Consider the following 57671-nt stretch of genomic DNA (forward strand, 5'->3'; position numbering starts at 1 on the left):
AGCTGGTGTAAAGAGCGGCTGTGCTATCCTTGACGAACCGCCGTATACGCGACCCGTACGTACGGTGGTGTGAGAGGCGCACCCCGTCAGTTAACACTGGCGGGGCCGTCTACTCGATTGGGTGGTTTTGTTTTTCTGCTCTTACTGAGTGTATAGGTTGTTTAGATAATCTTCTTCAGGCAGAAGTCTTTCGATCTCCATATTAATTAAAACACTATCGCTTATCGCCCCCCTTAATAAACTTTGATTTATTAATTCACCTTTAATTTTTCGGATGTTTTCAACTATGGGAGTTCTAAAATAAATAGTAATAGAGTCATTTTTAGTTAAGTAACCACCAAAATAAATGCTGTCATTTATAGACAAAACTGCCAAATTATTGCGTTCAAAAAAAATCATTGGGGACTTACCCAATTTTCCCTGCTCTATTTCAAGGTAACTGTCATTTAATTGAAAATCCTTAATTCTATAACTTCCGACAATTTCTTCATCAACACTTGATCTCAGTTTATAAGCAAAAACAAAATACCCAATTGGAAATATTATAACATATAAAAAAGGTAGCTTTTTCAAGAAACCACTACTTGCCGAGTTAACTTGAATTCTCAATTTCCCTCCAAGCTCAATAAAAAAATGATATAGATCCTTGTAATATTCTGTCAATAGCAATATAGTGATTGCTAAGTCAACAGAAACATGTTGTATCGCAAAATGGACATCAAATTCAATATTTAAGATTAGAATATTTGCACAAACGCCGAGTGATAACAATAATGCGATCAATCTAGTTTTATTGAACACAACTAGAATTCCTATCACAAATTCAACTATTCCAATAAATAAGTTATAGTTATATGACCTTCCAAAGAAAGACCACATATGTTGTAGTTTTGAAATTTCTGCTAGTGGAATAAATGATTCATAATGCAATATTCTAAATTGCATAAAAAGAAATTTCGGGATTGCAAAACATATCATCTTTATAGATAGATAATAGATTGCCAAATACTTTATAACATTTAGAGCTTTTACAAGAGGAGCGTTTTTTAATATCATATAAGTTTACTGGATACAGCTAATGTTTTAGAGTATTTGTTTAACAAGTAGTTAAATGCCGTTATTTTTTCTTGCGCTACCCATTGTAAATCCCTGTTTCTTTATGTTGAGGGAATTAAGTCAAAAACCATATTCCAGAAGCCATGCTGCGAATGTTGCGTATACACTCTTCTGCTGATTTTTTTTTATTGCCGCTGGGTGAAAATATTCTCACAATGGCACCCAACTACTGTGTAGCAGGAGTATCTACTCCTACTATCTGCACTATATGCGGAGAGTGGGATCCCTTTATGTAGTCTTTTTAAGCCTTTTTAGTTCTAAATATTTGACTAGCAAAAAGGCCAAATGCTGGTTGATTCAAGATAAGCAAAATTATAGAATATAATATCTCTCAAATACTGTAAATGAGCAGAACCCCTACCCCTCCCAAGAGTAGGGCCGTTTCATTCTATACTTAGATCATAAGCAGCCATACTTTCAACCTGTACTATTGGCCCTCCGGGCCAGTTGAGGAAGCCAGTCTCGGGCAGAGTCCCGGGAAGACTCAACCTTATTTGTAAGTCACGAATCTGGAGATTCGCGCCAGAAAATAGTAGAATGAAACGATCCTGCTCCCAAGAGGCGATTTACTTTATCCCGTGTCTTTAACTATTTCCTGGAAGCAAAATATTTTTTCACTTGACACCTTAAATAAATAGGAGAAAAGTTAACTAACACGATTGCGGTATTCCCCTCTTGGGAGGGGTGGGTTAATCGTTTGTAGAAAAACCATATCCATAAAAAACGGGGACTATGAAGTCCCCGTCAGTTAGCCTCCAGACTGGGAAGTCCGGTAGAGCTTTTACTATTTATACTTTATCGTACTACGTGATACGTGTGTCGTGATACGCACTAATCTACACCAGCTCGTGCTTTACTAAGTACTCCGCAATTTGCACGGCGTTAGTAGCAGCGCCTTTGCGCAGGTTGTCGGCCACGATCCACATGTTCAGTGTGCGTGGCTGGGTCTCATCTAAACGAACACGGCCTACAAATACCTCGTCTTTACCGTGGGCATCCTGCGGCATCGGGTATTGCAGGTTTTTAACGTCGTCTACCACAACAACACCTTCTGTTTCGCCAAGTATACGGTATACTTCGTCCAGTGTAAAATCCTTCTCAAACTCCACGTTCACAGACTCCGAGTGGCCGCCCATTACCGGTATGCGCACTGCTGTGGCTGTAACACGGATAGAGTCGTCGCCCATGATCTTCTTTGTTTCCAGGATCATCTTCATCTCCTCTTTGGTATAGCCGTTATCCTGGAACACGTCGATGTGTGGCAGCACGTTCAGGTCGATGGTATACGGATAAGCTTTTTCGCCTTCCTTGCCGGCACGCTCGTTCATCAGCTGCTCTACCGCCTTCACGCCTGTACCCGTCACCGACTGGTAAGTGCTTACCACAATGCGCTTCGCCTTTAGCTCTTCGTGCAGCTTGTTCAGGGCTACCACCATTTGTATGGTAGAGCAGTTCGGGTTAGCTATGATCTTGTCTTCTTTTGTCAGCTCTTTGGCGTTGATCTCAGGCACTACCAGCTTTTTGGTAGGGTCCATGCGCCACGCCGATGAGTTATCAATTACCGTAATGCCAGCCTCGGCAAACTTAGGGGCCCACTCGGTAGAGGTGCCGCCGCCAGCGGAGAAAATGGCAATTTGCGGGGCAGCCGCTATGGCGTCCTGCATCCCGATAACCTTTATCTGTTTACCCTTAAACTCCATCTGTTTACCAACAGATCTCTCAGAAGCAACCAACAATAATTCCGTTACCGGGAAGTCGCGCTCCGCCAGTACTTTCAAAATTTCACCGCCAACCAAACCTGTGGCGCCTACTACTGCTACTTTCATTTAGGGTATATATTTAATGTGCTAATTATGTAATGTGCTAATGTGGTTAATTGTTGATTGCTGGATCGTTAAGTTATTAAGTCATTCACTCATCCACTCCATCACTCATTCAAAATTCCCAACTCTCAACTCTCAACTAACGCCCATGCCTGCCGTAATAGTTCTAAAATTACGAAAGGGGCTTGTTGTGCCCGACCTCACAGCGTTTTTCAAACCTATGAACGGCTCTGTTTGCTCGGGCACCAGGCGGATTTTTGCCGATGCGGCTGCAAATAAAGTAAGTTTTTACCACAATCTCTATGCATGAAACAAACTTTACCAGAACGACTTACAAGAAATTAAAAACTGTAGCTTGTAAAATTGCTAAAGCTTGTAGCGTTCTAATTTCAGCTTCTGTTCTTAGGAGGGGGCTAGGGGGAGGTCTGATACTTCTGCTACTTCCGTTGTGGGCGCACAGTCAGCTACAGGAAAGCTTCTCCGACGGCAACTTCACCCAAAACCCTACCTGGACAGGCGATGTTAGTAGCTTTATTGTTAATGCCCAAAATCAGCTGCAAAGCAATGGCCCTGCTGTTACAGGTACTACGCTGCAACTAGTAACGCCCTCGCAGGCAGTTGTGGGCACTACCTGGGAGTTCTGGGCCAACCTGAAACTGGCTACTTCTTCTACTAACTACACCGATGTATGGCTGATTGCAGATAACCCCGACCTGAACGGGAGCACAACAAGCGGCTACTTTGTGCGCATCGGCAACACCGCCGACGAGGTGAGCCTGTACCGGAAAGACGCCGGTAAGTCTGCTGTTATGATCATTAACGGGCAGGACGGGACAATAGGGGGCACTAACAATATTGTGCGGGTGCGTGTAACCAGAAGTATAAATCACCAATGGGAGTTAAGTATAGACTTAACCGGTACCGGTCAGAGTTATACCAGCCAAGGTACTGCCACCGATGCCACCCATAAACGCTCCGCATACTTTGGGGTGCTGCTCAAGTATACTTCAGCTAACGGGAAGAACTTTTATTTCGATGATTTCAGGATAACGGATAACCAACCTCCTCAACTGGAAGAATTGCAGGTGCCAACGGTACAAGAACTTATACTTCGGTTTAACGAGCCTTTGGCTTTACAGCAAGCGCAAAGTATAGCCAACTATACTTTAAACGGAAGTATAAATCCCATCAGAGCAGAACTAACGGAAGTCGGTACAGTTAAGCTGGTATTCGGGCAAAGCTTTAAGATTGGCAATAACACGCTAAGTATAGCCAATCTCCAGGATTTGTACGGCAATCGCCTGAGCAGCACTATCGAGCGCAGCTTTACTTTTATACCTCCGGCAGTTTTACCCGGCTACAACGAGCTGATCATTACGGAGATCATGGCCGACGAAACGCCTGTTGTAGGATTACCTGCCCAGGAGTACATCGAAATCTACAACACCACCACAAACAAAGTATTTACGCTGCAAGGCATCCGGTACTCTGATGCTACCTCTACTACCACATTCCCGAACGTGCAGCTTATGCCCGGCGAGTATGCGGTAGTAGTGCCCAATACGCAGGTGGCGAATTTTACAAAGTATGGCAAGGTGATCGGCATCAGCAATTTTCCGAGCCTTAACAATAGCGGCGAGTTGCTGCAACTGAGGCAACCCAACGGGAAACTGATTTATGCGGTAAACTATTCGGATACGTGGTACAAGAACAACAATAAGAAAGATGGTGGCTGGAGCCTGGAAATGATCGATGTGAGCAACCCCTGCGCCGGTATCGAAAACTGGACAGCAGCCGTAGACCCGCGTGGCGGGACACCGGCACAAGCCAACTCAGTAGCAGCAACCAACCCCGACAATACGCCACCTTCCATTACAGATGCCACCGCCATTGCCCCCAACAAAGTATTGCTCCGTTTTACCGAACGCCTGGATAGCGCAAGGGCAGCAAGTATAGCCAATTACAGTATAAGTTCAGGTATAACTATAGCCAACGTACAGGTACAGGGTCCGCTGTTTACGGATGTTATACTTACACTAGCCACCCCCTTGCAGGAAAGGCAGCTTTATACCTTAGCAGCCCAAAGTATAACCGATTGCTCAGGAAACCTTAGCAATCTGCAGCTAACCGTAACTTTTGCCTTGCCCTCTGCCCCTGAACCCGGCGATGTCGTGATCAATGAGATACTTTTTAACCCGCGCCCCAACGGCGTAGACTTTGTGGAACTGGTAAACCGAAGCGACAAGTATATCAACCTGAAAGACTGGAAACTGGCCAACACTTCCGGCGACACGATCAGTAACATCAGAAGTATAACCACCGCTAATTATGTGCTGGCACCGGGGCAATATGTGGTGCTTACCTCCAACCCCGACAATATCAAAAGCAACTACCCTGCAGCCCGGCAGCAGACTTTTTTGCGCATGAGCAGCCTGCCAAGCTACCCCGATGCGGCCGGAACCGTGGTGGTACTGCAACCCAATAACCGTACCGCCGACAGGTTCAGTTATTCCGCTGACATGCACTTTGCCCTGATAGATGATAAAAATGGGGTATCGCTGGAGCGGATCAGGCTGGATGGGCCTACGGTGGCCAGTAATTTCCATTCGGCGGCTACAACGGTGTTTGCCACTCCGGGTTATTTAAATTCGCAGTCGCAGCGCAGTGTGCAGGCACAGCAGGTGTTCACGATAGAGCCAAAGGTATTCTCTCCGGATGGCGATGGCTATGAGGATTTTACCACCATTAACTATTCCGCTGACCGGACAGGCTTTGTGGCTAACATCACCATTTTCGATGCACAAGGGCGTGAAATAAAAAAGCTGGTTCGTAACGAGTTGCTGGCAACCAATGGCTTTTTCAGGTGGGATGGCCTGCGTCAGGATGGCTCAAAGGCCAATATTGGTACTTATATATTTTATATTGAGTTGTTCGGGCTGAACGGTGAAAAGCGAGAGTTTAAAGAGCGGGTAGTGGTTGCTGGGAGGTTTTAGATCCAGGTCAAAGTATGGCTTTGGTGCCGGCTATACTTTGACCTGGAAAAGCTGTGAAGAGTTAGTCGGTGATAATAAAGTCCTCTGCGCTGGTAATGGTTCTTCCGGTGTGCACAACGCTTATTTTAACAGGGCCGGTAATGCCGGTCGGTACCCTTACCAGCATGGTTGAGGCTGTATAGCTTATTATCTGTGCCCCCACTGTACCAAATTTTACCATAGTGTAGTAGCCAGGCGTGAAGTTGGCTATATTTAAGGTCACGGTTGTGCCAGCAGCCCCGGTTCCTGGTGTGAACGAAGTGATCTGCGGCTCTAAAACGGTAAAGTCATCGGCTGTGTATACCCTGGTGTTTCCGAATAGCACAGAAATCTGTGTTGCTCCCGGTAGTGCGCTGGCCGGAACAGCAACCTTTATGGTATTAGAAGTGGCAAGAGACGAGGTTACAGCCACCGAACCAAAGTATACGGTGTAAGACTGCCCTGCCTGAAATACACCATAAATTGTGATCTCTTTCCCAATTCCGCCAGATGCAGGGGAGAAGGAGGAGACAGCTGGCGCAATAACCTCGAACAGCTGCGGAGCCTTAACGGTGTGGGCGCCAATCGTAACGGCTACGTCGTTGCTTCCAATATAAGCTCCCTGCGGTACAGTTACATAAATCTGGTTGAAGGTTACATGGCTGATAATGGCTGGAATGCCGCCAATTGTTACACTCACAGAGTTGCCGTATGGATAGGTTACAGGAAAGCCGCTTCCGTTTATGGTAATGGAGCTACCTTTCATGCCAGCAGCCGGAGAAACAGAGCTTATGCTGTGAGGGAGCAAAGTAAATTCCTCTGGCAGAACGGTGGTAACCCCATCTATGAGCACAGAGATGGGTACTTTCTCGGTGGTTAAACCAGTAGGTACAGTAACCCGCAACTCGTAGGAGCCATTGGTGATAGTTGTTACCTCCTTCTGGCCAAAAAACACTCTGGCAGCTCCGTTGAAGGAATTATAGACAAAGTTGTCGCCGGAGATCAGCACTACAGTACCTGCCTGCCCTGACTTAGGAGAAAAATCTTTGATGGTTGGAAGTACTTTGAAAGTAGAGGAGACGTTGAAAACCTCATCTTTTAACCTAAGCACTACAGGCACCTGCCTGTTTATAGCATAATAGCCCAGGTCAATTGCAGAAGGAACTTCTACCACAATTTTGTTGGGGCTTACCTCTACTTTTTTGGCAATCTTATTGGCAAAAGTTACCTGCACATCGTCGGGGTTACTGGTATAAAAGCTGCCGATAATGGCAATGGTTTCGCCTGCTTTGCCAGTGTTTGGCGAAACCCCCTGTATGGTGGTAGAGGGAAGCTTAACAGAGGTGACCTGACCAAAGACAGTACCCTTTTCGGTCGTCATGTACGCTCTGGCATAAAGGATGGGGTTGCTTTTATTGGTGATGTGGTGATGCAGGTTTTTTACCTCTTTGCTATAGGCACCCACTGTGGCATCTTTACCCAAAGAAATTTTTAGCCCTCTCTCAAGATTCAGCTCAGGAGAGGGGCCATATATAAAACCATAGTCAGCTACGGGATACTTGCCTTTGCTTACAATGTTGCCTTGCAAAGTTGCTTCTGAAGGCGAGGTAGCCACAATTTCTTCCGTTTTAACTTCAGGCTGTATAGTATCTTCTTTGTCTTTACAGGCTTGTAGCAGAAACAAGGCGAACAATACTAGCAGGTATGTAGCACGGCGTACAAATGATTTCATAAAGGGCTTACTGTTTGTTAGATCATAGCTGTATCAAGGGCAGCTAAGCAGCCTGTGAATACATGCAAGGTGTTTGATGCTGAAATAGTTAATTTGAAGGCCCAATATAGGATAAAAGATTTAACATTAGATACAGGTTATACTTATCCAGAAAATAAAAGCCCCGCAACTCTACTTGCGGGGCTCTTGCAGTGTCAGGCTTAGAATGATCTGATCCAGGGTATAAGTGACTGCAGCATAGGTATGAAAGAGGTGCTGTGCGTGCCGCCGTTTATACTTATCAGCTCTGTTTGTGATGCTCCTTTAGCCATAAACCGCTCATAAGTCAGTTTGGAGTTGGTAAACGGCACAATGTCATCGGAGGTGCCATGGTACAGCCGGGTCGGGCTCTGTGGTGCCCAATCGTGGAAGCTGTTTGCCAGTAAGGCCTGCTTTAGGGTAAGCTCTTTGGTGGCATCCTTCAGGTTGTTGTAAAACACAGGGTTAAACAGTTTCTGAGGATCAGTGGTGAGTTCACGGTTAATGGCGCTACCTCCGTTTTTACCATTAAACAACTGAGGCAGCCTGCTGGCATAAGGCTCCTGGAAGAAGTCTGTTAAGGGGCGGTTCCAGTTGTTGGTATTGTTGTAGGCCATCAATACATAAGCCAGGTAAGCCGGATAAGGGTACGTTTGGCCTGAGGTAACACCGGCAAGCATGCTGCTAAGGTCGTAACCGCCTGCCCCTGCTGCCGAGGCCGTTACTTTCAGGTTATGCTGTGGGTTTGTTTCAATTTCTTTTTGGGCAGCCAGCGTTACGTAACCACCCTCCGAGTAACCTACCAGAAATAGCTGCTCGTTTACGTTGATGTTCTTCTCTGTATAAAACCTGCGGCTGGCCTTTATCATATCCACCACAGCATGGGCAGAGTGTTTTTGATCGTAGTAAGGGTGGAACACATCTCCGGAGGCGCCAAAGCCGATGTAATCCGGAATAAGCGTTACATACCCCGCAGCAGCAAAAAGCTCAAAACCCGAAAGGCCTGTAAAACGGGAAGGTGCATCGTTCTGTGTGAAAATAGTGCCATGCTGCGCACTGATAACCGGTGCCGGTGTAGCCATGCCAACAGGCACACAAACCAAACCAGATGCTTTTAGCTCCCGGCCCTGGTAAGTAGTGTAATACTGCAGCCTGTATACCGAAACGCCATACTTTATCTCGTCGGAGTAAATGCCAAAACCATCTGCCGAGGCCAGTGACTGGAGCAGCGCCTTGGGCACAGTGGTAACCAACTCAGATGAAACGTAAAGCTCTTTTTCCGCTACCGGGGCCGCAACTGCATCTTTGTCGCAGCTGGTGTGGGTAACAAGCGTAGTAAACAGGAGGGTGTAAATTAGCAGTAGTCTGATCACAGGTAATGAATTTAGGTTAGAGGTAAATGCAGTTTTGTAACAAGAGGTGTACAAGAAGAGTGCCATCAAAGCGTTTACAGCCTCTCACTATAAATATTATGGCAGGTCTGCATCAGATGCCGTGGTATTGGTGTATCTTGCGCCACTTTTTTTAAATAACAAAAGCGAATGCAGCTGCTTGATAGTCAGAGTGCTTGATGCGGGTTTGCAAGTTGCTATACTTACAGATTTTAGAGTGGAAATAGAAAGTATACTTTACCTGTGTTTCTTTGCCTTTATGGCCGGGTTCATTGATTCGATTGTAGGTGGGGGAGGCCTGATTCAATTGCCTGCCCTGTTGGTTTTCCTGCCTGGTGTGCCGCTGCCTACTGCGTTTGGCACAGGTAAGTTTGCCGGTATATCCGGTACCACAGCCGCGATGGTGCGGTACGTGCGCACCGTTGATATCAACTACTGGGCCATACTTCCGGCGGCGGGTGCGGCTTTCATATTTTCCTTTCTGGGAGCAAGGGCGCTTAGCCACATTGACGCCAACCTGCTAAAACCGCTTATTCTGGTACTGCTGGTACTGGTGGCGGTGTATACGTTTATAAAAAAGGATTTTGGCTCGTTGCATGCCCCTAAGCTAAGCGAGCGGAAAGAGCGGGTGTACGGTTTGCTTATCGGGGCAGCCATCGGTTTTTACGACGGCTTTTTCGGACCAGGCACGGGCAGTTTCCTTATTTTTATCTTTATCGGGCTGTTCGGGTTTAACTTCCTGGCGGCCTCTGCTGCTGCTAAGGTGGTAAACGTCGCCACCAATTTATCTGCGCTTTTATACTTTGCCTACAAAGGCCATGTGATCTACGAGGTTGCTATCCCGATGGCGGTTTGCAGTATTATCGGCTCCCAACTAGGCACCCGTACTGCCCTTAAACGCGGCGTAGGTTTTGTGCGTGTGCTGTTCCTGGTGGTTGTTTCCGGCATCATCCTGAAGTTTGCCTACGATAATTATGGTGCCAGCGAGGCGAATTTCACGCACCTAGCCACTACCGTGCAGCAGTGGTTTGGCAGGAAAGGGTGATGTTTGGATGTTGGTTGTTAGTTATTGGTTATTAGGTAAATGTAGAAACGCGGTTATCGTTAATTGTTGTTTGTTATTGGTTGTTGGGAAATGTAGAGACGCAATATTTTGCGTCTTGGTAGCTACAACGTTAAGACGCTCACAGGTCTGGAAGACGCTGTGAGGTCCGGAAAGTAATCCATACTTAGATTTTATACTTTAACCGGTATTGCCAAAGCAAAACTGATTGTGCTATAGCTTGCAAGACGCAAAATATTGCGTCTCTACATCCCCTAATAACCAACAACCAATAACGAATAACCAAACATCACCTCAATCCACCATATCGCCGGCGGCCCAGTACAGGAATGTTTTGGCTTTGGCGTACTTGGCTCTTAGTTCGTAGAGCTTTACCTGGGCTTCCAGGTATTTCATCTCACGGGAGTTGATGAGAAAGAGAGAGCTTTCGCCGTTCTCGAAGCGGGTAATTTCGCCGTTACGCAGCGTTAAAGCATTAGCTACAGCCCGCTCCTGTAAGAGTATCTGCGCTTCCAGTGCCTGCCAATCGTTATAAGCCGCCACTATGCCGGCTTCAATCTCACGTGCCGACTGCACCAACTCCAATGCATTTGCCTGTTGCTTTGCCTTGGTTAGCTGTAGTTTGCCTCGTTCCTGCCGTAAGAACAGCGGAAAGTTAAAGCTCACACCCAGTTTATAGTTGTTGCCTAAATACTGCTGGTCCAGCGCCTCAGAATTAAGGTAGAAATCGCCTTGCAGCACATTGTAGTCCACGTTTATTTTAGGCTTCAGCTTATCAGCGGCAAAACGCTGCTCAATCTCCAGTTGTGCGCCCTTCAGATCCAGCTTTACTAATTCCGGGTGGTTTCTCCGGGCAAATTGCAACAACTGCTCCAGCGAGTCCGGGGGCAGGGCTGCGATCTCACTTCCCAGGAGGGTGGGCACCGTGTTTTCCTCCAGTTCCAGGGGTACTGCATTCTCGGCCCACAAGTGGACTGCTACCTTCAGGCGGTTATTGTTATAGTTTAGCAGGGCCTGCTGCAACTGCACTTGCCTGTCCTGTACCACCATTAAGGCTTCAACGGTATCAATGGCAGCCAGGTCGCCTTCCTGCGCTCTGATTTGCACGGCCTGTAACCTAAAGTCCGCCAGGTCCAGTGCCTCCCGGTATAACTGCACGGTACGGTACTGAAACAGCCAGTCCCAGTAATCTTTTGTAGTCTCCAACAGCAGCTTGTTTATTAGTTTCACGCGCTCAGCCTCTGCAATGCCCTGCATCAGCTTGGCCTGCTTCAGGGTGGCGCGGCGCTCATCAATAAATAAACCCTGCCCCAGCGGAACAGTTATGCCGGCATAGCTTAAACCATCTGTTGGAGTATTCTTTTCCGGGTTAAGGAACTGTCCCTGGTTTTTTTCGAACCCCGCCTTTAAAGCAGGTCCGAACCAAAGCGGCACGCGCAGCGTGTTATCCCAGATGTTGTAGTACTCTTTGCTGTTAAACTCTTTCCGTTGCAGTTTGCTGCTTATCTCCGGATCAAAGGCACCACGGGCAATTCTGAGTTCCTGGCGTGCCTGTTCGGTCAGTAGCCTGGCCTGCGAGGCAACCGGGTGGTTTGCAAGTATAATGCTATGATATTGCTCCAGGGTAAGCACCTGCACCGAGTCCTGTGCCTGGGCATATGCCCGGCCGCTAATCAGACTTATGAACAGGCAAAGTATAAATACCCGAGTTTGCATCACTTTTCTTCCTCCTCAGTTTTGGTGGTGGCTTTGCTTTTCTTATCCTTGGCAGGTTGCGGGGCTGTATAGTCTGCCGGAAAGCTGTTTAGCTGTCGCCAGATCTCATACCAGATAGGCACTGTGTTTAGCATGGCCCAGCCATATACACCAGAACCTACGCGCAGCGCGTCTGGCCAAGGTTCATCCTTAGGGTCAGGTACTACAAGCATGCGGTATTTGCCATTGGTACCTGTGTTGTCTATAACCGCTACTATACCTCCAAAAGTACCAAAGCTTGCGCCAGGCCACCCGGAGAAAACCAGGGCAGGCCAGCCTTCGAACTGCAGCCGTACATCATCCCCGCGCTTTATAAGCGGCAGGTCCAGTGCGTTAATGTATAGCTCCGCCGCCAGGTCGGGGTCGCGTGGCATAATGGTGGCCAGCGCCTCGCCTTCTTTTATGGTTTCGCCTATACCTGCTTTCAGGGTTTGTACCACGTAGCCATCCTGAGGTGCCACGATCTGGTAATACTGGCTTCTGACCTTGGTGCTGCTGTACTCGCTTTGCATTTTGGCAACTTCGGCCTGTGTGCCATACACGTAAGAGCGTGTGGCGTTGAGTTCAGCCTCTGCCTTGGCAATCTTGTCGCCATACTCTGCCTTTAATGAGCTTAACTCGGTGCGGGCATTTTGCAACTCAGCCTTGGTAGCCTCAAACTTATTTATCAGTGATAGTAGTTTCGCTTGTGCCTCCTGCAGCTTAAGGCGGCGTTGCTCCAGTTCCGTAAGCGATTTCAGACCCTGCTTGTACAGGTTTTCCTGGCGCTGAAACTGCGACTCTGCCACAGACAGCTCTGTGCGCTGCGCCACCACGTCCATGCTGTCGCTTTGACGCTTCAGGCGGGTTTGTTCTACCTTGTTGCGGGCTTTCTGCAGACTAAAGTCAAGGCCCTCGCGCAAGGCTTTTATCTGTTCCTGCATGGCCTGTATCTTATTCTCATTGGCGCTGACGGCTTGTTGCTTGGCCTCTACCTGCTGCTCCAGGTTGGTAAGTAAGTTTGGGTCCATGAACTTCTCCTTTATCTCGGAGATGCTGGCAATGGTATCGCCTTTTTTTACAAAGGCTCCCTCCATAACGTGCCAGCGTTCAATCCGGCCTGCAATGGTGGCCTCAACGGTTTGTGGCCTGTCTTCAGGGGTTAAGGCTGTAAGCGTACCCTGCGAGCGGATGTTCTGCGTCCAGGGCAGGAACAGGCAGGCAAGTACGATCGCGAAGATGATGCCGATCCAGTAGCTAAGATTGCGGCCAATGCGAGGCGTTTGTACCTCAGCCATCACTTCCAGCTGAGGGTGTTCCTTATTCTCAGACTTTTCTAATTTGAAAGCCATAGTTTATATTGTTACTTCTGTTAATTCATGTAAAATATGCAGGTCCTTTAGTTGGTCATATGCTTCAAAGGCGACCACACGTCCGTTCTGCAGCAGTAGGGTGCGGTCGCATACTTCCATCACATCCCTGTCATTGGTTACAATGATCATGGTCCAGTCGAACTGCGGGCTAGTGAGCATGCTCAATAGCTCCATCTTTTCTTTTCTTGCCATGCCTGCCAGGTTATCAAGTATGAGTAGCTTAGGCCTTTGCACCAGGCTTCGCGCCATAATGATCTTTCGGGCCACACTGCCAGGCAAACGCATGCTGCCACCCGTCAGGTAAGCGTGGATGCCATCAGGCTGGCTGTACACAAAGTCCTGTAGTCCGCTTAACTCTATTGCCCACAGCACGTCTTTCATAGGCAGGTCACGGCCCAGTGTCACGTTCTCCAACAGTGTGCCATCAAACACCTGCTCTTTCGAGATATTGTCTCCGATGAGGCTGCGTAGGTTGCCCTTGTGCAGATCGTGCATCGAAACTCCGTTAAAGGCCAGCACGCCCTCATAGGATGGTAACAGGCCTAACAGCATATTTATAAGTGTGCTTTTCCCTGAGCTGTTAAACCCAGCCAGGCACACGCGTTCGGACGGTTTTATTGAGAAGGTGATGTTATCAAGGGCTATCTTTTTAGAATCGTGGAAGCGGTAAGTCAGGTTACGGGCCTCTATACTTAGACCTCCATCTGAGTCCAGTTCATCCAGCTTTATACCTTTGATCTCCTCCACAGGCAGGTCCGTTACTTGTCCGATCTTGTCCAGGCTCGTCATTACATCATATACCGTGTCCAGTTTAATGATGATCTTCTCAACGGCCGTCATGATAAGGATGATGATGATCTCGGAAGCAACGAACTGGCCAATGTTGATCTCCTGCTGCACCACCAGGATACAGCCCAGCACCAGCAGGCCACCTGTAATAAAGGTCTTAAAGCCCACGAAGCTATAATACTGCGTCATGAGTATGCTGAAGTGCTTTCGGCGCACATCAAGGTAATTCTTAACATAATAATTGGTGCGATCCATGGGCAGGTTAGTATGGCCCACCAGCTTAAAGGTGCTCAGGGAGCGGGCCATTTCTTCGAGCCAGGCCACCAGTTTATACTTATACTTCGACTCTTTTATACTTGTCTCGATGCCTTTTTCGCCGGTTAGCCAGATAATGGCCACCAGTACTACCACAAGTATAAGTCCGAAGAAAATAAAGTATGGGTGGTAGAAGGAAAGCAGGATCAGGCCGAAGATGATCTGGATCACAGCTGTAGAAAAGTCTACCAGGATCTTTGCTACGCCTTTCTGCAGGGTAACCACGTCAAAAAAGCGGTTCATGAGCTCGGGTGGGTAGTACTTTAGCAACGCCTCCGGCTGGAAGCGGGGTACGCGGTAAGCAAACTCAGAGGCTGTGCGGGCAAAAAGGCGCTGCTGTATAAACTCTACCAGCCATAGTTGCATTACCTGCAATCCTCCCACAATCAGCAGGGCCAGCACGATCAGGCTTATCAGTACTATAACCGACACCGTAACCTGTCCGCTGGATACAAAGCCAATGATACTCTGAATGCCCAACGGAAGCATTAAACTTATAAGTCCTGCCGCAAAAGCATAGACATACATATATAGAATTTCCCGTCGCTCAATGGCCAGCAACTGTATAAAGCGCTGCATCGGGGAAAATTTCTTCTCTACTTTCATGTAAGCTTTCTGTTAAAGTGACTTCTTGTAATCGTTTGTTCTGCCTATTGCTGCAAATACCATCTGCTTCAGAAAATCTACTGTATCGGCGTATTGCTCATGCTTGATATCAGTAAGCGAGGGTAGGTGCTGGGCATAGAAGATCTGCTGGTGCGCAGCGTCTAAAAGGGTGCTGATGAGTGCATGCGGGTAAGGGTAAGCGGGGTTTGCCTCCAGCACGATCTGGGCCAGGTATTTGCAAAAGCGCTTCATTTCCAGAAAATAACCATCCCTGTTTTCAGCATCCACTTCTTTTGTATGGTATACTTTAGAAGACTCTGCCACGATAACCCTGTGCAGGATCCGCTCATCAATGTGCATAACAGCCGGGTCGTCGTCCTGGCCTGCGCGCGTTATAACTTCTATGGCCCGGCTCAACCGCTCAAACGGGTCGGCAATGTTCTGGGTCTGAAACAGAACCGTGTAGTGCAGCCAGGCCCAGTACCACGATACCAGGTACACCAGCAGCTTGTGCTTGTTTTCAAAATACCTGTAAACAGATGCCTCCGTAGACCCTATCTCCCTAGCTAGTTTCTTAAATGTAAAATCTTCAAAGCCAAGCTCATCTATCAGTCTTACACTTGCTGATATGATCTTTCTGCCGAGTTCCGTGTTCTCTGGCTCCCGGAGGTAAGACTTATGGTTAAGGCTTATCTGGATGTTGTTTATCATGTTACGTATACTTGGTGCGCCGTTTAAACCTGTAGCCTAATAGTTCTTATAACCCTTATGCTGGCGCAAAGTTATGAAAACTTTCACTCATAATAGTAATACTATCAAAAAGGTTTATTTGACTATCATTTTTTTATTTCCCTTTATGTAGTATACCATAGTTGGTAGATGTAAACCAGAAAAACGGAAAGCTGTTTAGGCTTGCAGGGGCGAGCTCAATTGGTATGAATCGCTAAAAGCAGCAGATACCGAAAAGATAAGCTACCTTTGCAGTATGGTTATGCCGTAAGTATAGGCGAGCCAAGTATAAATGCACAGCCATGAAGTTTGAAGATTACCGTATTTCCGATGAGATAAAGAAGAGCCTTGGCAAATTAGGCTTTCGCAAACCCACCGATATACAATTTAAGGCCATCCCGCCCATACTGAAAGGCGAGGATGTGCTTGCCATAGCCCAAACAGGTACCGGCAAGACAGCAGCTTTTGCCATTCCAGTGCTGGACATGCTTCAGTTCAGGAAAAACCGCCGTCGTGAGGATGGTATAAAATGCATCGTAATGGTGCCAACCCGCGAACTGGCGCTTCAGATAACAGAGGTTTTTAACGAGATCGGGAAAGGCACCCGTGTAAAGACCTTCTGTGTTTTTGGGGGCGTAGAGCAAGGGCCGCAGATCGCGAAACTAGAGGCTGGCATTGATGTGCTGGTGGCTACGCCGGGCCGTTTGTTTGATTTGGTAAGTCAGGGTTACATAAGACTGGAGAGGGTAGAGGTGCTTGTGCTGGACGAGGCTGACCATATGCTTGACCTGGGCTTTATACACGATATCAGGCAGCTGATCACCAAGTTGCCGCGCAAAAGGCAAACGCTGTTTTTCTCGGCTACCATCAACGAGAAAATAAAGGAGCTTGCCTATTCGCTGGTGCACAAGCCGGTTCGTATTCAAATCTCCCCTAAAGACCCGGTTTCCAAGAACGTTGACCACTCGGTAATGTATGTGGACATGGACGATAAGCGCTTTTTTCTGGAGCGTGTGGTAAAGGAAAACCCTGATAAGAAAATACTGGCCTTTGTGCGCACAAAAGTGCGTGCAGAGCGTGTAGTGGCAGCCATGGACCGGGTAGGTATAGAAGCCATAAGTATACATGGCGGCAAAGAGCAGAAAGACAGGCTGGATGTGATGCGCCGCTTTAAGAAAGGGGATGTAAAGCTGCTTATTGCCACTGACGTGAGTGCGCGCGGCATTGACATACCCAACGTGGAATATGTGGTGAACTACGATTTGCCGGAGCAACCTGAAAACTATGTGCACCGGGTGGGACGTACAGGCCGGGGTGTAGAGAAAGGAATCGCGGTTAGCTTTTGTGCCCCCGAGGAAAAACCTATACTGGATGAGATACAGCAGTATCTAACTAAAGACATTAAAGTGCTGGAGGTTGATAAAGAAGACTACGAAGCCACCATCGACTTTAGCGCCGACGCCACTTACGACTGGAAATCCCTGCTGAAAGAGGCCCAGGAGACGGAAGAAAAGGTGAAGGCGGCTAAAGCGAAAAAGGCCAAAGCCAAAGCCAAGAAGAAGAAGTAAGGGTTCGAAGCTGTTTAAACTATAATAAAATCCCGCACCTCCCGCCCTTGCAGTGTGTTATCACTGGCAAATACAATAGCTTGACCCGATGGGTTATTGGTGAAAAACACCAACAATGGCAGTAGTATAGAAAGAAATAAGAATTTAACTGATCGTCTACAAAAAGGCCTGTGCTGCAAATCGCTGCGCAGGCCTTTTTTGCTATGGAGAGAGCTCAGGTTTTCGGCAATTGGGCAGGGATCCGGAGTGGCTGAAAGTATAAAATCTTGTTAGGTGCAGAAGTTCGGAATTAGAGTATTTTCGGTTAGGCTAAACATACTTCAGTAACCGAAAAAGGGTGTCAGATAGGCATATGTATAATATTTAAGGTGTTGATACATAGTTTTTTACAAAATTTACGTATATAAAAATAGAACTAATTTAAGCACCCATGCCAGAAACAGTCTGGCAGATAACAAGAAAGGAGTAAATGATGAGAAGTCGAAGAAGCGGAAGAGATCACCTTTCTGATATTTTCTACAACGTAGGAGACATGAATTTAAGCCCTCTTGATGATAGATTCGGTTTCAGTAGGGAGTTTACTGATGCTACCTACGACAGAATGTTGAGGGAAGAAAGATTGGAACGGGATCACAGGATGGAAGAAGAGCGCAGAATGGAAGCGCAGTATCCTAGTTGCAGAATAACAGACAGGCCAGCGGGCTGGATCTCTGAAAGAGACAGACGTCCGAACTGGGGTTACGGAAATGAAAGAAACCCCCGGTTTGGCCACGAACAAGACAGGCCTCCATACAGGGATCCGAACTGGGATAATAGGCCGGTAAGAAGACACCCTGATGACAGGCCACCCAGATGGTAAACCTGTAAAGCTGTATGAGTTTAAATGATGTTAAACAGCGCCTGGAAATACCCGGGCAGTACTTTTAATTAATAATAAGACCAGAACAGCGAAAATTTTTACAACTGACACAGAGCCATTTTGCACTAAGGTGCGAGATGGCTTTTGTTATGTATTGGCAACCTAAGTATAGGTTATGCCCGAATCTCATGATTGGCAGCTTCATCAGATTTGGTAAGTATGATCTTATCGATCCGGACGCCATCCATATCAACTATTTCCAGCATATATCCGTCCAGTTTTAGTTTGTCGCCAACGTGTGGTACCTGGGCAACCCTATGAAGTATAAACCCGGCCAGTGTGGCATAAAGCGTGTGGTCCACCGGAATCAGTTTGTGGCTAAGGTGCTGGTTGAGGGTGGCAACAGGAGTAGAGCCGTTAATGAGCAATGAGCCGTCTTCACGTACAAAGATATCCGGCTCCTTCTGTTCACCTGTATCAGGAATATCCCCCACGATCGCCTCCATAATGTCGTGCAGAGTTATGATACCTTCTACGGCCCCGTTCTCATCTACTACAATGCCTAAATACTGTTTTTGTTGCCGGAATATCCGAAGTGTATTTACAGCCAGCATACTTTCTGATACAAACAAGGGCTTCTTTAAGATCGCTTTCAGGTTAAATTCGGGTTTATGTGCAGATGCTAGAAAATCTTTGGCGGTCAGTATACCTTCCACGTGATCTATGGTTTTTGAACATACCGGAAACTTGGAGTGTGTGCTCTGTAAAATCTTATCATGTATAGCTTGTAGAGGTGTGTTTACCTCGATCCAGTCTACATTGGTGCGGTGCCGCATAAGGCTACGGTTACGCTGGTCGTAGAGGCTAAAAATGTTCTGGTGCAGCTGTTCCTCTTCCGACTCCAGCACGCCTTCGCGCCCTGCAACACGCAGCATGTGCCGCAGCTCTTCTTCGGTAACGGTCTGTGAGCTGTCTTTGGGTTTTATTCGGAGCAAGCGGATCATGAAATTGGTAGAGCCTGACAGCAACCGTACCAGCGGATAGGTGATTTTTGTAAAAAGCCTGATGGAAGGAGCCACAAATAGTGCCACGCCAATGGAGTTGCGCAGAGCAATTGTTTTGGGTATAAGCTCACCTACCACAATGGTGAAATAGGTGATAAGTATGACCAAAAGCGTTATGGCGATCTGGAATGCATACGGTTGTAGCCTTTCTATCTGGCTGATGTATGGCGCAATGTGGCCGGCAAGGGTTGTACCGCCGTAGGCGCCTGCCACAATTCCTATCAGCGTTATGCCTAACTGTATCGATGACAGAAAATTCTCGGGGTGCTGATGAAGTTGCAGTATTGTTCTGGCGCGTGTATCTCCAGTGGAGGCCTTGTGCTCGACCAGGCTCTTTTTAACAGAAACAAGGGCCGTTTCAGATAAAGCAAAATACCCGTTAATAAGTGTAAGTATAATGATTACGATGTACTCCATGCGGCTGGCAGGGTGAGTTTGCTTTTAGTATACTACAGCACGGGGTAAGATGGTTTAAGAAAGGTTTTCATTGTTTGCCCGGAGCATGGCTACGCGGCACCTCAGGCTTGTCGTATGTCCTTGCCTCTTTATAGAATAGTTTTGTGAGCCAGAAAAAGACATTCCTGTTTGCGGCAATTAATTGATAGCCAGCCTCAAACACCACGTCTGCAAGCACCACATTGTAATAAACGCTGTTCCAGAAGTCGTTGCCGCCAAGGGCCAGTACCTCAAACACGGCCGCAGCGCCACGTAGCCTTCTGTATTTTGTGATCAGGTAAACCGATTTGCTGAAATGCTGTCGGGTAATGCCATGGTAAAGTTTTGGTACTTGCTGATAGGGGGTATAGGTGACCTCGTTTAAAGTGTTGCGTTGCCACCGGCTTACCCAGAAGCGGCAAAAACCGCAGGCGCCGTCATATACCATTATAGGTTTAACAGTAAGGGGGGTATCCTGTTCAGGGTTTGCGTTTGCGTGGGTATTTAGTTCTTCCTGCACATCATTCTTTTTTTCTCGTGCTTTTTAATGTTATCTCATTTTTACAGCCATTGTAGCCTAATGCAGCGTTGATAGGGCACCAGCGAAGCATGGCAGTTGCTATTGGTATCACGCCAAGTATAGCCAGGGGCTTTGTGTTATAGTATGCTCCGATACCGATCAAGGCCAAGCCAGCAATCGCCCTGGCTTTCTGCTCTATTAAACCTACATTACAATCCATGGTATTTTTGGTATTATTATAATATACTTTTGTGAATAAATTATGTTGATGGGTGTGGCTTATACTTAGAGAAGCTACCTTAAAAGGTGGTTAACACATACATTTTACATGCCTGGCAAACAAAGAGGTATGCAGCGCTTTAACCTAACTCGTTGCCGGTGCGTTTGTAATCCTCGGATGTAATGCTTAAGTTAATGTTACAGCCACAGTAAAGCTTGTATAAGCTGGCCTCTTTTATAGCAGGATGATCAAAAACCTAACCATATCACGGATAAGTTACCTGGCAGAGGCCGGTATGTGGGGGCTGGGCTTGTTGTTGCTTGCAACCATGAACCCGGAAGGGGAGCACCTCTTCAGCTTTTGCCCTTATCGCTGGATACTGGAGAGTGGATGCCCTGGCTGTGGACTTGGTCACGGTGTCTCCTTTTTGCTGCAGGGCAGCTGGCAGGCATCGTGGCAGGCGCATCCTTTGGCCGGACCTGCCTTGCTGCTGTTACTTTACAGGTGCTGGAAGCTGATACAGTGGCATCGAGAACATTTTAAATCACTAACTATTCTAAAACCTAATGGCTAACATCTTACACCTTATGCCGGACCTGGAGCCCGATGAAATGAGTTATGTGCAGACGCTTGTTAATGAAATGTCGGAGGATGAGGCAAGGCAGTTTGCTTCTATCTACCGCAGCCGCCGGCGCGAGCCCATGCTTATACTTATTACCACCATCATCGGCTTTTTCGGGGTGGCTGGTATTCAGCGCTTCCTGGTAGGGCAGATAGCGTTGGGACTGTTGTATTTCTTTACGGGTGGCCTTTGCCTGATCGGTACCATCATAGACCTGATCAACTATAAACGCCTTGCTTATGAGTACAATGTGCGGGAAGCACAGAAGGTTATCTCTATGATGCGCTATTAAATGGCCGTCAAATTAAACTAAAGCAGTGTTCTTAGGTGTGATTATACTTTGGTGCGACTATATACCGTGTCATACTTATGCATAATGAGCCTGTTCAGAGTTTATTAAAATCTACTCTGTCTGCCCTTGCTGCGTGTTTTCACCAGCAAGTATAGTAGCCAACGTCTTTTAATTGTTGGTGAAAAGTACCAACAATGGCGAGGTCATACTTCTTAACTAAAACTCTAAACAGCTTCAATGTTAATTACCTGACTTTACAAATTGGCCTCGGTAGTGTTGTGTGCCATCGCTTAACAGAACAAAGTATACTCCTGCAGCCAGTCTTGGCAGGGCGATGTATGCCTCAGGGGCTTTTTTCAGCTGTGTGTGGCTTACCTTTTTGCCTGTTGCATCATAGATCTCTGCGGTAGTGGGCGTAAAATGGAGGTTGGCAACGGTTATGCCTTCACCTGTGGACGGATTGGGATAAAGCAGCGGCGGTCCAAGATCAGGTACTACCAATTGGTCGTTTCTGGAAACCAGGGTAACATACTTCAGTATCCAGTTATTTGGGTCTGGGGTTATGCGAAGCACATTGCCCTCCACGCGCAGCAGGTAATTTTCTTTGGGTTGATTCTGCGAAACACGTATGGTGGTGTCTCCGGCGGTAGTGGAGATCAGGTATTCCATGTCTGTTTTAAAGAAGGCCGTCGCCCCGCTTCCTGTGCTCTCCGTGGCTATGAGCAGTCTGTTGTCTTTCTGGTTCCACTCCGTTTTAAGCACCGGAAATCCTTCCCCTGCATACCATTGCTCAAAAAAGTAATCTAGTTGCCTGCCTGTAGTTTGCTCAAATACCCTTTTCAGGTCTGTAGTGGATGCGGTACTCCCACCGAACTGCTGCTGATAAGCGCGTAGGGCTTTAAAGAAGAGGGCATCGTTGTTGATCTCAAACCGAAGCATATGCACCACACTTGCAGCCTTCTTATAAGTTAAGCGGTAGTCAAAGATCCTGGCAACCATGGTGGTGTCAGGCACTTTTACCGAGCTGAACGGACGCTGCAAGGCAAGATTGTGGGCATTGCTCATCCAGCTTCGGGCCACCTCTTCCGTAGTAAACTCCTGCAAGGCCAGAAACTCCGCATAGCTGGCAAAGCCCTCGTTCAGCCAAATATCCTGCCAGCTGGCGCAGGTTACGTTGTCGCCGAACCACTGGTGGGCAAGTTCGTGGGCAGTAAGGGTAAAGGTAAACGTGCTTTGGGTGGTCATGGTCTGATGCTCCATGCCGCCTCCCATAGGTGCCATGCTATGTCCATACTTTTCCCTATGAAACGGATACAACCCGAACAGCTCCGAAAAATGCTCCAGGAACCCGGGTGTCCGGTCCATTTCCGGTTTAAATGTGGCTAAGGCGCCGCCTTTGTATACATAGTTAAGTATAGGTACAGGTTTGGCAGCCCCTGCTGGCCTGGCAAACTGCAGGTATTCTTCATAATCTGAAACGGCCACCGAAACCAGGTAATAGTCTATGGGGTAGCCGGATTTCCACTCGTAGCGCTTTTTGTTGCCTGGCAGCTCCACCACATTGGTAAGTATACCATTAGAGCCTACTTTATTTTCGGCACTGGTGGTCACAAAAACATGAACCGAGTCAGCCTTGTCTGTTAAGACCTGTTTTGTGGGCCACCACTCATAAGCGGCATAGGGCTCACTTAAGCTCCAGGTAACGTTGTTGCCCCAGCCAGGCTCACGGGCAGTGCTAAAGCCGTTGCCGATTGCTGCGGCCCCGCTCTTTGGTGCAGTGCCTTTATAGTATACAACGGCTTTAAACCTGGCAAGAGGTAGTAATGGCGAACTTAACTGCACCGTTACATCTCCATTATTCCGGGTTATACTTTGCTCACGCTTATTATTGACAAGTATAGAGTCGATCTGAAAACTCTGGTGCAGCTCAAAGGCGAAGGTGTTAAGGCTCGTGTTTTTGACGCTGGCCTCTGTGGTTACATTGCCCTGGATATGGGTAGAGTTGCGCTCAAGGGCCAGGTCCAGTTTGTAAAACGACACATCGTAGCGGTTCATGAGCTGCTGGTGCGCAGGTGTGGCTACAGCCTGCCTTTGAGAAGCCTGTGCCCTGCTCTCTGCACAAAGGCTTATACTTTGTGCCCCCGCTTGCAGGCTGAAAAGCAGGAGCCAGCCCAGCAAAAGTGCTCTAAATGAGTTTTTCATAGTTTTAAATAAGCGCATGTAACAAGTTGCTAAGCCAAAGACAGACTTGCTGTGAAGGTGCCTTAGCATTTCAAATATGGTTAACCGGTTAAGTTAATAACAGGTTATGGTATGTTTAACTCAAGCTGCGATCAAGCCACCCAGGAGGAGAATTACCTGCACGAGTAAAATTCCCCTTTTCGGAGGTAGGGCCGTTTCATTCTACTAAATTAATGTCTATGGCGCGAGCGTCCTCGTCCCGAATCAAGTCCGGGATCTGCGACTCGTGATCGGCTATAGTTTGGGCCTTCCCGAGTCAAGCCCGGGATCTACGACTGGCCCAGTCGGATCACAGATCCAACAGTATAGGAAGTCACGGATCGCAGATCCGCGCCAGCAATGAGTAGAATGAAACGACCCTGCCCTCAAGGGGACTATTTTTGTTAGAACTTAACGGCCCTGCTCCTCGGAGGGGCTAGGGGGTACACCTACCTCGTCTATCCTAAACCGCAACGCGAGATATCTAATCTATTACTGGTTTAACAGTGTAGCCTTGCATGCGCAGTAGCTCAAGTATACCTTGTTTGCCCGGCAAGTGCCCGGCGCCTACTGCGAAGAATGTAGGCCTGGCTCTTGCCTCCCGTTCCATTACAGGTATCCAGCGTTGGTTGCGTGCCACCAGGAAAGCCTGCTCATACAACTGGTACTCCTTTTCCGACAGATCTTCTTTTGTTATCTCCGCTATGGAGTCAAGGTCCTGGGCAAGGTATAACTTTACCAGTTTTAAGTAAGAAGCCCTTGCAGCGGGCATATCCTTCACAGTCTTTATCAGCATGCTCGTTTGCAGTTGCTGTGGCAGATTGTCCATGGCGGCTAGCTGCTCTTTTATACTTTCAACGCCAATTACCTCTTTCCCCTGCGCATGGGCTGCCTCCACCAGCCGCTGCTCATACGATACCGCCTTACAATCAGTAATCTGCGACAATAGCAGCGACTGTAGCATGAAAGGCTTCATGTTGTCAAATAGCTTCATGTCTAGCTGTAGCGTTGTAGCCAGATGGTTCGAAAGTATTTTATAGTCTGCCGGGGACAGCATGGCGCTCAGCGTTTTGCCTGCCGGTAAAGTGGCGCTTTGCATAAGCTCGGCCATGAAGTTAGGCGCATCCATGTCAACCTCCAGCGAAAGCTGCTCTGTTTGCATTAACCTTTTTATGACTGCGTCCGGCATTTTAAAATCATCCGGGCAAAGCGCATGTATGGTCCCGAAAACATAGGATGGTGTAGTCAGGCCATTACCACTGATCTCCCAGAGCAGTGTTTTCGGTGTGGCTGCTGTGGCATTAAATGCGGGTAGTAAAAGCAACTGTATAACACATGCTACAGCGAGCATCCTGTGCCCGAATTTCTGTAAGGCTTTCTTCATGGGTTGAGGTTATGAATAAGCTCAATATAAGCAAAAGTCTGTAAAATCTGTGGTTTGCTTTTTTGACGGGAAAGAATGGATGTGGCAGAGAATGATTTTGGTGATGGGTAAGTATAGGTCTTAATGTTCAGTTAAACAGATGGTTAAGTTTGGTTTGTATGGCGCCTCCGCTCTTATACGCTCTGCTCATACTATGCTTGCTGAACAAATTTATTAAAAGGTGGATTCTGACAGTGGTTAAACATTGAATTGTAAAATACCGGTCAGGTAAGTTTTGTTATGGTTCTTGCAATTGTTCAGTTAAAATATATGTATTGGTTAATTTACATTGGTAAAGTTATATAAATGTTGTTAAAACATCAGGGTGTTATGTGTTATGGTTAATTGCATTATGTTTATAATAGCATGAGGGTTTTTATTTTGCTTGAAAGCTAATTGTGGCTTATTTGCCTGATTATAATGTGTTTAGCCTTGATTGTTAGTGAATAGGATGTTATGCTATTATAACTTTCTTTATCGTAGAAACTTATTTGTTACGAAATTTTTAAACAAATGTTTTGACATCGAAAATTAATAATTATATTTGGTTGAATTTCTTATCTACACACATTTAATAATTATCTAACCTAATTCACACATTATGAAGAAGAGTTTACTCTTGAGTCTCTTTTTTGCGTTAGTACTGGCTTTGCCAGCGTGGGCGCAACAAAGCAGGACTGTAAATGGAAAAGTAACGGACAAGGAAACTGGTCAAGGGCTTCCTGGGGTAGCAGTTTTGGTAAAAGGTACTACAACAGGTACTGCAACTGGGGCGAATGGAGACTTCAGCATAACTATACCGGAGGGAAAGAATACGCTTGTATTCAAATTTATTGGCTATTCAACTCAAGAGGTGCCTGTCGGTAATAGTAATACAGTAAGTGTTGCCCTTGGTGTTGACCAGAAGCAGTTAGAAGAAGTTGTAGTTGTGGGATACTCAACTTCTACTCAGCAATCATTTACGGGTACTGCAAAAGTTGTTAGCGTTGAGAAGCTTGAAAGCAAAAGCGTATCAAACGTTTCTCAGGCGTTAGCAGGTGAGGTTGCCGGTGTAAGAGTAATCAACACAAGCGGACAGCCTGGTACAGCATCTACAATACGTATCCGTGGTATTGGTTCTGTTAACGGTAATAGATCTCCTCTGTATGTAGTGGACGGTGTGCCTTTCTCAGGTGGCCTAAACTCTATCAACCCTGCCGACATTGAATCAACAACTGTTTTGAAGGACGCTGCCGCTACGGCTATCTATGGTTCTAGAGGTGCAAATGGTGTTATCGTAATAACAACTAAATCAGGTAGAGGTAAGAAGTCTTTTATTGAGGCTGATGCTAACTTTGGTACAAACATGGCTTTATTGCCACGCTACGAGACAATCAACTCGCCTGAGCAGTACATCGCGTTAGGTTGGGAAGGTCTTTATAACCGTGGTGCTGCAATTGGCAACGCTGATCCGGTTAAATACGCTAACGACAGGTTATTCTCTACTTCTGGTGTAAGACCAGGTTATAATATGTGGAACGTAGCTAATGGCGGAGAGCTTATCGATCCGCTTACAAAGTCAGTTAGACCAGGCGTGACAAGAAAGTACACTCCAGAAAACTGGGAGGATTTTGCATTCCAGAACTCTGCACGTAGAGAATACAACGTTAAGTTTGGCGGCTCTTCAGGCAGAACATCTTTCTTCTCTTCTTTTGGTTACCTCGATGACCAGGGTTACTCAATCAATTCTGACTATGAGCGTTTAACTGGTAGAGTTAACCTGCGTCAGGAAATTAAAGAATGGTTAACTGGTGGTATCAATATCAGCTATGCCAGATCTGAGACAAACACTAACGGACAAACCAGTGATTCAGGAAGTATTTTCTGGTTTGTGGATAACATGCCATCTATATACCCATTATTTAGAAGAGATGCAGAAGGTAATATCATCGAAGACCCAATATTTGGTGGTCCGCAGTACGACTATGGTGCTGAAGGTGATTATGCTCGTGGTTTCGGCGGTTTGACAAACTCAATTGCTGACGCGACTTACAACACCAGAAGAGACAACCGTGACGAGATCAATGGTAATGCTAACCTAGACTTCACTCTCATGAAGGGTTTAACGTTCGAGAACAGACTAGGTGTGCAGTACTATCACAATAAGTATGGCTGGTTGAATAATAAGTATTATGGTTCTTCTGCAGGTCAGCAGGGTGCTTTAGGTCTTACAAGAACCGACCGCTTCTCTTATAACTTATTGAACATGCTGCGTTACAACACCGCCATTGGTCAGCATGGTTTAGAGGTTCTTGCAGCACACGAAGCTTCAAACTTTAAGCAGAACATCTTCTCCGCTTCCGGTTACAGGCTAGTAGACCCGAACTTACTTGAGCTAAGCAACGCAGTTGTTAAAAATCCAACGCAAAACTCTTACACTGACCAGTATGCATTAGAAAGCTACTTCGGACAGATTAACTATGACTTTGCAAAGAAGTATTTCTTGTCAACTACGATTAGAAGAGACGGATCTTCAAGGTTTAGAGATGATAAGTGGGGTACTTTCGGTTCGGTTGGTGCAGCTTGGGTAGTTTCAAACGAAGATTTTATGAGCTCACAGAGCGCACTAAGCTCTCTTAAACTGAAGGCCAGCTACGGTTTGATCGGTGATCAGGCAGGTGTTGGATACTATCCTGGATATGATCTGTACTCTGTAGACAATGTTAACAATCAGCCTGGTTTCACTCTTACTACACCAGGTAACCGAGCCCTTACTTGGGAGACTTCAAAAATGTTCCAAACAGGCGTAGAGTTTGGTTTAGGTAACTACCTGGAGGGCTCTATCGATTACTATGTAAAAAATACAGACGATCTGATTTTTGATGTAAGAACTGCGCCATCTACTGGTATCGCTATCATGACATCAAACGCGGGTAGCCTTCAGAACAAAGGTCTGGAGTTTGATCTTACAGGACACCTAATAAAGACAAGCGATTTCCGTCTGGATCTAAGTGTAAATGGTGAGAAGTTTACGAATAAGATCACTGAAATGCCTATCGATCCATCAACAGGTAAGCCAAAGGCTATCGACGTGCAGGGAATCTACGGATGGTCAGAAGGTCACTCTGTTTTCGATTACTACCTGCGCGAGTTTGCTGGGGTAGATGCAGCTAACGGCACTAGCACATGGACAGTGCATTACATTGATGCAAACGGTAACGGTTCTTACGATAAAGGTGAAGGGATCGGTAACCTGACTGACTACTTGGCTAGCAACCCTGACCAAGCGGGCAGCATCCTGCAGGGTACAACCGATACATACGCTGATGCGACGCTAAAGTATAATGGTAAGTCTGCCATCCCCGATCTGAGAGGTGCAGTTAACCTTGATGCTGGATACAAAGGTTTTGACTTAAGAGTACAGATGCTTTACAGCTTCGGCGGCTATGCTTATGACGGCGCTTATGCTAGCTTAATGCATAGTGGTCTGGTAGGCAGCAATAACTGGCATGTGGATATCCTTAACAGATGGCAGAACCCAGGCGATGTTACAAATGTGCCGCGTTTATCAAACGAGCTGGATAAAAATGTTACTTCAGCATCAACACGCTTCCTGACTAAGGCCAACTATCTTGTACTTAATAACATTCGCTTAAGCTATACATTGCCATCAAGCTATGTTAATAAGTTCGGTGTCGGAGGTCTTTCTGTGTGGGTGTCAGGTGATAACCTGTGGATCAATACTAAGCGTCAGGGTTTCAATCCATCCACAGCTGAGACAGGTGCATCAAGCACATACCGTTACTCTCCATTGTCTACGGTGACAGCAGGTTTAAGAGTGAGAATTTAATTAATTGATCAAAATGAGAAAAGGTTTAAATATAATAGCGGCAGCTGTAATTGCATTTTCACTAAGCAGCTGCGAGAAGGAGTTTCTAGACGTAAAGCCTACTAATGAGCTTTCGCTGGAGCAGATAGAAGAAGCGGCTAAGACAGACCCTGCATTGTTAAATTCATTTGTGTCTGGTATGTACGCGACCATGTATAACACAGGTACAGGCGGAACAACAGGTCACGATGACTTTGGACAAAGAGGCTATGACATCTTTACAGACATGATTTCGTCTGACATGGTGTTGGCTGGTACAACTTACGGATGGTATTCAGGTATAGCGCGTTATCAGGCAACTACTGATAATACTGTTAACCAAGCCTATACTCCATGGAGATATTATTACAGAATTATTCGATCAGCAAATACACTGATCGATATCCTGGGAGGTAACGATGCTCCACAAACAGGTGCCAGACTTCATATGATGGGGCAGGCTAAGGCAATGCGTGCGTACGCATACTTCTACCTGGCGCAGCTTTACTCTGAAGGGTACAAGTCGGGTAATGATAAGATTCTACCGCTGTATACCTCAACCAAGGATGCTTCATCCAAACCAAAAAGTACATCGAAAGAGGTGTATGACCTGATTATTTCTGATTTGGATGCTGCCATAACAAGCCTAGATGGCTTTACAAGAGCAGGTAAGCACGAAGTTAACAAAAACGTAGCGAAAGGCTTACTGGCGTACGTGCTATCAGCTCGTGGGACTACAGCAGATCTGCAGCGTGTAGTAACGCTTACAAACGAAGTTATTACGACTTCAGGTGCCCGTGTTACTAACCCTGATGAGGTTGTTGCTCAGTTTGACGCAGCAGGTGCTCTTAAAAATCCGCAATCAGGATTTAATAATGTTGCTACTCCAAGCTGGATCTGGGGTGTGGACCTTGTATTGGACTATGGTCTTAACCTGGTATCTTGGTGGGGGCAGATGGACGTATTTACCTATAGCTATGCTTGGGCAGGTGATGCTAAAACAATTGACAGAAGCCTGTATGATGCTATCCCAGCTAATGACTTAAGAAAGCAGCAGTTTATTGCTCCAGGTAAAACGGGTGCATTACAGCCAAGAAACAAGTTCTTTGCTCCGGCAAGAAAGATTGGAGGACAGCGCTATATCGAGACGGACTATGTTTACATGCGCATTGAGGACATGATCTTGTTAAATGCAGAAGCAAACGCGAAACTAGGCCAGGCTGGGGCTGCTAGGGACATGCTGAGAATGCTCTTGTCTAAGCGTTATACTGATGCAGCAGATTATAGCTATATCGATACATTAAGTGGGCAAGCTCTTCTTGATGAGATTCATCTTCAAACAAGAATTGAGCTGTGGGGTGAAGGAAAAGTGCTTCTTTCTGTTAAGAGAAACAAGAAAACTGTAACCAGGGGTGCTAACCACTTATTCGATGCAGGTAAATCTTTTGCTTGGGATTCTGATGAGCTAACTTTTAATATACCACAGGCAGAACTGCTGAACAACCCGGTATTAAATGATTAAAAAATTAGTTGATAATTTTTTTAAAGATGCTTTAACAATTAAAAGTAGACTATAATGACAAAGGGCCACTTTAAAAGTGGTCCTTTGTTTTTTTACCGTTAAGCTTTAAATTGAGTAATACTTTAAAGGAAGTTTTGAATGACAAACAAGAGGGTAGTAATACTAATAGCCGCCGGCTGCTTCATATCCGGCGCCTTCGTATCTAAGGTGGCGGAGAGCAAGCTTACCGTAACTATGGTGAAGGAAGCACAAAAGCTGATCGGGCTGAATTTTAAGGACGCCCAACTAGACTCTGCCTTAACGGACCTGGAAGAATTTAAGCAGAGCTACGAGGTTATCAGGAAACAGCCTCTGTCAAATGATGTGGCGCCGGCACTTGTGTTTAACCCGATACCGGTAGGCTATACTTTTGAAAAAGCGAAAGGCAAGTTTGAGGTTGCTAAAGCAGCAGGGGTTAAACTACCTCAGAACAGAGAAGAACTTGCATTTTATACTTTGCCGCAACTGGCAGAGCTGATACGCACAAAGCAGATCACGTCGGAGGAGCTGACCAGGTTTTACCTGGACCGTCTGAAAAAGTATGGCCCAACGCTGGAATGTGTGACAAGCCTGACAGAGGAACTGGCACTGGAGCAAGCCAGGAAAGCAGACAAAGAGATCAAAACCGGCAAGTATAAAGGTATGCTGCATGGTATACCTTTTGGCGTAAAAGACCTGCTTTCAACTAAAAAGTATAAAACCACCTGGGGTGCCACACCTTACAAGGACCAGCTGATAGATGAGGATGCTACTGTAGTACAACGGCTTCAGGATGCCGGTGGTGTTCTGGTGGCGAAGCTAACCCTGGGCGCATTGGCCATGGGAGATGTGTGGTACGGTGGTAAAACGCGTTCGCCCTGGGATATAAACAGAGGTTCGAGTGGTTCGTCGGCAGGTTCGGCTGCTGCGGTGGCGGCAGGCTTGTTGCCTTATGCTATCGGCACCGAAACACTGGGCTCTATCGTGTCGCCTTCAACGGCTTGCGGTACTACTGGCCTTAGGCCTACTTTTGGCCGCGTAAGCAGGCATGGGGCTATGGCGCTAAGCTGGTCTATGGATAAGATAGGCCCGATCACACGCTCTGCAGAAGATGCAGCCATTGTTTTTAATGCTATCTACGGACCCGACGGAAAAGATCAGTCTGTTTATGATGCGCCTTTTAATTATAACCAAAGTATAAATCCGAAAAAGCTGCGGGTAGGCTATCTCAAAAAAGACTTTGAGCGCACTTACGGTTTCAAGGAAAATGACGAGGCTGCCCTTGCAGCCCTTCGTAAAGCCGGTATAGAGCTGGTCCCAATCGAATTACCAAACCTGCCTGTCCGCGACCTGACCCTTACCATCTCGGTAGAGGGGGCTGCCGCTTTTGACGAACTTACCCGTAGCGGCAGGGATAGCTTGCTTGTGGCACAGCACAAAAATGCCTGGCCAACCATATTCAGGGCTGGGAGGTTTGTGCCTGCCGTTGAGTACCTGCAGGCCCAGCGCGTGCGCACCCTGCTGGTGCAGCAGATGCAGGAAACCCTGAAAGACATAGATGTATACTTAAGCCCTTCGTTTGCCGGTAACAACTTAGTGCTTACAAACCTGTCGGGGCATCCGTGCGTGGTCGTGCCAAACGGTTTCCAGAAAAATGGTATGCCTACTACCATTACCTTTATAGGAAAACTATTTGGCGAAGCTGAGCTGCTAACTTTTGCAAAGTTTTATCAAAGTATAACCAACCATCACGAGCAGCACCCAAGTATGGATTTTGCCTCGAGGAAAAAATCATAAGTATAAATCGCCGCCAGAAGCATAGGGAACTATAACTGGCGGCGATTTTGCTTACATAAAGTATAATTCCTTAATTTGAAGGGATTATAATATCTACACAACAAATCAACTATACTAATCTACTATGCTATTAAAAAGAAAGGCTTTAGCCGTTGTGGGCTGGCTTATGCTGTGCGCAGGCGCAGTGCAAGCCCAGGATGGCAAGCTAACCCTAAGCGTTGAGAAGATCATGCGCGACCCGAAGTGGATCGGGACATCACCTAGTAATGTGTTCTGGTCTGAAGACGGCAAAAAAATATATTTTTACTGGAACCCTGAAGGCAATAAAAGCGACTCGCTTTACGCAGTTAACGCAGATGGCAAGAACATACAAAAGGTAAGCGCTCGAGAGCGCAGAAGCCTGCCAAGCCAGTATGGGGCATATAACAAGGCACAAACCAAAAAGGTGTATGAGAAAAACGGCGACATCTTTTTATATGATGTGAAAAGCGGAAAGGTGCAGCAGATCACCAACACCGTTGAGCGTGAAAGTAGCCCTGCCTTCAGCCACAGCGAACTGAAAGTGGTTTACACCAAAGAAAATAACCTCTATGCCTGGAGCATGGCCAACGGCCAGACCATGCAGCTGACTGACTTCAAAAAAGGCAGAAAGCCGGCAGGGGAGGGGAAGAACGAACAGCGCGACTGGCTGAAAGAGCAGCAATTGGCATTACTGCAAGTGGTAAAAGAGCGTGAAGAAGCAAAGGAGCAACAACGCAAGCAGCGCTTAGCAGATGCACCGGCAAGGCCTAAGGAAATTTATGTAGAGGATAAGATCGTAAATAATCCGACGCTGAGCCCTGACGAACGTTTTGTTACTTATCAGCTCATCAGCAGGCCAAAAAACAGCAAAGTTGCCATTGTGCCTGATTACGTTACGGCATCCGGTTATACCGAAGACATTAATACCCGCACTAAAGTTGGAGATGCGCAAAACACCTATGAGTTCTTCGTGTATGACACCAAGCGCGATACGGCCTTTGCAGTGATGATGAACGACGTAGCAGGAATCTACGAACAACCTGCTTACCTGCTTGAGAAAGAGGCTAAGGCAAGTACTGCCAGGACAGCTGAATCCAAAGCTAAAAAGCCTGAACTTCGTGCCACGGCAATCTATGGCCCTGTCTGGTCGCCGGACGGAAAGCATGCTGTAGTTGTGGCCAGGTCGCAGGATAACAAAGACCGCTGGATTCTTAAACTAGACCCGGCTACCGGTAAGCTTTCAGTGCTGGACCGTCAGCGTGATGAGGCCTGGATCAGTGGTCCTGGTATAGGCTATGGTGCCGGCGAGATTGGCTGGATGCCAGACAACGAAAGCGTTTGGTTCCACTCAGAAGAAAGCGGCTACTCACACTTATATGCGGTAAATGTAAACTCAGGTAAGAAGAAGGCTCTTACCAGTGGTAAGTTTGAGGTGTCTGATGTACAGCTATCTGACGATAAAAAGCATTTTTACTTCATCGCTAATAAAGTGCACCCTGGCGTAAAGCATTACTACCGCATGCCGGTTAATGGTGGCGAGATGGTACAGCTTACAAGTATGACGGGTGCCCATGAGGTGCAGCTTTCTCCGGATGAGAAGACACTGGCTATCCGCTATTCTGCGAGCAACAAGCCATGGGAGTTGTATGTGATGGATAACAAGAGTGGTGCAAAGCCGAAGCAGGTTACCAGCTCCCTTACCAAAGAATTTAAATCTTATGACTGGCGTGAGCCGGAAGTGATCACCTTTAAGGCAAAAGACGGGGCTGATGTGCATGCACGCCTTTACCGCCCTGAGAACGCCAAAGCTAATGGTCCAGCTGTGATCTTTGTGCATGGAGCTGGCTACCTGCAAAATGCGCATAAGTGGTGGAGCTCATACTTCAGAGAGTATATGTTCCATAATTTTCTGGCCGACAATGGCTATACTGTACTGGATATAGACTATAGAGGCAGCGCAGGCTATGGCCGCGACGTGCGTACGGGTATTTACCGCTTTATGGGTGGCAAAGATCTGAGTGACCACGTTGACGGGGCCAGGCATCTGGTGGAAAAGTATAACGTAGACCCGAAAAAGATCGGTATCTATGGTGGCTCTTACGGAGGATTTATTACACTGATGGCCATGTTCACGGAGCCTGATGTGTTTGCAGCAGGCGCTGCTTTACGCTCTGTTACAGACTGGGCGCACTACAACCACGGCTATACTTCCAACATACTTAACACACCATATACCGACAGCACCGCCTACGCTAAAAGCTCACCGATATATTATGCGGAAGGATTAAAAGGAGCTCTGCTGATTGCGCACGGTATGGTAGACACCAATGTCCACTTCCAGGATGTGGTAAGGCTAACGCAAAGGCTTATAGAACTAGGCAAGGATAATTGGGAGCTCGCAGTGTATCCGGTTGAGGATCACGGGTTTGTTGAGCCAGCCAGCTGGACCGATGAGTACAAAAGGATTTACAAGCTGTTTGAAGAAAATCTGAAGTAAAAGCAGTAGATCAGCAACGTAGATCGGCATGAAAGGTTACTTTCATGCCGATTTTTTTTTGTTGCATTTTTTCGTGTATCTATTTTCATGAATATTATACTTCCAAACACAAGTTGTACCATTGGAAAAGCATGATGAATAATTTAAAGATTATGCTTATACCTACTATTTATATAAAATAAGGAGGGTTGGTGTTTGAAATCTTGCAAAATTAAAACATTTAAATGTTTAAACTTTAAAGGTGGTGCTTGGATTTTAGCTTCTGATATCATAGAAGAGTTCTAAAAATATATACTATTAGAGATATAGAATAATCCTGCTTTATGATGTTTAAACGCGGATTTGACCTCTGTTTATTTTAGCAAAAAAATTTTTGGATATTGATTTTACTGATATATTTGGCAACAATATTATTATCAAACTAACCAATTATCTAATCTATCTTTATGAGAAAAGTTCTATTGTTGAGCTTTGCTCTGTTAATGGCGCTAAGTAATATTGCGCTTGCACAGAGCCGGGCCATCTCGGGTAAAGTACTTGCCGCAGAGAATGGACAACCTCTACCAGGGGTAAACGTGGTCGTTAAAGGAACGACAGTAGGTACTTTTACAGGAGCAGATGGTAGCTTCACTGTAAATGTATCTAATGATAATGCGGTTCTTGTGTTCTCATACCTAGGGTATGTAGCGCAGGAAGTTAGCACAAGCGGAAAGTCTAGCATTAACGTGCAGTTAAGAGAAGACTCCAAGGCACTGTCTGAAGTAATTATTACAGGTTACGGTACTGCAGTTACAAAAAGAGACGCAGTAGGTGCGATTTCACAGGTTGCTGCTAAGGCTATCGAAAATAAGCCTATGCCATCTCTTGATAAAGCATTACAAGGTCAGGCTGCTGGTGTATTAGTGCAGGCTAACAACGGTATCCCAGGTGGTGCTATCAACGTGCGTATTCGTGGTGTAGGCTCTCTTCAGGCTGGTAACCAACCTCTATTCGTAGTTGATGGTGTGCAGCTAAACACTCGTAACGATGCTTCTTTCACCCAGTCTAACCCACTGGCTTTCCTAAACCCTAATGACATCGCTTCTATTGAGGTACTGAAAGATGCTGCAACAGCTGCCATCTATGGTGCTCAGGCTGCCAACGGTGTAGTATTAATTACAACTAAAAAAGGTAAAGCTGGTAGAACCTCATTTAATGTAAGTGCTTATGGTGGTGCTTCTACTCCACTTAAGAAACTTGATGTGCTTAATACTCAGGAGTATCTGCAGTTAAGAACAGAAGCCTATAATAACAGATACAAAGATGGTATGGATGCCAACAGAGTATTCACGTTGGTGAATGAGATGAGAATTCCTAACGGTGCTACTCTTACTCCAGAAGAAATTGCTGCGCTGCCTACTTATGACTGGCAGGATGCTACAATGCAGACTGGTAAAATCCAGAACTATGAGATGTCTGCAAGCGGCGGTAATGATAAAACTACCTTCTATTTAGCAGGTTCATACAACCTTAACGAAGCTATTTTCAAGAAAGTAGACTTCAAGAGAGGTACAGCTAAATTAGACCTATCACATAAAGTAACAGATAAGCTTACATTAGCTTCTTCTATTAACCTGTCTTCATTCAGCCAGAAAGCGCCATTCTCTACTGATGGTTCATTCTTAGGTAACCCAGCGTTCTCAGCTTCACTTATGATGCCGAGCAACAAGATCTACAACGAAGACGGATCTTTCTTTGGTATACCAGGAAGTGGTCAGGTTTTCCCAAGCATCCTGAACCAGAACATTGTAGCAGTTAACTACTTTAACGAGGCAAACCAGCGTAATAACTTCCTGGTTGGTAACTTCTCTGCTACATATAAGATCTTACCTGCATTAACTTTCAAAACGTTCTACGGCTTAGATTACCGTATCGTACAGGGTAAGCAGTATCGTGACCCTAGAACAAATGATGCGTTTGCAAGAAAAGGTTTAGGTTCAGTTGAAAGCAACTGGAATACTAACTTCCTGACTACTCAAACATTAAACTTTGATAAAAAAATCGGAGAGCACACAGTTAATGCTTTAGCAGGTTTTGAGTATAAGCACGAGCAGAACGAAGGCATTTCAGCATCTGCTGACGGTTTCCCATCACCTGAGTTTAAGTACCTGAACTCTGCTGCAAACCCACTAAGCAATGGTGAGTTCTTCTCTGAATTCAAGCGTATCTCTGGTTTTGGTAGAGTTAACTATAACTACAATGGTAAGTACCTATTAGCCTTAACAGGCCGTTATGATGGTTCTTCTCGTTTTGGTGCGAGCAACAAATTTGGTTTCTTCCCATCAGTTCAGGTTGGTTGGAATATCAAAGAAGAGAACTTCATGCAGTCAGTTGACTTCCTGTCATTCCTGAAACTACGTGCCTCATTTGGTACAACAGGTAACGACAACATCTCTAACTTCGCATCAAGAGGCTTAGCTGGTTCAGGAACTGTTTACAATGGTTCTGCTGGTATCAACCCAACTCAGCTTCCAAACCCTGATTTGAAGTGGGAAGTTAACCAGACAACAAACTTTGGCCTTGACTTCGGTTTCTTCAATGACAGAATTGCTGGTACTGTAGAAGTTTATAACAGAGAAAGCAAAGACCTTCTTCTTGATCAGCCAGTTTCCTGGACTACAGGTTTTGGCTCTATTACCTCCAACGTAGGTCAGCTTCGTAACCGTGGTATCGAAGTAGAGTTAAGAACTGCTAACATCATGGCTGAAGGTGGATTCAAGTGGAATACTAACTTCAACTTTGCTTATAACGATAACGAAGTTAGAAAACTATACGGTGGCTTCGATGTACTTCCTTCTGATAACTCAGTACGTGTAGGTTACCCAGTAGGTGCTATCTTTACACAGCGTTATGCAGGTGTTAACCCAGCTACAGGCCGCCCAATGTATTATGATATCAATGGAAATATCACTTACATTCCAGTACTTGCTGACCGTGTAGTAATCGGTGACACGCAGCCAGAGTTCTACGGTGGTTTAACTAACACACTTTCTTATAAAGGATTAGAATTAGACTTCTTATTCCAGTATGAGTATGGTAGAATGCAGACAGACGGCCAGCTGAACTTCCTGATGGAAAATGGTAACCGTTCGTTCAACACACTGCAGTATTTCTATGACAACCGCTGGCAGACGCCAGGTCAGATCACTAGCGTGCCAAGACCTTACGATGCTGGTATCGAGTCTGCAGGTGTAAACCACGTAACTGGCTCAACCCGTACTTTCAACAAAGTGGATTATATCCGTCTGAAATCAGTAACTCTTTCTTACAACGTACCATCTACATTCCTGCAGTTTGCTAAGTTAAACTCTGCGAAAGTTTATGCACAGGGTACTAACCTGTTCACTTATGATGATTACAAAGGTTATGATCCAGAGTTCTTTGGAACTGCTACTGGTATCATCCCACAGAGCAAGAATTACACTGTAGGTATTCAGTTAGGTTTCTAATTTTTAAATTGAATAAAAATGAATTTCAAATATAAAGTTTCAACGATAGCACTTTTTGCTGCCGCTTTGACTTTCTCATCATGCGAGAAAGCCATAGAAGTGGATCCAAGGCAGTCAATTGAGCTTTCTACAGCCTTAAACACAAGAGAGAACATTAATGCTGCTGTTACAGGAGCTTACTCAAGGCTGAAGTCTGCCAGAGTTTACGGTAGAGATATGATTGCCTTCCCAGAGGCACTTGCTGACAATGGACGTTTCACTAACAAATCTGGTAGATTTGCGAACGAAGCCAGAAACATCCATGGAGCACACTTTAACAACTGGCAGAATTATTACTACATGATCAACGATATCAACCTGACTTTGGAAGCTATTCCTCAGTTGAATGTCGTGCCTGCAGTAACAGATGCTGAAAAGAATGCCTGGGTTGGCCAGCTTAAGTTCTTAAGAGCTTTAGCATACTTTGACCTTGCAAGAGTTTATGCCTATATCCCGGGAGCAATTGTTCCTGAAAATGATAAAGGTGGTGTTCCGTTGTTGTTGAATGGGGTTAAAACCCTTGAAGATGCAGTTCTACGTTTGCCTTCAAGAGCTCCTTTAGCAGACGTTTATGCACAGATTTCTAAAGATCTTACTGATGCTGAAGCAGTACTTGGTGATCTTGGTGTTTCTCCTGCATTAGCAACGAAGCAGGCAGCACAGGCCTTGATGGCGCGTGTTGCTCTTTATAATAAAGATTATGCTAAAGCAGCTACTTACGCTCAGAAAGTGATCACTTCTCATGGTAGCCGTCTGATGACAACTTCAAACTATGTGAGTGGCTGGAGAAATAAAGTGAACCCAGAATCAATATTTGAGGTTTCATACACGATTAACTCTGAGAACATTGGTGTGAACGAGTCATTACAGACATCTTTCACTACATTGGTTGTAGCAGGTAACAGAAGCCAAACAGGTGGTTTTGGGGACTTAGTACCTACAAATACATTGCTTACTGATCTAGGTATCACTGTAACAAACAATGGCGCTAATACAGCTGCGATTACAGCTCGTTCTAATGATGTGCGTAACTTACTGTACGAACTAGGAACTACTGGCCGTGGGGTACCATTTGTTGAGACAACCAAATACTTAGGTAAAAATGGTTTTATCAACCTTGACAATGCGATTGTTCTAAGATTATCTGAAATGTATCTGATTCTTGCAGAAGCTCAGTCTGCAGTAGGTTCAACAGTACTTGATGAAGCTAAAGCGAGAGAAGCACTAATCAACATTAAGAAGAATAGATACACTAGCTACGCTGGTTCTACAATGGAAGCTTCTGATTTACTGTTAACTGGTGCAGCTCTGAGAACTGAGATCATGAGACAGAGAAGAATTGAGTTTGCTTTTGAAGGTCATCGTTTCTTCGATCTGAAAAGACAGAGCATGAACTTGGTAAAAGGTCCTCACTACACAGACCTGGCATTCACAGATTATAAAATGCTGCCTCCTCTACCAACCAGAGAGATAGATGGTAATAAGAATCTTGTAAATAACGTAGGTTATTAATTTTATATAGTATAAAGTCATGAAAAAATTATTATTAGCATTCTTTGCTTTCATAGCTTTCGCAGCTACATCATGCATCGAAAACGAGGACATAGTTTTTAAAGGAGAACTTGTTGAGATGGATGCAGCTACCTGGAACGCAAACACAACAGGTAAAGATTACCCTGTTTTAACAAGGGTGCCTGCTCCTGGTCGTAATGTCTATACAGCAACTACCAATGGATTTCCTGCTGACCCGTTGATTACAAGATCAACAGGAAAGATTAAGTTAAGAGTTAACTTAGTGGGAGCTCAGCAAAGCGTTGATCAGGTTATCAGCTACGGTATAGTGCCGAATGAGACTTTTGTAAGTGGTACCATCGCAGCCGATGCAGCTGTAAAAGGAACTCATTACAATACAGGTAGCACATTTACTATTCCTGCTAACTCTAGCTTTGGATTTATTGAAATAGATGTTATCAACCCAGGTACAGCTCTAGCTAAAGATCAGTTGATCGTTATTGAGTTAATTGGTAATGATAAATTTAAACCAAGCGCAAACGAAAAGAGAGTTGGTTTAGTTATTAACAAAGGATAGATAATTTCCTATATCATTAAAAAGGCCTTGGGTTTCCAAGGCCTTTTTTTATTAAAAATCATAGGCGAAAGAAATTCCTTGCATTTCTGTTGTTCTAAAAGGTTGTAACGTAAATCGGGATTCTTTCCGATGCAATTCCGGCACCAGTATACCAATTCCCATACCTACAATATACCCCACAATATTATCACTTAAGAAATGCTTGCCAGCCCTGATGCGCAGGTAACCAACTGTTGCAGGCAACGCCGCCGCAGCAGCCCAGATGTAAAGCCTTGCCGGTGAATCTGGGTTGAAATCGTGGTAAACCTTAGCCAGGAAAAAAGTAGCCGCAGCAGTGGCAGCCGTGTGGCCGGCATAAAAAGAGTTGGTGGCCTGCTTGTCGGTACGCAAAGAAACAGGTGCCTCCGAAGTATAAGTATAAGGGCGTTTGCGGCGACTAAGTCCGGCCGTTAAACTATACACGCCACCTGCTATTGACATGGCCTGTCCGTATAACAAGTATACTTGGGGTGCATTTTGCTTGATATCATCATCTAGCAAGAGTAACAGCGGCAACGCGAACGAACCATAAAATGGAATGTCGCTTGCATTTTCTGCAGACTCGCTGAAGTTACCGGCTGCAAACCTGTCAAAGCGATTTACATCTTCGATCCGGAGTGAATTTAAGTCTTGCTCAGTAAGCCTTGTTTTGTTTTCGATAAGTATTGCCCCGACAACTGATGCACCAATACCTCCTGCCACAATAGCCCCATCTTTTTTCCAGTCAGTTTTATAAGGGCTTTGTTGTGCACTAACTGGTAGTGCCAGCAGGCAAGTACACAGTAGCCAGAACAATACTTTATACTTCATGGCTTATCAGAAACTATAGGTTAAAAGTGCGCCTTTGTATTCTGGCGCTGCCACGGGTACCAGGCTGATGTTTGTCTTGTTGGTTTTCTTGTGCAGTTGTGGTACAAGTATACCGGCCGCTGCGCCTAAAGTATAACCTAGCAGGTTGTCACTTAAAAAATGCTTACCTGCTCTTAGGCGCAAATAACCCACGGCTGCAGGCACAGCCGCGGCGGCTGCCCAAACATAAGGCCTTGCTGGAGAGTCCGGGTTAAAGTCGTGGAATACTTTTGCGGCAAAAAAGGTGGCGCTTGCAGCAGCAGCAGTATGGCCTGCATAGAACGAGTTTCTGGCGTTGGCCCTGGTTTTCTCACTCATCTCTACATCAGGGCTATAAACTAATGGCCGGGTTCGAGGTAAGTTTCCGTTTGTCATAGTAAACAAGGATCCTGTAACAGCCATTGTTTCCACGTAAAGCACAAATACCTGTCCTGCTTTACTGCCCACATTTTTGTTCAGCATCATCAAAAAAGGAGTAGCAAAAGAACCATAGAATGGAATATCACTGATCTTTTTCGCATCCTCAGAATCCCAGCCAGCTGAGAACCTGTCGAAACCGTTGACATCATCTTTGCTCAGGTTAGCAATCTCTTCTTGCGTAAGGCTTCTTTTGTCCTGCATTAGCGTGAGGCCATAGTAACTAAGCCCCATGCCTGCCACAATTATAGGTCCGTCTACTTTAAGGTTTGTTTTGTAGGGTGAATCGTCCTGCGCTTGCACCCGGCCCGTTAGCAAAGTAAGGGCAGCGACTATTGCGAATATTTTTTTCATAGTTGTAGTTTCCGGTTATTCATTTAATGGTAATTGAAACGTGGGCTTATACGCTATGGTTTTGTAATAGATTGCCATTAAATTATACTTGGCGCAGAGCAGCTGCAGAAAAGCGCTGAAATATTTTAGAGTTAATTATACTTTAATAACTTACAGACTAACGCTCTGTGTTTTAACTGTGGCAGAATTGTCTTAGCTTTGTAGCTGCTATCAACTGTGGTAGCTGGTTTATACTTTGTACCTAAACCCATAGAGAAAATGCCTTATTTATTTACTTCTGAGTCTGTTTCAGAGGGACATCCGGATAAAGTAGCCGATCAGATTTCAGATGCGTTGCTGGATGAGTTCCTGAAGCAGGATCCTCAATCAAAAGTAGCCTGCGAGACGCTGGTAACGACCGGATTGGTGGTGCTGAGCGGTGAGGTGAAAACAGAAGCCTACGTAGACGTGCAAAAGGTAGCCCGCGAAGTGATCAAGCGAATTGGCTATACGAAGTCTGAATATATGTTTGATGCAGATGCGTGTGGCGTTATTTCCGCCATTCATGAGCAGTCTGCTGATATTAACCAGGGTGTTGAGCGTTCTAACCCTGAGGACCAGGGTGCCGGCGACCAGGGGATGATGTTTGGTTACGCCACAAACGAAACCGACAACTACATGCCACTTGCCCTGAGCATTTCGCATTTGTTGCTGGAGGAGCTTTCTGCCATCCGTAAAGAGGGCAAGGAAATGACTTACCTGAGGCCAGATGCAAAATCGCAGGTAACCATTCGTTACAGCGACAACCATGTTCCGGAGAAGATCGACACGATCGTTATCTCCACTCAGCACGATGAGTTTATCATGCCTGAAAGCGATACACCAGAAGCGAAGGAAGCTGCCGAGAAACAGATGGTAGGCCAGATCAAACAAGATGTGGATAATATTCTGATCCCTCGTGTACTGAAGCAATTGCCGGAGCGTATTCAGAAATTATTTAACGATGACATCATTTACCACATCAACCCGACTGGTAAGTTTGTGATCGGTGGCCCGCATGGCGATACAGGCTTAACTGGCCGTAAGATTATTGTGGATACCTACGGTGGTAAAGGTGCGCACGGTGGTGGCGCTTTCTCTGGCAAGGACTCTTCTAAAGTAGACCGTTCTGCAGCTTATGCTGCCCGCCATATTGCTAAAAACCTGGTGGCTGCAGGTGTTGCTGATCAGGCCTTGGTACAGGTAGCTTATGCTATTGGCGTAGCTAAACCGGTTGGCTTGTATGTAACAACTTATGGCTCTACGAAGGTAAAAGATGCCGACGGTAACGTGATGAGTGATGGCGAGATCGCAGAAAAAGTAAGCAAGTTATTTGACATGCGCCCTTATGCTATTGTTCAGCGCTTCGGTCTGCAGAACCCTATTTTCTCAGAAACAGCTGCTTATGGCCACATGGGAAGAACTCCGGGCATTAAAAAGGTAAAAGTATTTGAGAACGACCACAGAGTGGAGAAGGAGTTCGAAACCTTTACCTGGGAGAAACTGGATTACGTTGATAAGATCAAAGAGGAATTTGGTATATACTCTGAATCAGCAGTATAGATCCCTTTTTATGTATAAAACAAAAATGCCTGCTTTACGAAGCAGGCATTTTTGTTTTATAATGGTTTCAGGCCGAAGCTTACGAAACCAAATTTGCTAGATGGTTTAGTGAGCCATTTGCTTTTCTTTAAACTTTCTTAGCTGGCGTCGCATTGCCTCAACGGCAGCGTCAGCCGCAGCCTCGAAAGATGCTGCATTTTCTTCAGAGTAGAGTGTAGCGCCGGGTACAAACAGTTTTATCTCTACGGTTTTAGTATTTATACCGTCGCTGTTGTTATGTTTAAGAAACACTTCACCTTCCACTACGCGGTCATAGAAAGTTTCCAACTTGTCTATTTTCTGCTGTATAAAATCGGTCAGCTGCTGGTCAGCCTCGAAGTGGATGGAATGCATCTGTAGCTTCATGGTCGTAAAATTTAATGGTTTAACTTATGCTTTCGGGTGCGCTTTCTCAAAGATCGACTTTAGTTGTTCTATTGAGTTGTGCGTGTAAACTTGCGTTGCTGCAAGACTGGAGTGCCCCAGTAAATCTTTAATTGCGTTTAAATCTGCCCCCTTGTTTAAGAGGTGTGTAGCAAAGGAATGCCTCAATACATGCGGACTATTATGTTCTGAGGTTGTGATCAAGCTAATATACTTTTTAACTATGCGGTAAACGAACTTTGGGTAAAGTGGACGTGCCTTATTAGTAACGAGCAGCTTTTCCGAATTGTTATTCCCAAATTCGCTTTTCTTATGCCGGGTATAAGACTCGATACTGTTAAGCAATGAACTGTTTATAGGCACTATGCGCTCTTTATTGCCCTTGCCCAACACACGGACGGTTTGTGCCCGCAGGTCAATGTCTGCTTCCGAAATATTTATCAACTCGGCAAGGCGAATGCCCGTGCCATACAGGAACTCCAGGATCAGCCTGTCGCGCTGCCCTTCAAAAGTAGACTCAAACTCAAAGCTGTCCAGAAGGGAGTTGAACGATTCTTCGGGTACAAACGCAGGCAGCTTCTTGGGTGCTTTGGGTGCCTTGATGCGCACCATTGGGTTCACGCTTATCTGCTGCTGCGACAGTAAAAACCGGTAATATGCACGCAGACAGGCAATCTTGCGATTAATGGAGCGTGGCTTTATATTATTCTGAACAAGCGTCAGTATCCAGGAGCGGATAATGGTATGATCTGCCTCTGCAGGATCAGTGATCTGGTATACTTGCTCCAGGTACAGGGAAAACTGACCCAGATCGGTGTGATAGGAGGTAAGGGTGTGCGGGCTATACCGCTTTTCGTACTTTAGGTACTTAAAAAATAATTCCATAAACTAGTATACCTGATGAGTTATCAGCTACACTAATTTATGGAATTATCCGATATATTGGTATAAAAGACTAGTAGTTTTGCTCAGCAAAAAGTTTCTGCTTGTAAGCAGCTCTTTCTTTTTGCTTTCTTTTAGCTACAGAAGGCTTCTCGAAATAAGTTCTCGCACGTAGCTCTTTCAGAACACCAGTTCTTTCAAATTTCTTTTTGAATCTTTTTAATGCACGGTCTACAGACTCGTTATCTTTTACGTTTACAATAATCATGTTATCTCTCTTCTCTTAGAATTAGGGTTGCAAATTTAACGAAGGTTATACTTAAAAATCAATAGATTGGGTAAAAATTTATCCAAATCTGTGAAAAATAAATTGTCAGCTTCACAAACAAGTATAAATAACTGCCTGTAAGCGCCTTATTTAAGTATAGCTCTTGATATAACAAGCTTTTGTATCTCGCTTGTTCCCTCACCAATGGTGCAAAGCTTGGCATCACGGTAATACTTTTCGGCAGGGTAGTCTTTGGTAAAGCCGTAGCCGCCAAAAATCTGTACGGCCTCATTGGCTACTCTCACCGACACCTCAGAGGCATATAGTTTTGCCATGGCTGACTCTTTATTCACGTTCAGGCCACGGTTTTTCATGTCAGCTGCCTGGTAGGTAAGCAATGCTGCGGCCTCCACTTCGGTAGCCATATCAGCTAATTTGAACGCAATACCCTGGAAGCTGGCAATAGGCTTGTTGAACTGGCTGCGCTCCTGAGCATAGGCCAGAGCCGCCTCAAAAGCACCCTGCGCAATGCCCAACGATAGGGCAGCAATAGAGATACGGCCACCGTCAAGCACTTTCATGGCCTGAATAAAGCCTTCACCAACTTCACCTAGTATCTGGTCTTTATGCACGCGGCAGTCCTGGAAGATCAATTCTGTGGTTTCGGAGGCACGCATTCCAAGCTTGTCTTCTTTGCGGCCAGCGCTAAAACCCGGAGTGCCCTTCTCAATCACGAAAGCGGTCATGCCATGAGAGTCGCCTACCTCGCCGGTACGAACGATCACGACAGCTACATTACCAGATTTACCGTGCGTAATAAAATTTTTGGCTCCGTTAATAATCCAATGATCACCATCCTGTACCGCAACGGTGCGCATATTGCCTGCATCAGAACCAGTATTGGGCTCCGTAAGGCCCCAGGCACCGATCCACTCGGCAGTTGCCAGTTTTGGAAGGTATTTCTTTTTCTGCTCCTCGTTACCAAACTGTAAAATGTGGCCGGTGCAAAGCGAGTTGTGCGCAGCCATGGATAATCCGATCGAGCCGTCTATTTTAGAAAGCTCAGCAATAGCAGTTACATATTCCAGATAACCAAAGCCTGAGCCACCATATTCTGTGGGTACTAGTACGCCCATAAGGCCCAGTTCGCCGAGTTGCTTGAAAACCTCAACCGGGAACTCCTGGCTTTCGTCCCACTCACGCATTTTTGGCTTAATGTTTTTTGCTCCAAAATCACGGACCATGTCCGCAACCATGCGTTGATTTTCTGTAAGTTTAAATTCCATCAAAAAAGTTTATGTAGGAGTTAAAGTCGCGTATATAACGGTATTAAACCAGCCGTTGTTTACAAAGCTAGCCAATTGTACGTAAATGCCAATGTATAACATGTAATTTAACCTATACTGCATTGTAAAGTCTAAGCCTGGCCAGCTGGCGCATACGAATTTGATAGCAGCTATTATTTAGCTTATCTTTGATGTTAGTTTACACACCGGGCAAGTCCTGGAACAGGTGTGGCCGAAACACAAGCATGAAAAAATTTCTACAAAGCTTATTTAAAAGTGAGGGCATCGCAGAAGAGTCTTTCAGTGCGTTAGGCGTTGATATGCACTCGCATATACTGCCGGGCATTGACGATGGGGCTGACAGTTTGGAGAAATCTTTGGAGCTGGTGCAGGCCATGAAAGCGCTGGGGTACAGAAAACTGATCATGACGCCCCACATCATGAGCGATTTCTACAAAAACACACCTGAGATAATACGGGAGCGGCTTGCTTTGCTAAGGAGCGCAGTGCAGGAGGCCGGTATAGAGATGGAGCTGGATTGCGCGGCGGAATATTACCTGGACGAAGGCTTGCTGAACAGCCTGGAAAATGACGAAGAGCTGCTGACTTTCGGAGACAACTACCTGCTGTTCGAAACCTCTTTCCTGAATGAGCCCCTGAATTTGCGGGAGGCAATTTTCAAGATGCGCTCCAAGGGCTACAAGCCTGTGCTGGCGCATCCCGAGCGTTATACTTACTTCTATGGCAAGTTTAACGAACTGGCAGAGCTGTGGCAGCAGGGAGTACTTTTTCAGCCCAACCTGAATTCCCTTGCGGGTTATTACTCGCCTGTGGCCAGAACAGTGGTCGAAAAATTGATCGACAACGGCATGGTTGACTTTTTAGGCTCTGATGCACACAGCCTGAAGCATACTGAATCGCTTGGTAGGGTGCTATCCTGTAAGTATCTGCCAAAGGCGCTTAGCCTGGCGGTCCGCAACAATCAACTATAATCCTTTTCTTTAATTAATCTATTACTATTACCCTATGGTGGCATTTGTAACAGGCGGTAGCGGCCTTATAGGCAGTTTCTTGATTCCGGCTTTGCTGGCAGAAGGCTATACAGTAAAGGCCAGTTACAGAGGGCATGTGCCAAAGATACAGGGCAGCGGGCAGGTGCAGTGGCTGGAGGGAGATATACTTGATCCCATGTTTCTGAGAGAGGCCCTGGAGGGAGTGCAGCACTTTTATCATTGTGCCGGTCTGGTATCGTATGCCCCGCAGGACAAGGAGTTGCTGAAGCAAGTGAACATAGAGGGTACTGAAAATGTAGTGAATGCCTGCCTGGAGCATACAGGTATAAAACTGTGCCATGTTAGTTCGATTGCGGCCATCGGGAGGCCAAAGGGAGCTACTATAGTTGATGAGCAAAACAAATGGGATGCAGCGGCCTACCATTCTGCCTATGCCAGCTCCAAGTACCTCGGTGAACTGGAAGTATGGCGGGGCATTTCAGAGGGGCTTCAGGCCGTTATTGTAAACCCGTCGGTTGTGCTTGGCCCCGCCGACTGGCATCGCAGCAGCACGCAGCTGTTTAAGTATGTTTACGATGAGAAGCCGTTTTACACGGAAGGTGGTGCAAATTTTGTAGATGTCAGGGATGTGGTGGAAGCCATGATCCGTTTAACGCAGTCAGAAATATCCGGAGAAAGGTTTATTTTGAATGCGGGTGAGATGAGTTACAAAGCCTTTTTTAGAGAGGTAGCAAAATGCTTTGATAAGAAAGCCCCAGGCATTAAAGTGCCGCATGCCTTAACGGAGGTAGTATGGCGCTTAGAGCGGGTCCGGACCTGGTTTACGGGCGGGAGGCCACTGATTACAAAAGAAACCGCACGCATCACTGGCAAGAACCACGTGTTCAGTAACGCCAAGGTGCAGAAGGCTACAGGAACAGAGTTCAGGTCAGTTAAGGATAGTTTAGAATGGGTTTGCCAGAATTTAAAGCCTACGGCTGAAAATATGGTGTGAACTAAACTATTTAAAGTGTTAATATGTAAATAAACAAAAGCTGGTGCCCTTACAGCTTGTTGGATGTTGAGATGAAAGATAATTTTGAAGAACACAGCGAAGAGCTGGACCTGGTAAACCGTTTTGAGCAAATGCTCGGCAATAAAGAAACGGTTTTTTTCGATCTGACTGACTTTGAGTCTATCATAGATTATTATACTGCCAATTTTGAATATAAGAAGGCGCTTTTAGCCTGCGACGCCGCTCTGGCGCAATATCCTTTTTCTTCGGGTCTGCAGATTGACAAAGCGCAGCTTCTGGCTATGTCCGGCGATTTTGAGGACGCGCTTTTGATCATTAACCAGGTAGCCGAGGTAGAGCCGGAAAATGCCGATGTGCAACTTACCCGCGGCATTATTTATACCCAGCGCGGAGAGTTCCGGGATGCCATTGATTACTTTAAAAAAGCATTGGCATACTCCGAGGACAGAGACGATATCTACTTTAATATTGGCCTGGCTTACCAAACCTGGGGTAAGTTTAACTCGGCTATAAAGTATTACAAGAAATGCATTGCCCTTAATATTGAGAACGAGGCAGCCATGCAGGAGGTCATCTACTGTATGGAGGTAACCGGTACTATACGTGAGCACCTGCCCTTTTTTCAGGAGTTTGTAGACAATGACCCATACTCGTATGTGGCCTGGTTTAACATTGGTAATGTGTACAATAAGCTTGGCTCTTACGACAAGGCCATCGCCTCTTACGACTATGCCACCATTATAAAGGCAGATTTTATCACAGCCTATAATAATATGGCCAATGCTTATGTGTATATAGGCGAGTATACCAAGGCTATTGAGGCATTTAACGCCATGCTGGAGCACGGCACCCCTTCTGCCGAAGTATACTGTAACATAGGAGAGTGCTACGAGAAATTAAGCCAATGGGACCTTTCGCGGCGCTACTACCAGAAAGCCGTTGACCTTGACCCGGACATGGATGAAGCCTGGTTCGGCATTGGGGTGATCCTGGATGCGCAGGGCAAATGGTACGAGGCGGTCCATTTTTTCAGGAAGGCTGTGGAGCTTTACGACGATAGCGTAGACTATTGGGTTGCCCTGGCCGCTGCCGAGTATAACGTGGGGCACGTGGTGTCGGCGCTGGAGAGTTATGCACGCGCCGCTGAGATACAGCCCGACGACAAGAACATCTACCTGAACTGGTCCATTATACTGTATGAACAGGGGAATTTTGATGAGGCCATCGAAATAATTTTAAATGCGATTGAACTGCAGCCAGACGAAGCAGAGCTATACTATAGGGCCTGCGCCTACATGCTTTCGGCAGGAAAATACCGCGAAGCTTACAATTATCTGGAAAATGCCTTAATTTTGGATTTCGAAAAGCACAAGCTTCTGTTCGAGTTCTTCCCTGAGCTCGAGTCACAGCGTGCTTTATCCAGATTAATTGATCAATATCGCAAATAAAACCAGATGAACTATACGCTGACAAGTATACCTGAGCGCGAGTCAAAGCCTCGTGAGCGCGGCTTTACCATGGCCATGGACAAAGGCCTGAGCGTGCGTGAGGTAGAGGACTTCCTGGAAGTAGCCGGGGATTATGTGGACATTGTTAAATTAGGGTGGGCCACATCGTACGTTACTCCAAACCTGCAGCGCAAACTGGATGCCTATAAAGCAGCCGGCATTCCGGTATACTTTGGAGGTACCCTTTTCGAGGCCTTTATAGTACGCAACCAGTTCGATGACTACCGTCGTGTGCTGGACAAGTATAACATGACGTTCGCAGAAGTATCGGATGGCTCCCTGGAGATGCCGCACGATATCAAGTGTAATTACATACAGCAGCTGGCAGAGCAGGTTACTGTGCTTTCGGAAGTAGGCTCCAAGGATGCGGAGAAGATCATTCCGCCTTATATGTGGATACAACTGATGCAGAAAGAACTGGATGCAGGAGCCTGGAAAGTGATCGGCGAGGCCCGTGAAGGAGGTAACGTTGGCTTGTTCCGTTCTACCGGCGAGGTTCGCAGCGGCCTGGTAGAAGAGATCCTGACAAAGATCCCGTTCGAGAAGATTTTGTGGGAGGCTCCGCAGAAAGCACAGCAAGTATGGTTTATCAAGCTGCTGGGCACTAACGTAAACTTAGGTAATATTGCTCCAAGCGAAGTTATCCCTCTGGAAACAATACGCTTAGGACTACGTGGCGATACCTTCAACCATTTCCTGAATATCGAAAACTCTGCCTTTCAGGGTTAAAGTATAAAATCAAAAGTATAAATTGCCCGCCGGATACCCCGAGCGGGCAATTTTTTTAAGCATCATTTTAATTCCAGCTATAGTCTCAGAGCAGCAAATGAAACGGAGATCACTAAAGGAGTACATTTTACTTTTTTCTAAAGGGGTAGCCATGGGGGCCGCCGATGTGGTGCCAGGAGTGTCTGGGGGTACCATTGCCTTTATCACGGGCATCTACGAAGAGCTTTTAAACTCTATCCGTTCAGTAAACGGAGAGGCTGTTAAGCTGTTGCTAAAGTTCAGGCTTGCGGAGCTCTGGAAGCACATCAATGGCAGTTTTTTGGTTGTGCTGATCGGCGGTATACTTTTCTCGATCGCCTTGCTGGCGCGGGTAGTGCTGTTCCTGCTCAACAATTACCCTGAACTGCTTTGGTCTTTCTTTTTCGGGTTGATCGTGGCGTCGGCGGTGGTGGTAAGCAAGAAGATTACCCGCTGGAGCTGGGGCGTTATACTTGCCGGCTTGCTGGGCACGGCCATTGCCTATTACGTAACCGTGGCCACGCCCACGCAAACCCCGGAAGCCTACTGGTTTATATTCCTGTCAGGGGCCATCGCCATTTGTGCCATGATTCTGCCTGGTATCTCGGGGAGCTTTCTGCTGGTGCTATTGGCCAAGTATGAGTTTATACTTAATGCCGTGAAAGACCTGAAACTGGACATAATAGCCGTGTTTGGGGTGGGTTGCGTTACGGGTATACTTACGTTCTCGCATGTGCTTAACTGGATGCTGCGCCACTACCACAACATAACCGTGGCCCTGCTAACAGGGTTTATGGTTGGCTCGCTTAACAAAGTATGGCCCTGGAAACAAACCCTGGAGACTTACACAGACCGCCATGGAGAGGTAAAGCCCCTGGTGCAGGAGAACGTGCTTCCGGGGACTTACGAAGCCGTGGTAGGGCAGGAGTCATACCTGGTGTATGGCATTGCGCTGGCACTGTTCGGCTTTTTCCTGGTATACCTGATCGACAGGTTCACGGATGACAACACCAATAAAGTATAAAGTATAAAGTATGCGCAAATTCGGACTGATCGGTAAAAAGCTGGGGCACTCGTTCTCGAAGAAGTATTTTACGGCTAAGTTTGAGCGGGAAGGCATTGCCGATGCACAGCACGACCTGTATGAACTTGACAAAGCTGAGGATCTTGGTGAGCTGCTGCAACGCGAACCGGAACTCGTCGGGTTGAACGTAACTATACCTTACAAGCAGGAGGTGATCCCGTTGCTGGATGAGCTGGATGATGCCGCTGCCAGGATAGGTGCTGTGAACACGATCAGGATTAAGAACGGGCATACCAAAGGATTCAATACAGATTATATCGGCTTTAAGACTACGCTGGAGGATTTTTACCCAAAAGAGAAGTATAAACAGGCGCTGGTGTTAGGTACCGGTGGGGCAGCTAAGGCTGTTTGTACCGCCCTCTCTGATCTTGGCATACCTTATACTTCTGTTTCCAGAACGCCAAAGCAGGGGGAACTGAGCTATGCGCAACTAACGGAGCAAACTATAAAGGAGCACAACCTTATCGTGAACACTACGCCCCTGGGCATGGCACCCAACATACACACATTGCCCGAAATTCCATACGAAGGCATCACGCCGGAGCATTATGTTTATGATATTGTGTACAATCCGGAAAAAACGGTGTTTTTAGAGCGCTGTGAAGAAAAAGGAGCTCAAATTATCAATGGAATAAGCATGTTGCATGGTCAGGCAGAGGCGGCCTGGCAAATATGGAATGCATAACACCGGGTGCAAGTATAAAAGTTTAGTAAAAGTACGCTGATTTGGTGCAACTTTTAGAGGTGCCTTTTGCGTACAAGGGGCATATACAAAACGCCGCCCCATGATACAGCTACACACCCTTAAGCAGAAAACGCACGAGATCAACACCAGAATCTATGCCCTGTACCTGTCTTACCGCGATAGCCGCGTGAAGTGGTATGTACGCATGCTGGTTGCCTTCTCAATAGGATATGCCATCAGCCCGATCGACCTGGTGCCTGACCTGGTGGCTGTGTTCGGTTTTCTGGATGATGTGGTTGTGGTAGCCCTAGGTTTTAACCTTTCTTATCACCTGCTTTCCAAAAATGTGGTGGGGCAGGCCAGGTTGCAGGCCGTAGAAGAACTGAATAGTACATCGGGTAGTATGGCAACAGCTGCTTACCGTATAGTAGGGTATGCCTGGGTGCTGGCGCTGGCCATTGTAATGGTGCTGTTGTATAAGTTTTCCATCCTGACATTAGTATAACTAACAGAACATAAAAGTAAAGCCTCCTGAAACCGGGAGGCTTTTTTGTTGCTGTTTCTTCAGGGCTAAGCAAGGCGTGAAAAGTATAACCGTTTCATAGTCTTTTGTTTAAGTCAAACGCTTTCTTGTTCCAAATAAATTTCGTCATGTAATTTTAATATATTTGCCTCCGATTTGTGACGGGCAGGTACCTGTGCCAGCCAGCGATTAAAAAATTTTTAGCGCCTTGCAACCCTTTTGTTCTAACCGGAATCTTAAGGATACACAAGGCATAAAGAGGCAGCGTTTGAATTTTTTTACAAAACCAAAATCCGAGGAGGACAAACTGATAGAGGGGTGCATCGCAGGCAAACGCGACATGCAGCGCCTGCTCTATGACCTGTACTCCAAAAAGATGATGGCTGTTTGCCTGCGCTATGCTCCAACCAATTTCGAGGCGGAGGATATTATGCAGGAGGCATTTGTGAAAGTTTACTCAAACCTGCTAAACTTCAAAAGGGACTGTCCGCTGGAGTTCTGGATCCGGAAGATTATGGTGAACACCGCCCTGAAACATTTGCGCAGCAAGCAGTTGCTTACCGTGTCTCATGAGGCGGAGGAGGTTACCAACCTACCATCCGACGGGGCCAACCTGAGCGGCTACTCCTTGGACGAACTGCTGGGAATGATCCAAAGCCTGGCACCGCGATACCGCATGGTGTTTAACCTTTATGCCATTGAGGGTTACAACCACAAAGAAATCGGTGAGATGCTTGGCATTTCAGAAGGTACATCTAAGTCACAATATTCACGCGCAAGAGTTATACTTCAGAATATGCTCATGCGCCAGGAAAAAAATTATAAAGAGCATGTCATCAGCAACTAACGAAAAGCGCGGATACCTGGAGGATGACTTCCAGCGCCGGTTTCACGACGCTGAGGCATCGCCATCTCCTGATCTATGGGCCCGCATAGACCATGACCTGACGATGCAGGAAAATAAGCACTTCCGGGGAAGAATGGTGTTGTACAGGCAGCTGGCTGCTGCTTGTTTTGTGCTGTTTATGCTGGCAGGAGCCCTGCTGACCTATCATTACAAAACCGAAAACAATATAGATGCCGGCATTGCCGCTATGCAGCTTAACAATGCCGCTGCCATAGAACCAGGAATGGCCGACAACCAGCACATAATGCCTGAAGCAAGCGAGGCCGGCATTTCCGCTACAGAAAACCGCCAGGCCGAAACCGCCCAGGCCACCCCTGCGGAAATGGAACGCCAGGCCCCGGCAGCAAAGGCTCATAAAAATTCTGGAAGCACGCCAAAAGTATACGCTGCCAATGCAATACCTGCCGGGCAAAGTATAAACTCAGTCACTGCTCCTGCAAAGCCGGCCACTGTGGCGATCGGGGCAACGGCGATAACTTCCGGATTCAGTATAAACAGTGCATCAGCGGTTTCAGGGCCGTCTGCCATGGCGGTAGGGCAATCGGTTTTCGCGACTACAAGTGAAAGCAATGCAGGTAAAAGTACTGTTCCTTCGCGCTTTAACGCCGGTAAATCGTTTTTTCCTTCAGCACGTCAGGCAATCACCTCTGTACCGGCATCTTACCTCGGTAATGGAGAGCAGCAAAGTATGACAGGTGGGGCAGGTCGTACCCGTTCGCTGGTGGAGCTAAGCCAAACAGCTCTTGCGGATTATCTGGCTAAACAGAAAAAGGCGGAGGAACTGGCCATTGTATTAAACACACCTGCAGGAGGCTCCTCGAAAGAGGACAAAAACGAAGGCAGTGACAGCCGTTGGTCATTGGGTTTGGCTTATGCGCCATCGTACTTTAACCAGAATATCCAGATGCCGAATCAGATGATGAATACTGTAAGTCACCGTAGCTTTATTGCAGGCGGAGCAGATAAGAGTCTGGAAACGGCCAATAATATGAACGATGCCCGCGACGAGTTTGAGGCAAACACAGACCCGGCATTCTCTTACGCGGCGGAAGTAAAGGCAGGCTTTAACCTGTTTAAGAAAATAAAATTGCTGGCAGGTGTTGGCTTTACTCAGAACACTGCCCGCACCAAATCCAGCTACATCATCAACCAGTATGTGTACAAGCCCGGCACCTTAGAGCGTGTGCCGTTGCCAGCCTCTACGGTGTTTTTGCCAGCGCTGAACAATAACTTTACCACCGACTCGCTGAGCGTAAACAAAACCGATGATTTCTATGTGAACTACCGCTACCGGCATGTTACGCTTCCGGTGGGCCTGCAGTACGATGGTAACATCAGCAAAGACTGGTTCTGGTACGCAGCAGGCGGCGTGGCTGCCAATTTCCTGGTAGAGACTGCTATACTTGCTTCTTCTACGGAGGTACGTGACGTGGACTATGACCACAACGATGACTCCCCGTTCCGGAAAGTGCAGTTCTCTGGCAATGTGTCGGCTGGTTTAGGTAAGCGTATCTCCAATGCGGTTTCCGTAACGGCAGGCCCTGAGTTCCGTGGCTATTTCAATCCGCTTCTGTCGGAGCCGGAAAAAGCCCTGGCCCCGCAGGGTAACCCATACACCATTGGGGTTAACATGTCGGTTAACTATAACCTGGGGCAAAAATAATTTCATTTTTTTTAACAAGCCATGCAACCACCGCCGTTGCACTGGGGTCATCAGATTGTAGAAAGCGCCAATTAGTAAACTGCTAACCTATAAAACTATGAAGAACCTGCCTGGTAATGTAGCCCCTTTTGTGGCAATCGCGAAATCAAACCTGTCTGGTTGGTATATACTATTGGCGCTTCTGCTTTTATCTGTACTCTCCGGTTGTGAAAAGGAGGACATCGCAGTGTGCCCGGAGCCACAAATCACATGCGAAGTAGAAGTTACCGCGGAGCAAGTAATGTGTGGCTATGGCGCATTCCGGAATGTTTGGCTGAAATCTGCAGACGGCAAATACCTGCAGCCCTGGTATAACGCGACAGGGCAAAAGGAACTGACGCCTGGACAGAAGTATAAGATCGGCTTCAGTGTTGTGGAACGCGACGACAAGTATAAAGATGTGGTTACCTGTATGGCAGCAGTGCCGGAGTCGCAGGCGGTGGCTATACTTTGCCTTAGCCCGGCTACATCAAATAATTAACAAGAATTTACGCCCCTTATCTAAGCTATGAAAAAAACTACTTATGTAGTTTTCCTGGCCCTTTCTGGCCTTATCTCCATGACAGGCTGTTCAGAAGTGGAAGACCTTGCACCCGCCTTCGACACAGAAAGTGTGAAAGCGACGGTGCAAGGCCGCTGGGCCATCGAGCAAGTAAGCAGCAAGCTGTGCAGGGATAACAGCTGTACCACCAGCACAGAATCAGGCCGGCCACAGGAGTATTTCGAGTTTAAGGCAGACAGTGCCTTTCTGGTGCGGACAAGCAGCAACCTGAGTAATGCGGCGCACGATGCCTACAAAGCAAAGTATGACGGCAAGATGATTTTGCTCAGTAACTTAAGCCGGTCAGAGAAATTTGAAATATTGGAGCTTAAAACCCGAAAGCTCGTGCTGCAAAGTGTATTCACTGGCCGCGACCCGGCTGCCGTTTTCACAGATACCTACGTGCTGTACCGTTAACCCCGAGGTTTGTAACAAAGGGTGTACTGTGTATAGACCTGTATTAGTTCAACCATAAACTGACCCAAACTATGAGAAACCTTATCTTTATCGCACTCCTCTACCTTATTCTTTCTGTGCTGGTAATCAGCTGCACCGGCACCGATCCCGAGCCTGCCTGCGTGGAGGCCACTGTGTTGGAGCAGGATTGCGACAGCAACTGGTTTATACTTCAGGTAAACGGTATACAGCGCAAAGGCATTTTACCGGGAGGCTGCTATGGTGGGCAATTAGTAGCAACGGATAATCTGCCACAGGAATTCAGGACGCCAGGTCTGAGGTTAAGCCTTGCCTTTCAGGAGAAAGGCAGTTATACCCGGCAGTGCATGGCAAACGCAGTAACATACCCATCTGTTAAAGTGAAACGTGTTTGTGCAACCCTGACTGAAGGGTAAGATTTAAAGCTTGAGTTAATTTATTTAATGTTGTTTTTTGATTAGGAAGAGAACTCCTTTTAAAGCCTGCCGAGCTTCGGCAGGCTTTTTTGCTGCTTATTTCGCGTATGAAAAATTTTCTACAGGAGCTTGCAACCTTATTGCATGTATTGGGGTCACAAATTAAAGAGCACATGCTCAACGCATTTTATTTTGCTGCCATGAAAGGTTTATTAAATACTCTCGCATGTTTTTTGCTGTTAGGTATGTTAGCCGGTTGTGCGGAAGAAGAGGACATAGTGCCATGCTTTAGTGCCCGTGTTGTGGATAGTTCCAGCATGTGCGGGCAAGGCGATCTGGTCGAGTTAACTGGTGTTGCCGATCAGGAGGATGGTGTAGCAAGATGCGGATTTGGGGAAATGACCAAATTGGTAAGGGTGCTTAACCTGCCGGACGATTTAAAGTATGAAGGCGCGACGTTTACGTGCCAGCTTGAAGAAACAGAAGACCCACAGATATGCGCCGCAATCTATGTGCATTATACAGCGGCCCGGATTACCAATATCTGTAGTAAAGATACTGCCCCGGTAGTGGCAGCAGGAAAATAAGTTAGACATATAGATTTCTGCACAGAACTACCATGAAGCCTGCCGATATTCGGCAGGCTTCTTTTCGTTTATAGCCATACTTGCGCCTACTCTCGTAACAAGCAATTACTATAACTGTTAGCATTTTGCGAGTATGTTTAGTCGTAAAAGGTTATCTTTACTAATCCG

At 46.3% G+C, this 57671-nt stretch carries 46 protein-coding genes; 27 read left to right on the top strand and 19 right to left on the bottom strand.

Annotation, left to right across the window (positions count from 1 at the left end):
- Positions 1 to 141: 141 nt before the first annotated feature.
- Positions 142 to 1056: a hypothetical protein gene (locus AC4BAP_RS18315; RefSeq protein WP_490584131.1), complete on the bottom strand. Its 915-nt coding sequence runs from the start codon at positions 1054 to 1056 to the stop codon at positions 142 to 144.
- 896 nt (positions 1057 to 1952) lie between these two features.
- Positions 1953 to 2942: an aspartate-semialdehyde dehydrogenase gene (locus AC4BAP_RS18320; RefSeq protein ID WP_490584132.1), complete on the bottom strand. Its 990-nt coding sequence runs from the start codon at positions 2940 to 2942 to the stop codon at positions 1953 to 1955.
- 443 nt (positions 2943 to 3385) lie between these two features.
- On the opposite strand from AC4BAP_RS18320, the gene AC4BAP_RS18325 reads away from it, so the two are divergent.
- Positions 3386 to 5932 (top strand): lamin tail domain-containing protein, encoded by a 2547-nt coding sequence (locus AC4BAP_RS18325; RefSeq protein ID WP_490584133.1) that lies wholly within the window; start codon positions 3386 to 3388, stop codon positions 5930 to 5932.
- A 61-nt stretch (positions 5933 to 5993) separates the two neighbouring features.
- Here the strand turns inward: AC4BAP_RS18325 and AC4BAP_RS18330 are convergent, their stop codons facing one another.
- Both AC4BAP_RS18330 and AC4BAP_RS18335 read right to left on the bottom strand, forming a co-directional pair.
- Positions 5994 to 7682 (bottom strand): IPT/TIG domain-containing protein, encoded by a 1689-nt coding sequence (locus tag AC4BAP_RS18330; RefSeq protein WP_490584134.1) that lies wholly within the window; start codon positions 7680 to 7682, stop codon positions 5994 to 5996.
- A gap of 200 nt (positions 7683 to 7882) precedes the next feature.
- Complete coding sequence (locus AC4BAP_RS18335; RefSeq protein WP_490584135.1) at positions 7883 to 9073, bottom strand: alpha/beta fold hydrolase; 1191 nt, start codon at positions 9071 to 9073, stop codon at positions 7883 to 7885.
- Positions 9074 to 9251: 178 nt separating this feature from the next.
- Here AC4BAP_RS18335 and AC4BAP_RS18340 point away from each other — a divergent pair, with 178 nt between their 5' ends.
- Complete coding sequence (locus AC4BAP_RS18340; RefSeq protein WP_490584136.1) at positions 9252 to 10136, top strand: sulfite exporter TauE/SafE family protein; 885 nt, start codon at positions 9252 to 9254, stop codon at positions 10134 to 10136.
- A 312-nt stretch (positions 10137 to 10448) separates the two neighbouring features.
- Here the strand turns inward: AC4BAP_RS18340 and AC4BAP_RS18345 are convergent, their stop codons facing one another.
- The 4 genes from AC4BAP_RS18345 to AC4BAP_RS18360 are packed head-to-tail and all read right to left on the bottom strand — an operon-like array spanning position 10449 to position 15682.
- Positions 10449 to 11870 (bottom strand): TolC family protein, encoded by a 1422-nt coding sequence (locus AC4BAP_RS18345; RefSeq protein WP_490584187.1) that lies wholly within the window; start codon positions 11868 to 11870, stop codon positions 10449 to 10451.
- Positions 11870 to 13240: an HlyD family secretion protein gene (locus AC4BAP_RS18350; protein ID WP_490584137.1), complete on the bottom strand. Its 1371-nt coding sequence runs from the start codon at positions 13238 to 13240 to the stop codon at positions 11870 to 11872. Before AC4BAP_RS18350 ends, AC4BAP_RS18345 begins: the two co-directional genes overlap by 1 nt.
- A 3-nt stretch (positions 13241 to 13243) precedes the next feature.
- On the bottom strand, positions 13244 to 14971 hold the full coding sequence (locus tag AC4BAP_RS18355; protein ID WP_490584138.1) for a peptidase domain-containing ABC transporter: 1728 nt from the start codon (positions 14969 to 14971) through the stop codon (positions 13244 to 13246).
- A gap of 12 nt (positions 14972 to 14983) precedes the next feature.
- On the bottom strand, positions 14984 to 15682 hold the full coding sequence (locus AC4BAP_RS18360) for a TetR/AcrR family transcriptional regulator (protein WP_490584139.1): 699 nt from the start codon (positions 15680 to 15682) through the stop codon (positions 14984 to 14986).
- A 320-nt stretch (positions 15683 to 16002) separates the two neighbouring features.
- Between AC4BAP_RS18360 and AC4BAP_RS18365 the strand changes: the two genes are divergently transcribed.
- Positions 16003 to 17268 carry a DEAD/DEAH box helicase gene (locus tag AC4BAP_RS18365; RefSeq protein WP_490584140.1) on the top strand — a complete coding sequence of 422 codons (1266 nt, stop codon included), beginning with the start codon at positions 16003 to 16005 and terminating at the stop codon, positions 17266 to 17268.
- 469 nt (positions 17269 to 17737) lie between these two features.
- Positions 17738 to 18127 (top strand): hypothetical protein, encoded by a 390-nt coding sequence (locus AC4BAP_RS18370; protein ID WP_490584141.1) that lies wholly within the window; start codon positions 17738 to 17740, stop codon positions 18125 to 18127.
- 173 nt (positions 18128 to 18300) lie between these two features.
- Here AC4BAP_RS18370 and AC4BAP_RS18375 read toward each other — a convergent pair whose 3' ends face one another.
- The 3 genes from AC4BAP_RS18375 to AC4BAP_RS18385 all read right to left on the bottom strand — a co-directional run bounded on the left by AC4BAP_RS18375 (position 18301) and on the right by AC4BAP_RS18385 (position 20366).
- Positions 18301 to 19608, bottom strand: a complete 1308-nt coding sequence (locus AC4BAP_RS18375; RefSeq protein WP_490584142.1) for a hemolysin family protein — start codon at positions 19606 to 19608, stop codon at positions 18301 to 18303.
- Positions 19609 to 19675: 67 nt separating this feature from the next.
- A complete protein-coding gene (locus tag AC4BAP_RS18380) occupies positions 19676 to 20146 on the bottom strand; it encodes a thiol-disulfide oxidoreductase DCC family protein (protein ID WP_490584143.1) in 471 nt (156 codons plus the stop codon).
- Between the two features lies 1 nt (position 20147).
- The gene (locus tag AC4BAP_RS18385) at positions 20148 to 20366 is read right to left on the bottom strand and encodes a YgaP family membrane protein (protein WP_490584144.1); all 219 of its coding nucleotides are present in this window, start codon (positions 20364 to 20366) and stop codon (positions 20148 to 20150) included.
- Positions 20367 to 20610: 244 nt separating this feature from the next.
- Here AC4BAP_RS18385 and AC4BAP_RS18390 point away from each other — a divergent pair, with 244 nt between their 5' ends.
- Positions 20611 to 20940: a DUF2752 domain-containing protein gene (locus AC4BAP_RS18390; RefSeq protein WP_490584145.1), complete on the top strand. Its 330-nt coding sequence runs from the start codon at positions 20611 to 20613 to the stop codon at positions 20938 to 20940.
- A complete protein-coding gene (locus tag AC4BAP_RS18395; RefSeq protein WP_490584146.1) occupies positions 20933 to 21280 on the top strand; it encodes a TM2 domain-containing protein in 348 nt (115 codons plus the stop codon). Before AC4BAP_RS18390 ends, AC4BAP_RS18395 begins: the two co-directional genes overlap by 8 nt.
- A 240-nt stretch (positions 21281 to 21520) precedes the next feature.
- Here AC4BAP_RS18395 and AC4BAP_RS18400 read toward each other — a convergent pair whose 3' ends face one another.
- A complete protein-coding gene (locus AC4BAP_RS18400) occupies positions 21521 to 23482 on the bottom strand; it encodes a M1 family metallopeptidase (protein ID WP_490584147.1) in 1962 nt (653 codons plus the stop codon).
- 502 nt (positions 23483 to 23984) lie between these two features.
- Positions 23985 to 24884: a TraB/GumN family protein gene (locus AC4BAP_RS18405; RefSeq protein ID WP_490584148.1), complete on the bottom strand. Its 900-nt coding sequence runs from the start codon at positions 24882 to 24884 to the stop codon at positions 23985 to 23987.
- A gap of 640 nt (positions 24885 to 25524) precedes the next feature.
- On the opposite strand from AC4BAP_RS18405, the gene AC4BAP_RS18410 reads away from it, so the two are divergent.
- The 7 genes from AC4BAP_RS18410 to AC4BAP_RS18440 all read left to right on the top strand — a co-directional run bounded on the left by AC4BAP_RS18410 (position 25525) and on the right by AC4BAP_RS18440 (position 40241).
- Positions 25525 to 28752 carry a SusC/RagA family TonB-linked outer membrane protein gene (locus AC4BAP_RS18410; protein ID WP_490584149.1) on the top strand — a complete coding sequence of 1076 codons (3228 nt, stop codon included), beginning with the start codon at positions 25525 to 25527 and terminating at the stop codon, positions 28750 to 28752.
- 13 nt (positions 28753 to 28765) lie between these two features.
- On the top strand, positions 28766 to 30292 hold the full coding sequence (locus tag AC4BAP_RS18415; RefSeq protein WP_490584150.1) for a RagB/SusD family nutrient uptake outer membrane protein: 1527 nt from the start codon (positions 28766 to 28768) through the stop codon (positions 30290 to 30292).
- A 138-nt stretch (positions 30293 to 30430) separates the two neighbouring features.
- The gene (locus tag AC4BAP_RS18420; protein ID WP_490584151.1) at positions 30431 to 32107 is read left to right on the top strand and encodes an amidase; all 1677 of its coding nucleotides are present in this window, start codon (positions 30431 to 30433) and stop codon (positions 32105 to 32107) included.
- Between the two features lie 124 nt (positions 32108 to 32231).
- Positions 32232 to 34625 carry a prolyl oligopeptidase family serine peptidase gene (locus AC4BAP_RS18425; protein WP_490584152.1) on the top strand — a complete coding sequence of 798 codons (2394 nt, stop codon included), beginning with the start codon at positions 32232 to 32234 and terminating at the stop codon, positions 34623 to 34625.
- Between the two features lie 446 nt (positions 34626 to 35071).
- A complete protein-coding gene (locus tag AC4BAP_RS18430; protein ID WP_490584153.1) occupies positions 35072 to 38113 on the top strand; it encodes a SusC/RagA family TonB-linked outer membrane protein in 3042 nt (1013 codons plus the stop codon).
- 18 nt (positions 38114 to 38131) lie between these two features.
- Positions 38132 to 39664 (top strand): RagB/SusD family nutrient uptake outer membrane protein, encoded by a 1533-nt coding sequence (locus tag AC4BAP_RS18435; RefSeq protein WP_490584154.1) that lies wholly within the window; start codon positions 38132 to 38134, stop codon positions 39662 to 39664.
- Between the two features lie 19 nt (positions 39665 to 39683).
- A complete protein-coding gene (locus tag AC4BAP_RS18440; protein ID WP_490584155.1) occupies positions 39684 to 40241 on the top strand; it encodes a DUF4843 domain-containing protein in 558 nt (185 codons plus the stop codon).
- Between the two features lie 51 nt (positions 40242 to 40292).
- Here AC4BAP_RS18440 and AC4BAP_RS18445 read toward each other — a convergent pair whose 3' ends face one another.
- Together AC4BAP_RS18445 and AC4BAP_RS18450 are read right to left on the bottom strand one after the other, a co-directional pair.
- Positions 40293 to 41090: a phosphatase PAP2 family protein gene (locus AC4BAP_RS18445; protein ID WP_490584156.1), complete on the bottom strand. Its 798-nt coding sequence runs from the start codon at positions 41088 to 41090 to the stop codon at positions 40293 to 40295.
- 6 nt (positions 41091 to 41096) lie between these two features.
- A complete protein-coding gene (locus AC4BAP_RS18450; protein WP_490584157.1) occupies positions 41097 to 41900 on the bottom strand; it encodes a phosphatase PAP2 family protein in 804 nt (267 codons plus the stop codon).
- Positions 41901 to 42158: 258 nt separating this feature from the next.
- Between AC4BAP_RS18450 and metK the strand changes: the two genes are divergently transcribed.
- A complete protein-coding gene (metK, locus tag AC4BAP_RS18455; protein WP_490584158.1) occupies positions 42159 to 43481 on the top strand; it encodes a methionine adenosyltransferase in 1323 nt (440 codons plus the stop codon).
- 105 nt (positions 43482 to 43586) lie between these two features.
- Here the strand turns inward: metK and hpf are convergent, their stop codons facing one another.
- The 4 genes from hpf to AC4BAP_RS18475 form a co-directional block, all read right to left on the bottom strand.
- Positions 43587 to 43886 carry a ribosome hibernation-promoting factor, HPF/YfiA family gene (hpf, locus tag AC4BAP_RS18460; protein ID WP_490584159.1) on the bottom strand — a complete coding sequence of 100 codons (300 nt, stop codon included), beginning with the start codon at positions 43884 to 43886 and terminating at the stop codon, positions 43587 to 43589.
- Positions 43887 to 43910: 24 nt separating this feature from the next.
- Positions 43911 to 44789 carry a tyrosine-type recombinase/integrase gene (locus tag AC4BAP_RS18465; protein ID WP_490584160.1) on the bottom strand — a complete coding sequence of 293 codons (879 nt, stop codon included), beginning with the start codon at positions 44787 to 44789 and terminating at the stop codon, positions 43911 to 43913.
- Between the two features lie 70 nt (positions 44790 to 44859).
- Positions 44860 to 45054: a 30S ribosomal protein S21 gene (gene rpsU, locus AC4BAP_RS18470; protein ID WP_490584161.1), complete on the bottom strand. Its 195-nt coding sequence runs from the start codon at positions 45052 to 45054 to the stop codon at positions 44860 to 44862.
- Positions 45055 to 45200: 146 nt separating this feature from the next.
- Complete coding sequence (locus tag AC4BAP_RS18475) at positions 45201 to 46340, bottom strand: acyl-CoA dehydrogenase (RefSeq protein WP_490584162.1); 1140 nt, start codon at positions 46338 to 46340, stop codon at positions 45201 to 45203.
- A gap of 245 nt (positions 46341 to 46585) precedes the next feature.
- On the opposite strand from AC4BAP_RS18475, the gene AC4BAP_RS18480 reads away from it, so the two are divergent.
- From AC4BAP_RS18480 to AC4BAP_RS18540, 13 genes are all read left to right on the top strand, one after another.
- Entirely contained in the window at positions 46586 to 47332 is a 747-nt protein-coding gene (locus AC4BAP_RS18480; RefSeq protein ID WP_490584163.1) for a tyrosine-protein phosphatase, read from the top strand.
- A 34-nt stretch (positions 47333 to 47366) separates the two neighbouring features.
- Positions 47367 to 48347, top strand: a complete 981-nt coding sequence (locus tag AC4BAP_RS18485; RefSeq protein WP_490584164.1) for an NAD-dependent epimerase/dehydratase family protein — start codon at positions 47367 to 47369, stop codon at positions 48345 to 48347.
- 71 nt (positions 48348 to 48418) lie between these two features.
- The gene (locus tag AC4BAP_RS18490) at positions 48419 to 49816 is read left to right on the top strand and encodes a tetratricopeptide repeat protein (protein WP_490584165.1); all 1398 of its coding nucleotides are present in this window, start codon (positions 48419 to 48421) and stop codon (positions 49814 to 49816) included.
- Between the two features lie 6 nt (positions 49817 to 49822).
- Positions 49823 to 50605, top strand: coding sequence for a phosphosulfolactate synthase (locus AC4BAP_RS18495; RefSeq protein ID WP_490584166.1), 783 nt, complete (start codon positions 49823 to 49825; stop codon positions 50603 to 50605).
- Between the two features lie 97 nt (positions 50606 to 50702).
- Complete coding sequence (locus AC4BAP_RS18500) at positions 50703 to 51647, top strand: polyprenyl-phosphate transporter (protein WP_490584167.1); 945 nt, start codon at positions 50703 to 50705, stop codon at positions 51645 to 51647.
- Between the two features lie 10 nt (positions 51648 to 51657).
- Entirely contained in the window at positions 51658 to 52392 is a 735-nt protein-coding gene (locus tag AC4BAP_RS18505) for a shikimate dehydrogenase family protein (RefSeq protein WP_490584168.1), read from the top strand.
- Positions 52393 to 52492: 100 nt separating this feature from the next.
- Entirely contained in the window at positions 52493 to 52897 is a 405-nt protein-coding gene (locus AC4BAP_RS18510; protein WP_490584169.1) for a YkvA family protein, read from the top strand.
- Positions 52898 to 53183: 286 nt separating this feature from the next.
- The gene (locus tag AC4BAP_RS18515) at positions 53184 to 53762 is read left to right on the top strand and encodes an RNA polymerase sigma factor (RefSeq protein WP_490584170.1); all 579 of its coding nucleotides are present in this window, start codon (positions 53184 to 53186) and stop codon (positions 53760 to 53762) included.
- The gene (locus AC4BAP_RS18520) at positions 53746 to 55485 is read left to right on the top strand and encodes an outer membrane beta-barrel protein (RefSeq protein WP_490584171.1); all 1740 of its coding nucleotides are present in this window, start codon (positions 53746 to 53748) and stop codon (positions 55483 to 55485) included. The genes AC4BAP_RS18515 and AC4BAP_RS18520 overlap by 17 nt, the downstream gene beginning before the upstream one ends.
- A gap of 97 nt (positions 55486 to 55582) precedes the next feature.
- Entirely contained in the window at positions 55583 to 56005 is a 423-nt protein-coding gene (locus AC4BAP_RS18525; RefSeq protein WP_490584172.1) for a hypothetical protein, read from the top strand.
- Positions 56006 to 56032: 27 nt separating this feature from the next.
- Positions 56033 to 56482, top strand: a complete 450-nt coding sequence (locus AC4BAP_RS18530; RefSeq protein WP_490584173.1) for a hypothetical protein — start codon at positions 56033 to 56035, stop codon at positions 56480 to 56482.
- Between the two features lie 71 nt (positions 56483 to 56553).
- Positions 56554 to 56916, top strand: a complete 363-nt coding sequence (locus tag AC4BAP_RS18535) for a hypothetical protein (protein ID WP_490584174.1) — start codon at positions 56554 to 56556, stop codon at positions 56914 to 56916.
- Positions 56917 to 57023: 107 nt separating this feature from the next.
- Positions 57024 to 57503: a hypothetical protein gene (locus tag AC4BAP_RS18540; RefSeq protein WP_490584175.1), complete on the top strand. Its 480-nt coding sequence runs from the start codon at positions 57024 to 57026 to the stop codon at positions 57501 to 57503.
- Positions 57504 to 57671 lie beyond the last annotated feature (168 nt).

This window comes from Pontibacter sp. GD7 (assembly GCF_058216375.1).

Excerpts from the sequence above, each read along its gene's own strand:
- AC4BAP_RS18315 (WP_490584131.1), bottom strand. The coding sequence starts at position 1,056 with ATGATATTAAAAAACGCTCCTCTTGTAAAAGCTCTAAATGTTATAAAG.
- AC4BAP_RS18320 (WP_490584132.1), bottom strand. The coding sequence starts at position 2,942 with ATGAAAGTAGCAGTAGTAGGCGCCACAGGTTTGGTTGGCGGTGAAATT.
- AC4BAP_RS18330 (WP_490584134.1), bottom strand. The coding sequence starts at position 7,682 with ATGAAATCATTTGTACGCCGTGCTACATACCTGCTAGTATTGTTCGCC.
- AC4BAP_RS18345 (WP_490584187.1), bottom strand. The coding sequence starts at position 11,870 with ATGCAAACTCGGGTATTTATACTTTGCCTGTTCATAAGTCTGATTAGC.
- AC4BAP_RS18350 (WP_490584137.1), bottom strand. The coding sequence starts at position 13,240 with ATGGCTTTCAAATTAGAAAAGTCTGAGAATAAGGAACACCCTCAGCTG.
- AC4BAP_RS18355 (WP_490584138.1), bottom strand. The coding sequence starts at position 14,971 with ATGAAAGTAGAGAAGAAATTTTCCCCGATGCAGCGCTTTATACAGTTG.
- AC4BAP_RS18360 (WP_490584139.1), bottom strand. The coding sequence starts at position 15,682 with ATGATAAACAACATCCAGATAAGCCTTAACCATAAGTCTTACCTCCGG.
- AC4BAP_RS18365 (WP_490584140.1), top strand. The coding sequence starts at position 16,003 with ATGAAGTTTGAAGATTACCGTATTTCCGATGAGATAAAGAAGAGCCTT.
- AC4BAP_RS18370 (WP_490584141.1), top strand. The coding sequence starts at position 17,738 with ATGATGAGAAGTCGAAGAAGCGGAAGAGATCACCTTTCTGATATTTTC.
- AC4BAP_RS18375 (WP_490584142.1), bottom strand. The coding sequence starts at position 19,608 with ATGGAGTACATCGTAATCATTATACTTACACTTATTAACGGGTATTTT.
- AC4BAP_RS18385 (WP_490584144.1), bottom strand. The coding sequence starts at position 20,366 with ATGGATTGTAATGTAGGTTTAATAGAGCAGAAAGCCAGGGCGATTGCT.
- AC4BAP_RS18390 (WP_490584145.1), top strand. The coding sequence starts at position 20,611 with ATGATCAAAAACCTAACCATATCACGGATAAGTTACCTGGCAGAGGCC.
- AC4BAP_RS18395 (WP_490584146.1), top strand. The coding sequence starts at position 20,933 with ATGGCTAACATCTTACACCTTATGCCGGACCTGGAGCCCGATGAAATG.
- AC4BAP_RS18400 (WP_490584147.1), bottom strand. The coding sequence starts at position 23,482 with ATGAAAAACTCATTTAGAGCACTTTTGCTGGGCTGGCTCCTGCTTTTC.
- AC4BAP_RS18405 (WP_490584148.1), bottom strand. The coding sequence starts at position 24,884 with ATGAAGAAAGCCTTACAGAAATTCGGGCACAGGATGCTCGCTGTAGCA.
- AC4BAP_RS18410 (WP_490584149.1), top strand. The coding sequence starts at position 25,525 with ATGAAGAAGAGTTTACTCTTGAGTCTCTTTTTTGCGTTAGTACTGGCT.
- AC4BAP_RS18415 (WP_490584150.1), top strand. The coding sequence starts at position 28,766 with ATGAGAAAAGGTTTAAATATAATAGCGGCAGCTGTAATTGCATTTTCA.
- AC4BAP_RS18420 (WP_490584151.1), top strand. The coding sequence starts at position 30,431 with ATGACAAACAAGAGGGTAGTAATACTAATAGCCGCCGGCTGCTTCATA.
- AC4BAP_RS18425 (WP_490584152.1), top strand. The coding sequence starts at position 32,232 with ATGCTATTAAAAAGAAAGGCTTTAGCCGTTGTGGGCTGGCTTATGCTG.
- AC4BAP_RS18430 (WP_490584153.1), top strand. The coding sequence starts at position 35,072 with ATGAGAAAAGTTCTATTGTTGAGCTTTGCTCTGTTAATGGCGCTAAGT.
- AC4BAP_RS18435 (WP_490584154.1), top strand. The coding sequence starts at position 38,132 with ATGAATTTCAAATATAAAGTTTCAACGATAGCACTTTTTGCTGCCGCT.
- AC4BAP_RS18440 (WP_490584155.1), top strand. The coding sequence starts at position 39,684 with ATGAAAAAATTATTATTAGCATTCTTTGCTTTCATAGCTTTCGCAGCT.
- AC4BAP_RS18445 (WP_490584156.1), bottom strand. The coding sequence starts at position 41,090 with ATGAAGTATAAAGTATTGTTCTGGCTACTGTGTACTTGCCTGCTGGCA.
- AC4BAP_RS18450 (WP_490584157.1), bottom strand. The coding sequence starts at position 41,900 with ATGAAAAAAATATTCGCAATAGTCGCTGCCCTTACTTTGCTAACGGGC.
- metK (WP_490584158.1), top strand. The coding sequence starts at position 42,159 with ATGCCTTATTTATTTACTTCTGAGTCTGTTTCAGAGGGACATCCGGAT.
- hpf (WP_490584159.1), bottom strand. The coding sequence starts at position 43,886 with ATGAAGCTACAGATGCATTCCATCCACTTCGAGGCTGACCAGCAGCTG.
- AC4BAP_RS18465 (WP_490584160.1), bottom strand. The coding sequence starts at position 44,789 with ATGGAATTATTTTTTAAGTACCTAAAGTACGAAAAGCGGTATAGCCCG.
- rpsU (WP_490584161.1), bottom strand. The coding sequence starts at position 45,054 with ATGATTATTGTAAACGTAAAAGATAACGAGTCTGTAGACCGTGCATTA.
- AC4BAP_RS18475 (WP_490584162.1), bottom strand. The coding sequence starts at position 46,340 with ATGGAATTTAAACTTACAGAAAATCAACGCATGGTTGCGGACATGGTC.
- AC4BAP_RS18480 (WP_490584163.1), top strand. The coding sequence starts at position 46,586 with ATGAAAAAATTTCTACAAAGCTTATTTAAAAGTGAGGGCATCGCAGAA.
- AC4BAP_RS18485 (WP_490584164.1), top strand. The coding sequence starts at position 47,367 with ATGGTGGCATTTGTAACAGGCGGTAGCGGCCTTATAGGCAGTTTCTTG.
- AC4BAP_RS18490 (WP_490584165.1), top strand. The coding sequence starts at position 48,419 with ATGAAAGATAATTTTGAAGAACACAGCGAAGAGCTGGACCTGGTAAAC.
- AC4BAP_RS18495 (WP_490584166.1), top strand. The coding sequence starts at position 49,823 with ATGAACTATACGCTGACAAGTATACCTGAGCGCGAGTCAAAGCCTCGT.
- AC4BAP_RS18500 (WP_490584167.1), top strand. The coding sequence starts at position 50,703 with ATGAAACGGAGATCACTAAAGGAGTACATTTTACTTTTTTCTAAAGGG.
- AC4BAP_RS18505 (WP_490584168.1), top strand. The coding sequence starts at position 51,658 with ATGCGCAAATTCGGACTGATCGGTAAAAAGCTGGGGCACTCGTTCTCG.
- AC4BAP_RS18510 (WP_490584169.1), top strand. The coding sequence starts at position 52,493 with ATGATACAGCTACACACCCTTAAGCAGAAAACGCACGAGATCAACACC.
- AC4BAP_RS18520 (WP_490584171.1), top strand. The coding sequence starts at position 53,746 with ATGTCATCAGCAACTAACGAAAAGCGCGGATACCTGGAGGATGACTTC.
- AC4BAP_RS18525 (WP_490584172.1), top strand. The coding sequence starts at position 55,583 with ATGAAGAACCTGCCTGGTAATGTAGCCCCTTTTGTGGCAATCGCGAAA.
- AC4BAP_RS18530 (WP_490584173.1), top strand. The coding sequence starts at position 56,033 with ATGAAAAAAACTACTTATGTAGTTTTCCTGGCCCTTTCTGGCCTTATC.
- AC4BAP_RS18535 (WP_490584174.1), top strand. The coding sequence starts at position 56,554 with ATGAGAAACCTTATCTTTATCGCACTCCTCTACCTTATTCTTTCTGTG.
- AC4BAP_RS18540 (WP_490584175.1), top strand. The coding sequence starts at position 57,024 with ATGAAAAATTTTCTACAGGAGCTTGCAACCTTATTGCATGTATTGGGG.